The following is a 57,671-nucleotide window of genomic DNA, read 5'->3' as shown; positions in this document are numbered from 1 at the left end:
CTTCGCGACCCGCTGCATCGAGAACAAGACCGGCCTCGAGGAGCACTGCCGCGTCGCGTGCATGCGCGACTTGGAGAGGTACGTGTCGGCGGATTCTAGGGAACGTCGCAACACCTGATCGCCGATGTGTGATGGCGAGCAGTCTAGACAGCTGCTCGGCCGGGTATCCCGGCCGAGCAGCTGACGGTCGCGCCGTGCCGGGCGCCGGGCAGTCCCATCTGTCTCGGCTGTGGTTTCGCTGGCGACTGAGGCTCTGATGGACTCACGTCATGACGGCACCGCTGCCCCGCATCATGCGAGCACTCGAGCAGTTCCATGCCACCCACCCCTGGGATCACAACGCCCACTACCACCGATGGATCCTGCGCCAGCTCCCCAGACGTTTCAACAGCGCCCTGGACGTCGGATCGGGCAGTGGTGACCTCGCCAGGCTCCTGGCTTCACGGGCCGGAGCAGTGCACGGTATCGACGTGGATCCCACCATCGTCGCTCGCGCGCGGGAGCTCACAGCCCCGGCAGCCCCGGTGACCTTCTCTGTCGGAGACGCACTGAAAGAGGTACCGCCTGGCCCCTACGACGTCATTACATGTGTTGCCACCATCCACCACATGCCCTTCAGCGACGCCCTCACTTGCTTCCGACAGCACCTGGCGCCCGGCGGAACTCTGGTCGTCGTCGGCCTCTCCCGCCCGCAGTCTCGGAGCGATTACCTGATCGACGCCGTCGCCGTTCCGTCGAATGTCGTCATGGCCTGGATCAAGAACAAGGGCCGCAAGGCGCCGCGAACAGCCTCAATGACCGCCCCGACCCGACCGGCGACCACGACCTTTGCAGACATTGTTCGCGACGCCCGCCAGGCGCTACCCGGCACACGGCTGCGCCGGCGACTGTTTTGGCGCTACACGTTGGTCTGGCACCAACAGTAGGCGGTCGGCCTCACGGCTTGGCCTGGGGGCCAAAGGCACCGCGTGGAAGTCCCCTCCCGTATGGGTTGGGCAGCAGTTCGGTGAGCTCCGACAGGTCATAGCGGAACACTTGCCACAGCCGCTCCACGGTCGGGAGCTCGTCGGCGTCCGCGCTGCGTGCAACGTGTGGCACGAAACTCCTTGGCACTGCCGAAGCCGGTGGATCAGGCGGCTGGCGGGCTGGACGACGCGGACATCCTCGTCGACGTCGGAGCCGGCTTCACCGAGCTGGACTTCTTCCTGCGTAACGAGTACGGCTGGCGCGGCCGGTACGTCCCCCTGGACGCGTGGGTTGACGGCACCTTCGATTTCTCCACCTGGCGGCCGGCGCGGCCCGTCGGCTGGTACGCGGCCCTGGAGGTGCTGGAACACCTGCAGGACCCCGAGGACCTGATCCGCCGAATGAAGGAAAGCGCGCTGAAGGGGTTTGTCGTGACGACGCCCAACAGCAACGTGGTGGATGTTTTGGCACAGGACCCCACACATGTCACAGCCCTGGACGAGGACACTCTTCGGAAGTGGGGCCTGGCGACCAGCCTGCACAACTTCTACGGCCAGTACCAGGACGGTATCTGCGGCCTGTGGCGAAAGGACTGACCACGTGGACCTGAGCGGTAGGAAGATCCTGGTCTTCGGTGTCCTCACCGAGACGAGCATGGGGTTCAAAATCGCCGAGGCAGCGACGAAGGCGGGCGCGGACGTGATCCTCGCCAACGCTCCGGGCCGGCCCTCCTCCATCATGGGCCGCATCGCCGGACGGTTGCCGAAGGAGCCGGTGGCGTGCCTGTCCGCGGACATCACCGAGCCCGGCGACCTGGCGGCCCTCGCCGAGCAGATCGCCAGCCGCTGGGACGCCCTGGACGGTGTGGTGCACGCCGTCGCGTTCGCGCCGCAGGACGCGCTCGGCGGCAACTTCCTCAACACCCCGTTCGAGTCGGTGGCCACCGCCATGAGCGTCTCGGCGTTCTCCCTCAAGGCCCTGACGACGAGCGTGCTGCCACTGCTGGAGAAGTCAGAGGCCGGCGCATCGGTGGTCAGCCTCACGTTCAACGCCACCGTGGCGTGGCCGGTCTACGACTGGATGGGCCCCACCAAGGCCGCACTGGAGTCGGTCAACCGCTATCTCGCCCGGGACCTGGGACCCAAGGGCATCCGCGTGAACGCGGTCGACTCCGGCCCGATCACGACGATGGCCGGCAAGTCCATCCCCGGCTTCGACGAGCTGGCGAAGCTGTGGCCTGAGCGGGCGCCGCTGGGGTGGGACACCTCGGATGCCACTCCAGTGGCCGACACCGTCGCCTTCCTGTTGAGCGACGCGGCTCGCGCCATTACGGGTCAGGTACTGCACGTAGACGGCGGTTTCTCCGCCGTGGGCGCCTGAGCAGCAGTCAGCCTCGGCTCCACCCCGATGGCAATCGGCCGTCCGCCTCAACGTGTGAGACGGGCGGCCGCAACCGCGACCTGCCCGACCTTCCCAAGGAGGTGTGGGACAGCACGCTCGCCATCAATCTGTCGTCCGTCGACTACGGCATGAAGGCCGAGCTGCCGGCCATTGCCGCCTCCGCCGGTGGAGCGATGGTCGACGTCTCCAGCGTCTAGGCCGACCGTGGCCTGCCGTACCGGGCCGCATACTCGGCGGCCAGGCACGGCGTCCGCGGCATCACCCGTTCCGTCGCCCACGACTGGGCCGCTCGCGGAGTGCGCATCAACGAACTGCTGCCCGGCGTCATCGAAAACCCCATGCTCGCTCTCGCGAACGAACAGGAGACGAAGGCCACTGCGGCCCTCGTCGCCGCCCGGCGCCTGGGCCGACCCCGGGAGATCGCCACCACGGTCGCGTTCCTCCTCTCGGACGAAGCCTCCTGCATCACCGGCGCCCACCTGGCCGTCGACGGTGGCTTCCTCACCTGACAAGCCGTTGCTCCATCGATCATGGTGATCCCCGGTTCAGTCTGCTCGCCGTTCTCTTGGCTCGCCGGGCTGCTGCTGCGCGGTGGGCCGGATCGGGTGCGCCCGACTCGGGGCGGATTTCGGAATGGCGGCCGGGGGTGCCACCGACGTGAGAAACAACGGCTTCGCAAGTGGTGGGTGGGACGGCTGTCTGGTTAGCGTGATGGGTGTGGCACGGATTGTGATCGTGGAGGACGACGCCGCCATCGGGCCCAGACTCGCCGCCTCGCTGCGGAGCGTCGGCCATGACACCGAGTGGTGTCAGGATGGCAAGTCCGCGCTGGCCAGGACCACCGGCGCCGTCGATCTGGTGCTGCTGGACCTGGGGCTACCGGACATGGACGGCCTTGAGCTGTGTCAGCGGCTGCGGGACCGCCTGCCCGGCGCGGTGGTGGTGGTGCTGACCGCCCGGACCGACGAAATGGACGTCATCCAGGCACTGGAGTCGGGTGCGGATGACTATCTGACCAAGCCGTTCCGGCTGGCCGAACTGCAGGCTCGTGTCACAGCGCACCTGCGGCGCGCCGCAGACGGAAGCGGTGTGCCGGAGGCACGCATCACGCACGGTCAGTTGGTGATCGACCGCGCGGCGCGACGCTGTCTGACGCCGAAGGGTGAGGTGGAGCTGCGGCCGAAGGAGTTCGACCTGCTCGCGGTGTTGGCCGGCTCGCCGGGGCAGGCGGTGAGCCGAGAGGAGCTGATGAGCCGGGTCTGGGACGAGAACTGGTTCGGCTCGACCAAGACTCTCGATGTGCATGTCGCGGCGCTGCGGCGCAAGCTGGGCGACCTGGTGCACATCACGACGCTGCGGCACTTCGGCTACCGCCTCGAAGTCCCGCCGGAGAGCTGAGGTGCGCCGTCGGATCCTGCACGCCACGGCAGTGGCGGTGGTGTGCGCCGTGCTGTTGTTCGCCGTCCCGCTGGCGGTGGCGGTGCTGCGCCTGTACCGGCAGGACGAGATCGGCGACCTGGAGCGGATCGCCAGCCGTACGGCGCTCGCCGCCCCCACGTTTGTACCGGATTTCAATCCTCGGGCGTTGCCGCGTGTGGGGCCCGGCACGCAACTCGCGGTGTACGACACCGCCGCTCGCCGGGTCACCGGTTCGGGGCCGGATGTCGGTGACGCCCCGGTGCGGGCGGCGCTGAAGGGCTCTGTGCAGTCCGGCCAGACGGGCGGAAGACTGGTCGTGGCGGTGCCGGTGGGTTCTGCGGAGAAGGTGCGGGGGACAGTCCGGGTCAGCCGTACGGCCACGTGGCTATCGCAGCGAGCCGTGCTCACGTGGCTGGGTATGGGTGGGCTGGCTGTGGTAGCGATCGGAGCGGCGGCTCTGGTGTCGCTGCGGTCCAGCAGACGTCTGGCCCAGCCGTTGGAGGCGTTGGCGGCCACCGCGCGCCGCTTGGAGAGCGGCGATCTGACGGCACGGGCCGTGCCGTATGGCCTGCCGGAGGCCGATGAGGTCGGAACCGCTCTGAATCGCGCCGCTGAGCGGCTTGACCGGCTCTTGCAGCGGGAGCGTGCGTTCAGCGCCGATGCCTCTCATCAGTTGCGAACGGCGCTCGCCCGCACACGCCTGGAACTGGAGAGCGAACTCGCCACCTGCCTGCCCCTGGACCCGCGCGCCGCGATGCGGGCGGCACTGGAGTCGCTGGACCGCATGACGACCACCATCGACGACTTGCTGGCCCTGGCGCGAGACGTACCGGAGCGGGCTCCGCTGGACGTGGCCGCCCTGGTTGCGGAGACCCGAAGGAGGTGGCGGGGCGGCCTGGAGGCGGCGGGCCGCTCGCTGCAGGTCGTCGCCGAGGAGGACCTGCCTGCCGCGGTCGGCTCACAGCAAGCCGCTCGCCAGGTGCTCGATGTGCTCCTGGCCAACGCAGCGACCCATGGCCGGGGAGCGGTGACTGTTCGGGCCAGAGATGCCAACGGGGTGCTTGCCATCGATGTCGAGGATCAGGGGCCGGGCCTGCCCCAGGATCAGGACGTCTTCGCCCGCCGCCCCGCAGGAGAGGGGCACGGCATCGGACTGACGCTGGCCCGCTCACTGGTAGAGGCCGAGGGAGGACGGTTGTTCGTCTCCCGGCGGGCCCCGCATCCCTGCTTCACCTGGCTCATCGCCGCGACGACAGGCCCTGAAGCCCCCAGATCGTCTCCCGACCGTACTCCGAAGGCATGACGGGAACGGCAGTGCACGGTACGAGCTGCGTCCGCCGCTGCCATTCGGGGCAGTCGGCAGCGGTTCACGCCTTAACCGCTGTCTAACCTTCCGCTCAGCGGACGCTAACCCCGTTCTTCTTAACGTGATGAGTGTCGATGGAGCCCGGCACGACGAGGCGCCGCCGGTTGTCGGGCAGCAGGCCACGAATCCGCTGCGCTAGGAGACGGTGGCGATGACAGAGCAGGCCGAGCTCTTCCTGCCTGATGGAGCCGACCCCGCTGTGAAGCGTCCGTCGGGCAGTGACAGTGCATGGACCCGTGTTCGGCTCCTGAGCCAGTGTTTCGAGCGCGCATGTGACGCGAACCCGTCGAGCACCGCCGTGGTGTGCGGCGCGGAGAGGGTCAGCTATGCGGAGCTCGACCGGCGGGCGAATCGGCTGTGCCGGTTCCTCGTGACGCGTGGGGTGGCGCCGGGCGACCGGGTCGGCATTCTGCTGGACCGGTCGATGGACACTTACATCGCACTGCTCGGGGTGATCAAGTCCGGTGCGACCTATGTGCCGCTCGATCCGGCTTTCCCGGCTGACCGTCTGGAGTTCATCGTGCGGGACTCGGCGCTGCGAGAACTCGTGACGGCGTCGGCCTTCGCCGACCGCACCCGGCGTGTGCCCTGCGCTGTTCTCGACCTCGATGACGTGCGGAGCCAGCTGGCCGCGGTGGCGGACACCAGACCAGGTGTCGAGGTCCCCCCGTCGTCGGCGTGCTACGTCATCTACACCTCGGGTACGACCGGACGCCCGAAAGGAGTAGCCGTCTCCCATGCGAGTGTCGTCAACTTCCTGCGGGTGGTCACCCCGATCTACCGCATCGGCTGCGAGGATCGGGTCTACCAGGGCCTCTCGATCGCCTTCGACTTCGCGCTCGAGGAGATCTGGCCTGCATGGATCGCGGGAGCCACGCTGGTTGCGGGGCCGGCTGGGGGCCGGCTCGCCGGACCCGACCTCGGCTCCTTCCTGACCGACCACGAGATCACAGTGCTGTGCTGCGTGCCCACCCTGCTCACCACCCTCGAACCGGATCTGCCCCATCTGCGCACCCTGCTCCTGAGCGGAGAAGCCTGCCCCGCCGACCTGGTGAGCCGCTGGTGGCGCCCGGACTTGCGCATCCTCAACGCCTACGGTCCGACCGAGACCACGGTGACCGCCACCTGCAGCGAGCCGGACCCGCACCGGCCCGTGACCATCGGCACCCCGCTGCCCACGTACCGGGTCTACCTTCTCGACGAGGCACTGCGCGCGGTCCCCGCGGGGGAGCCCGGTGAGATATGCATCGGCGGCCCCTGCGTGGCCATCGGTTATGTCAACCGCCCCGACCTCACCGCGGAACGGTTCAGGCCCAATCCGATCACGGGGGACCGTGCCGAAGCCCCCCGGATCTACCGCACGGGAGATCGTGGCCGCCGCACCACGACCGGCGAGCTCGAATATCTGGGCCGCGTCGACACGCAGGTGAAGATCCGCGGCTACCGCATCGAACTCGCTGAGATCGAGGAGGTGCTGCGCGAGGACGAGGCAGTTGAGAACGCCGTCGTCACCCCGCTCGAGGGCCACAGCAGCGCAGAGAATCTCGTCGGCTACATCACTCTCGACGACACGTCGAACGCCGTGTCCGAAGAGGACCTGCGCGAGCGTCTGCGTGCACGGTTGCAGCGCAGACTCCCCAGCTACATGGTGCCCGCCTTTGTCGAGGTCCTTTCTGCGTTCCCCCTGCTGGCCGCGGACAAGGTCGACCGTACCGCGCTGCCGGCCCCGGTCTCGCCCCCGCTCGCCCGGCACTCGCGACCGCGCATCACCCCTGTGACACCGCTGCAGCAGCGGCTGGCCGCATTGTGGGCAGAGGTTCTCGATTGCCGCGAGATCTCCCTGGAGGACGACTTCTTCTGCGACCTGGGGGGTCACTCCATGACCGCTGCCCGTCTGATCTCGCTGATGCGGCAGGACCCGCAGCTACAGCAGGTGGCCATGAGGGATCTGTACGACCACCCCACCCTCGAGAGCCTGGCGTCCTTCGTGGAGACGGCCCGCGCCACGCAGCCAACAGCCGAGCGAGCCGCCTCCGAGGCTGCCCCGGCTTCCCTCCACCACTCCACGCTCCGGGTGATGGCCTGCGGTGCGGCACAGATCGCCGGACTGTACCTGTGGTTGTTCCTCCCCAGCTTCGCCATGGTCGTGCTGTTCTACCGATTGTTCCGTTCCTGGCACGTCACGCAGCCGACCTCCACAGCCGGACTTTTGGGTCACCTCGTCCAGATGCCGGTCTCGACGTTCACGCTGCTGGAGGTGGGGTGGCTGGTGATCACCCTGCTCGTGCTGCCGCTGCCCGTGAGCCGACTGCTGCTGGCCGGCGTGCGCCCTGGGCGCTATCCCCTGTGGGGTGTCACGTATTGGCGCTTCTGGCTGCAGAGCAAGGTGCTCGCGCTGACACCGCTGCGGCTGCTGGCCGGTTCTCCACTGCTTGCTCCGTGCCTGCGGTTGCTCGGCGCTCGTGTCGGCCGGAACTGTCATCTGCAGGCGGTTCTCGCGCCTCCCTGCCTGCTCGAGATCGGCGAGAGGACGAGCATCGGTTACGGGGCCCGGCTGCAGACCTATGTGGTCGAGGCCGGCTGGCTGCGGCTGGGGACGGTCCAGATCGGCTCGGAGTGCTTCGTCGGGACCAACAGTGTGGTACTGCCTGGCGCCGTGATCGGTGACGGCGCCAGTGTCGGCGAGCAGTCGCTCGTGCCCGAGGACCAAGTCGTGCCGCCGGGTGAGCACTGGGCCGGCGCCCCGGTGACCCGTCAGGACGCCGCGCCGGCGCTGCTCCGGGACATGGAGGGCCAGGCCGACGACCGGCCGTGGCCGCCCTGGGTACTCACCGGGCACGTCGCGGGGGCACTGCTGCTCGTGCTGGCGCCGGTGCTGATCTTCGGCTGCGCCGCGGTATTGGTCGAGTACACCGCATGGCGTTACGGCTTCGGACCGGCCGTTGCATCCGCTGCTGTGGCCGGTCCCCTGGTCCCCTTGGCCACTTGTGCATTCGTCCTGGTGGTCAAGCGCCTCGTGATGCCGGTCGCACACGCCGGGATCCATCCGGAGCGCAGTGGCTTCGGGGTTCGCAAGTGGGTCAGCGACGGCCTGATGCTTATCAGTCTGACCGTGACCCAGGCGTTGTACTCGACGCTGTATCTCGTCCCGTTCCTCCGTGGCACGGGCGCGCGGACAGGACGATGGGCCGAGGTGGCGACCGTGAGCTTCGTCGACCCCGACATGCTCGTCGTCGGCGATGGCAGCTTCCTTGCGGATGTCAGCGTCGTGGGTCCGGCGGTCTTCCACCGAGGCCGAACCGCCCTGGCGCGCGCGGAGATCGGACAGCGGAGCTTCGTCGGAAACGGCGCGCTCGTGCCGGGTTCGTGCCGCCTGGGAGACAACAGCCTCCTCGGCGTCCATTCGCTGGCGCCGACCAGGCCGGCCGACCCGGAAACCACCTGGCTGGGCTCCCCGGCGATCTTCCTGCCCCGCCGAGAGGCCAGCCAGGACTTCCCCGCGAAGCTGACCTACGCACCGACCAGAGGTCTGATCGCCGCGCGTCTGGCCATCGAGTACCTCCGCGTCACTCTCCCGGCGACCATCAGCGCCCTGAGCGTCCTCGGCGTTCTGTTCGCCGCGCTGTACCTGGTCAGGAACCTTTCACCTGCCGTGGTGATGCTGCTCGGCCCCGCGCTGCTCCTGGGAGCCGCCCTCGGATGCACCCTCGCCGCCGTGGCGGTCAAGTGGGCGGTCGTCGGCCGGTACCGGCCGCGCGTCGAGCCGTTGTGGAGCGTCTGGGTGCGGCGCACGGAGCTGGTCACCGGCCTGTACGAGAACCTCGTGGTGCCGGTGATGGTGAACGTCCTCACCGGTACGCCCTGGATGGCCGTGATCATGCGTCTGTTCGGTGCCGACATCGGGCGGCGGGTCTGGCTGACCACCACCTTCATGACCGAGTTCGACCTGGTCCACGTGGGCGACGACGCCGCCGTCGGGGAGTTCACCTCGTTGCAGACCCACTTGTTCGAGGACCGGGTGATGAAGATGGACCGGGTCACGGTCGGCGCGGGCAGCTCGATCGGCATCCGTTCTGTCGTCCTGTACCACGCGCGGGTCGGGGCCGGCGCATCCCTGGACGCGCTGTCCCTGGTGATGAAGGGCGAACGTCTGCCCGACGGCACCCGCTGGCGGGGCATCCCCGCCGCACCCCGCCAGGACCGCGGACCGGCCGACAGCCCCGGCCCTGTTCGCGTCCCCCGGCATTGTGAATGAGGTATCCCATGACATCGTCACCGCACACCGGAACGCTCCGGCCGGCATGGCCGCACGTCACCGGTGACCTGCCCGGTCCGCGCTCCGCGGCGCTGCTGGCGCGCCAGGAGCAGTGGGAGTCACGGGCCCGCACCTACCCCCGTAGTCTGCCCGTCGCACTCGCCAAGGGGTCGGGAAGCTTTGTCCAGGACGTCGACGGGAACGTCTTCATCGACTTCCTCGCCGGCGCCGGCGTGCTCTCGCTGGGGCACAGCCACCCTGAGGTCGTCCGGAGCGTGGCCCTGCAACTCGACTGTCTCAGCCACGGCCTGGACTTCCCCACACCGGTCAAGGACGCCTTCACCCAGGCCCAGCTGTCCATGCTGGAGCCCGGCCTGCGCTCGAGGATGAAGGTGCACTTCTGTGGGCCGACCGGGGCCAACGCAGTGGAGGCGGCGATCAAACTCTGCAAGACGGCCACCGGCCGCGGCGGCGTCATCGCCTTCCACGGAGGGTTCCACGGCAGCACGCACGCGGCCATGGCTGTCAGCGGGCTGGTGTCCCAGAAGGCTCCCGTCCCCGACGGCATGCCCGGCGTCCACTTCTTCCCCTACGGCTCCCTCGGTCCGTACCCCGCGGGTCCGGCCTGTGACAGCGGCCCCGCGGAATGCGCCGACTATTTGAACCGCGCCCTCACCGACGGCCTCGGTGGGATTCCGCTGCCCGCGGCGGTGATCCTGGAGGTGGTGCAGGGTGAAGGCGGCGTGGTCATCGCACATCCCGAATTTCTGCGACGCGTACGGGAGCTCACCCTGGCCCTGGGCGTTCCCCTGATCGTCGACGAGGTGCAGACCGGCTGCGGGCGCACGGGAACCTGGTTCGCCTTCGAACAGTACGGCATCGAGCCGGACGTGATCGTGGCGTCCAAGGCCCTCACCGGCATCGGCATCCCGGCCGCGATCCTGCTGTACAACAGCGCGCTGGACACCTGGGCCCCCGGTGCCCATATCGGCACCTTCCGCGGGAACCAGTTGGCCTTCGCCGCCGGCGTCGAGACCATCCGCATCATCCGGCGGGACGACGTCCTGGGGAACGTACGACGCAGGGGCGAACAGGTCGCGAGCAGGCTCGCCGAACTCCTCTCCAATCCCTGGGTCCGTGACGTGCGAGGGGGCGGCCTGATGTGGGGCATCGAGCTCGCCCATCCCGGCAGCGGCCGACCCGCCGCCCGGCTCGCGGCAGCCGTACAGGCCCACGCGCTGCGGCACGGCCTCATCGTCGAACGCGGCGGTCGCGAGGACGCCGTCATCCGCATCCTGCCCCCGCTCAATGTCACCGCGGATGTGATCCACACAGCCTGCGCGATCCTCATGGACGCCATCCATGTGTGCAGCTCACAGACGCTCGCCGGATCCGATCGGACCACGCCCGGCGCCTCCCCTCTCCATGACGGATCGCAAAACTGAGGAGGCCCTGACGCTGTGGCCCTCATCATCCAGAAATACGGTGGGTCCTCGATACCGACCATCGAGAGGATCAAGGACGTCGCCCGACGCGTCGTAGCGACCCGCACCCGGGGACAGGACGTCGTGGTGGTGATGTCCGCCATGGGCGGCACCACGGATGAACTCCTGCGGCGTGCGAGGGACATCGCCACCGTCCCGCCTGCACGCGAACTGGACGCTCTGCTGGCGACGGGCGAGCAGGCCTCCAACGCGCTGACCGCGATGGCGATTCATGAGCTCGGTGCCGAGGCGTACTCCTTCACCGGCTGGCAGGCCGGTGTGATGACGTCCCCGGCGCACGGCGCGGCCGACATCGTCGACGTCCAGCCGTACCGGATCCGGTACGCCCTCGATCGCGGTGTCATCCCGCTGGTCGCCGGGTTCCAGGGGCTGAGCCGCGAGAACGCCGAAGTGACCACAGTCGGCCGCGGCGGATCCGATACCACCGCGGTCGCACTGGCCGCCGCGCTCGAGGCCGAGATCTGCGAGATCTACACCGACGTCAGCGGGGTGTACACCGCCGACCCGAAGGTCGTACCGGAAGCCGGGCTCTTGGATCACCTCACTCATCAGCAGATGCGGGAGATGGCCGCCGGCGGCGCGAAGGTCCTGGCACTGCCCAGTGTGGACTACGCCGGCAATCACGCGGTGACCCTCCATGTCCGCTCGTCCTACCACGACCGTCCCGGCACCGTCGTGTCCGGCGAGCCCGGCATCACGCCACACCGCCCGCCGGTCATCTCTGTCACCCACGACCCGTGCGTCGCGAAGGTCACCCTGACCGGCATCCCCAAGCCGATGGGATCGGCCGAAGCAGTCCGCGAGGCCATGGCCGCCGCCGGCATCGCTGCCACCGAGCTCCGCACCGCGTCGGCATCGGACGGACGGAGCGCCGACATCACCCTGGCCCTGCCACGGACCGCCGTGGCCACCGGGCTGTTGGCGCTGCGTACACATCGCACAGAGATCGGATACGAGCACGTCATGTGCGACAGCTACGCCGCCACGGCCTCGCTCGTCGGGTCGGGCCTGTCCCGTTGCCCTGAAATCGCCGCGACACTGCGCAGGACGCTGACCGACATCGGCGTGCCCTACACGCCCATCACCGTGACGGACACACGGATCTCCCTCCTGTGCCCTCCCTCCCGCCTTCTCGACGCCGTTCGCGCACTGCACAGGGCGTTCGTAGCCGGGCCTCTCTGCCCGCCCCTCTCACCAGCGATTCCAAGGATGGGCGTCCCCCTGGCCCTGCAACCGTGAGCCAGCGGACTTGCCCGGAGGCCGCCTGATCCCGTCTCACCCGGCTATTGGCCGAGCACGCGTCGGAGCAGCTTTTCGAAGGTGGTCAGCTGGGTGGGAGTGGCCGTGCTGAGCGCGGTCAGCAGCCGGGCGGTGCCCTGGTCGAGGTGCTTGACGGTATCCACACCCGCGGGGGTGAGTGAGATGCGCTTGGCGCGAAGGTCGTCGGGATCGGGTTCGACGGCGATGAGGTCGCGTTCACGCAGCCGCTGCACCACGCCCGTGAGGTTGGACGGGTCGCAGCCCATGCGCTGGGCCAGTTCACGGATGGAACCGGGCTCGGTGGCGGTTCCGAGAAGGATGGCCTGCGTCCGGGTGAGGCCGAGTTCGCCGCCGACTGAGTCCATCTCGTCTGCTCGAGGTGCTGCACCCCGGCCGGATCGACCTCGGGCTGGGCCGGTCGTCCGGGGCGAACCAGGTCACGACCCAGGCGTTGCAGCCGAACCACGAGGACTTCGGACAAAAGTTCGCTGAGCTCTTGGCGTTCTTCCAGGGCGATTTCCCGGACGGTCATCCCTACGGCTCGATCATCGCCACCCCGGGCAGGGGCAACACGCCCGCGATATGGCTGCTCGGATCCGGCTCCTACAGCGCGCAGTTGGCCGGATCGCTGGGTCTTCCCTTCGCGCACGGCGGGCACTTCATGGGCTCCAACAGTGCGCGGGCGATCGAGACGTATCACGAGGCGTTCCGCCCGTCGGAGACTTTGGAGGAGCCGTACGCGATCGTCTCGGTGGGCGTGATCTGCATGGAAACCGAGGAACTCGCCCAGCGGTACCACAACGCCGCCTACGTCAGCACCGTGCGGGCCATGTCCGGTGAGCCGGGTCCGCTGCTGTCACCGGAAGAGATCGAAGCCACACCGGACGGACCGTGGGCCCCCGCACAGGACCACTTCGTCTCTGACGTTCTCTCCCACCACGTCGTCGGTTCGCCGACCATCGTCAAGGCGGAGTTGGAAGACCTGACCAAGCGCACGGGAGCGAACGAGCTCATGATCGCCACCATCATGCACGGGTACGAGCATCGACTGAGGTCATACGAGTTGATCGCGGAGGCGTGTCTGAAGGGGAACCCGGCGTAAACCGCGTCGGGACCTGAGGAGCGTCCGCCGACCGACGAACCGGTCCCGTCGTCAGTGACGCCCCGCCCCGCACGTGCTCAACGAGTACCGGGGCCGGGGGCGATGCGACAGAAGGTGGAGATCACCAATCCCACCCCGGGCTCCCCGCCCGTCGATCTGGACGGCGGCTGCGTCACCTGGTGCCTCCACCCGCCCGGCGAGGCGGGCTGTGACGGGCCGTGCCGGTTCGCGCCGTGCGTCGATGCCACTGCGTACTGCGCCGACCCGTGCCGCCAACCGCCCGCCCCCGCCCGTGCCGGTTGCACCCGGCACCTGCTTCTGCCTGCCGCTCGCGGTCGAGACGTCGTACTGCGACGTGGATCTGACGAGCCGGCCGAGCTCATCCAACGTCCCTTGCACCGCGCTCAGTTCGGCATCAGGCGCGGACTGACATCCGTACTTCGCGGCGCGGACAAGCGGGCGGCGGCACGCAGGCGACGCCTGTCGCTCTTAGGTCATGTCGCACTTGTGACACCTGTGGTCAGTGACAGGCCTGGCTGCACCAACGAATGATTCCGGACAAGTTGTGGCGTGCAGCTGTACGAAAGGTGTTCCCCTGATGGCAAGAATCCGCCGCATGGCGGCGATATCGACAGGATTGCTTGTGGTGGCCGGCGTTACGCCGGCCATCGCCGCAGCACGAGCGCCGGCCACCGACCCCGTCACTCGTCCCGTCGCCGTACGGGGGGCCCACTCCGCGACCGTACGGCTGGTGACGGGCGACCGGGTGACCGTGACGTCGCTGCCCGGCGGACGGCGCACCGCATCGGTGCAGCCCGGCCCCGGACGCGAGCACGTGCCCTTCGAGACGTTCGAGGGCGACGACAAGTCGCTGACCGTGATGCCGTTCGACGCCCAGGGGCTGGTGTCCGCCGGGACGCTGGACCGCCGGCTCTTCAACGTGACCGCCCTGATATCCCAGGGCTACGACGAAGCTCACATGTCCGCACTTCCGCTGATCGTCTCTTCCGAGCCGACCCGACAGGGGGCGAGGGTCAGCGCACAGGCGGCGAAGGCCGCCGCAGCCCTTGCCGACCGGCTGGTGGCGCTCAAGCCGACGCACTCCCGCACCCTGGCGAGCATCAACGCGCGGTCCATGCGGGTTTCCGACGACGATCTTGGGACGTTCTGGAAGACGCTGAACCCCGGTGGGAAGTCGGACGCCGCCCGGGCCGCGGTCACCCCGCGGATCTCGCTGGACGGCAAGGTCAAGGCCATGCTGGACCGCAGCACCGCGCAGATCAACGCCCCCACCGCCTGGAAGGCCGGCTACGAGGGCCAGGGCGTCAAGGTGGCCGTGCTCGACACCGGTGTCGACGCCAACCACCCCGACCTGGCCGGCCGCATCGCGGCGGCCGAGGACTTCTCCGGCAGCGGGAACACCGGTGACCACTTCGGCCACGGCACCCACGTCGCCTCCATCGTCGGCGGCACCGGCGCCGCCTCCGACGGCACCCGGCGCGGTGTCGCGCCCAAGGCCGACCTGCTGATCGGCAAGGTCCTGGACGACAACGGCATCGGCTCCGAGTCGGGCATCATCGCCGGCATGGAGTGGGCGACCGCCGAGCACGCCAAAGTCGTCAACATGAGCCTCGGGGCGGACGTGCAGACCGACGGCACCGACCCGCTCAGCCAGGCCGTCGACAACCTGACCGCCTCCACCGGCGCGCTCTTCGTCATCGCAGCGGGCAACTCGGGCCCGGACCCGTACACCGTCGGCACGCCGGGCGCAGCCGACTCCGCGCTGACCGTGGGTGCCGTCGACCGTGACGACTCCCTGGCCCCCTTCTCCAGCCGCGGTCCGCGCTTCGGCGACGAAGCGGTCAAGCCCGATGTGACCGCACCCGGTGTGGGCATCGTCGCCGCCCGCGCGGCCGGCACCACCCTGGGCGACCCGGTCGACGCCAACTACGTTGCGCTGTCCGGGACCTCGATGGCCACCCCGCACGTCGCCGGCGCCGCCGCGCTGCTGGCCCAACAGCACCCGGACTGGGACGCCCAGCAGCTCAAGGACGCGCTGATCAGCACCGCGCACACGGTGCCCGGCACCAAGGTGACCGAGCAGGGCGGCGGCCGCATCGACCTGGCCGCGGCCATGGGCCCGGTCACGGCCACCGGTTCCGTCACCCTCCCCCCGCTGACCATCGGTGGCACGCAGGGGCAGCAGCCGGCGGCCACCCTCCACTACACCAACACCGGCGATCACCCGCTCACCCTCTCCCTGGCCGTGAACCTGGCCACCGAGAACGGTCGGGCACTCCCCGACGGGGCGGTCAGTCCCGGTTCCAGCACCGTGCAACTGGCCCCGGGTGCCACCGCCGACGTGCCGCTGCGCACCGACGCGACACACGCTGTCCGCGGCAAGTTCTACGGATACGTCACCGCCAAGTCCGCCGACGGCACCGTGCTCGCCCACACCACCCTCTCCCTCGTGGTGCACACCCCCAAGCACCGGCTGACCGTGGTCTACCGCGACCGCAACGGCCAGATCAGGCCCGGCTGGCTGCCGAACATCTGGGGCTCCGACGGGTTCGTGGGCTACACGGACCGCGATGCGGGAGTCGCCGAGGTGGAAGAGGGCACGTACTACCTCAGCACCGGTTTCTACGACCGGACCGATGACGGCGAAGAGGCCGGCCAGATCGTCGACCCCGAGGTGAAGGTCACCAAGGACACGACGGTGACCCTGGACGCCTCGAAGGCCACCGAGGTGAAGATCCGCACGCCCCGCCCCGCCGAGCAGCACGGCGTCCTCAGCACCACGTTCTACCGCCGGATCGACGGTCGGGGCCTGATGGAGGGCGCCCTGTACTTCGACACCGTCAAGCGGCTCTATGTCAGCCCCACCGCCGAAGTCACCGACGGTGACTTCGAGTTCTCCTCGCGCTGGCAGATGACGGCCCCGCAGCTGCGGGCGGAGGTCTCGGGGAGCTCACAGGAGTTCAGCCCGTATTACCAGTGGCTCTCCCCGGTCTTCGGGGACAAGGGCGCGCGGCTGACCGCTGCGGCCGCCGGCCTGGCAGCCGCGCCCGACTTCAGCGGGGCGCGCGGCAAGCTGGCCGTCGTACGGGACGACAACTCCGCCTGGTACGACCGACAGGCTCTCGCGAAGGCCGCGGCGGACGCGGGGGCCAAGGCGCTGCTGGTGGTGCAGCCCGAGGGCTTCTCCGACTGGACCCGGTGGCAGCCGGACGGTGACCGGATGGCCCTGCCCAGCATGCAGACCTCCTGGAAGATCGGGTCGGCGCTGCTGGGGAGCATCGAGAAGGGCACCACGACGGTGCAGTTCTCCGGCACGGTGCGCAGCCCGTATCTGTACGACGTGATGCAGGTCTCGAAGGGCTCCATCCCCAAGCAGATCGTCTACACCGTCTCGGATCGCAACACCGCGGAGGTCCACAGCACATACACCCGCACCGGTGCCTCGGAGTGGGCGAGCGAGCAGCGGTTCGCATGGCGGCCGTTCCAGGACACGGCGTGGAACCAGTACAGCCGCTACGTTCCGGTGGGACAGGACCGCGTCGAGTACGTGAGCACCGGAGACACGCTGTGGCAGCACGTCGTGCACCACAACATCGTCTCCAACGTCGACTTCCCGCTGTCGGCCGGCATGCACGACCTCACGCACACCTACCAGCCCGGCCAGCACGCCACGGAGCGGTGGTTCGGAGCAGTGGTCCGCCCGTCGATCCCGCGCGGCAAGGGCCTGTCATCGGTGCGCAACGGCGACACCCTGTCGGTTTACATTCCGGAGTTCAACGACTCCGGCGCCGGTCACTGGTCGTTCGCGGAGGCCGACCCCTTCGGTGGGATCGGCGGCGGCGTCGGTGTGTCGTCCGCGAACGACACGGCCAAGGCGGAGCTGTACCGGAACGGGGAGCGGATCGCCACGTCCGACAACGGTGCGTGGGGTGACTTCGAGGTGCCCGCGGGCGACGCCGCATACCGGCTGGACCTGACCACCGGCCGCACCTCGGACGACTGGCGCTTCGGCACGGACACCCACACGTCCTGGACGTTCCGTTCGGACACCGCGGCCGAGACGACCCTGCTGCCGCTGCTCCAGCTCGACTACGACGCACCGGTCGACGCACAGAACGCGGTGGGACAGGCGCGCCCGCACACGGTCGGCATGACCGTCCGCATGCAGGACGGCATGGCCGCCCCGCGCGGCGTGAAGCTGAAGGTCGAGGCGTCCTACGACGACGGGCAGACCTGGGCCACGACGCGTACCGCACCGCGGGACGGCGTGGGACAGTTCGCCGCCACCGTGGAGCGTCCGTCGAACGTGCACGGCGACGCGTACGTGACGCTGCGGGTGACCGCGACGGACTCCGCCGGCAACAGCGTCCAGCAGACCGTGGAGCGGGCGTACCTGCACCGCGGCACCGAGTGAGCCGTCGACAACGCTGACGCGGACCATCCCGACCGAACCGCGGCGGGTGCCAGGACCATGCGGTCTCTGCCACCCGCCGCGGTGTGCTCATTCCGTTCCGGTTGTCATGGGCGGTGTGATCGCGGCCGGTGTGGTTACGCGGTCAGCACACCGGTGGTCAGCAGCCCAAGCAGCGCTATGCCGATGACTATCCGGTAGATCACGAAGGCATTGAACGAGTGCCGGGCGACGAACTTCAGCAGCCACGCGATCGAGGCGTACGCGACCACGAAGGAGACGGCAGTGCCGACGGCGAGCGGCACGGCACCGACCCCGGCACCGACAGCGTCCTTCAGCTCGTACAGGCCGGCGCCGGTCAGCGCCGGAATACCCAGGAAGAACGACAGACGCGTGGCCGCCACCCGGTCCAGATCCAGGACGAGCGCGGTGGACATCGTGGCGCCCGAGCGGGAGAAGCCGGGGAAGAGCAGGGCAAGGATCTGCGAACTGCCCACCAGCATGGCGTCCTTGAGCGTGGTGTCGTCCTCCCCGCGCTTGTGCCGGCCCATCTGGTCGGCCGCCCACATCACGCCGGATCCGACGATCAGCGAAACGGCCACCACCCACAGCGAGCCCAGCGGCCCCTCGACGAGCCTCTTGGCGGCCAGGCCCACCACGACGATCGGGATGGTCGCGTAGATGACCCACCAGGCGAACTTGTAGTCGTGGTGGTACCGCTCCTCGCGGTTGCGCAGGCCACGGCCCCAGGCGGACACGATCCGCACGATGTCCTTGAAGAAGTACAGCAGCACGGCGGCGATGGCGCCGACCTGGATGACGGCGGTGAAGCCGACGACGGAGGTGTCGTCGACCGGTATGCCCATCAGCCCTTCGGTGATCTTCAGATGGCCGGTGGAGGAGACGGGCAGGAACTCGGTCACCCCCTCGACGACTCCGAGGACAACGGCTTGGCCGAGGCTGATGGCGCTCATCGTGATTCCTGTCTGTGGTGTCGGGGACATGGTGCGGTGAACGAAGTGACGGAGGCCGCGAGAGCGGACATGCGGGAAGCGGGACGGCGGTCAGTGGCGCAGGGCGTGTGCCGCCAGGCCGTGCCACTTGGATTTGTGGCGTGCCGATGCGCGGGAGTGGCGGGTGGCGTCAAGGTCGGCGAACAGGTCCTCGTAGGTGTGGACGATGCGCGAGGGGTCGTAACGGAGGGCGCCCCGGCGTGCGGCCCGGCCCATGCGGCGGCGGGCGGGCTCGTCGGCGATCAGGTCGAGCAGCGCAGTGGCCAATGCCCGCCGGTCGCCTGTGGGCACCAGGCGGCCGTCGACGCCGTCGTGGATGATCTCCGCGGGGCCGAGCGGGCAGTCGGTGGAGACCACCGGGACCCCGCAGCGCATTGCCTCGACCAGGGTCATGCCGAAGGATTCGGCGTCGGAGGCGGAAGCGACGATGGACGCTTTGGCGAACTCGGCCTCGATCGGGGAGACCACGCCCATCAGCACCGCTCGGCCGCCCAAGCTCCTCTCGTCGATCAGCTGTTGCAGGCGGTCCTTCTCGGGGCCGGCGCCGTAGATCCGCAGCGTCCAGTCGGGATGCTTGGCGGCGACCTCGGCGAACGCCTCAATGAGCAGGTCGAACCGCTTGCCCCGGGTCAGGCGCCCCGCCGCGGCGACAACCCTGGTGCCGGCGTCGGCGGGCGGCAGGCCGGGGTCGGGCACACCGTTCGGAACGGCCAGGACCCTGACCCCCGGCAGGCGCATCTTCGCCCGGTATATGGCGGCGTCCGCCTCAGTGGTGGTGACCAGAGCGTCCAAGTCGCGGTATTGGCGGGCGAGCTGGGTGCGCAGCTTCTTTGTGTGCGTGTCGTGGGTGAGGTGTTCCTGGGCTATGCGCAGGGCGCTGGGCGGGGCGAAACGAGCGACGTAGACGTTGATGCCCGCGCGGGTGCCGGTGATCACGTCCGCCTCGGCGTCCCCCAGGTAACGCTCCACTCGGTGGTCGGTCAGACGGCTGTACTGGTGGTACCGCTTCTCGGCCACGGGGAAGGCCAAGGAGCGTTCGTGCAGCAACGGATCGGCCAGGTCAGCGGAGTCCTTGCGCACGTCGACCAGAGGCAGCACCGTCACCCGCGGGTCGATGTCGAACCGTGGGTGGGTGCGGTGCCGCCGGACGGACACGATCGTCACCTCGTGGCGGCCGGCGAGTGCCGCGGCGAGGTTGAGGGTGGTGCGGTTGGTGCCGCCGATGCCGTAGATGTCGTGGATCAGGAACGTGATCTTCACGCGGCGTGCTTTCGGGCCGGCTTCCTTGCGCCGCTGCCGTGTCGGCGGGCACGCAGGAGTTCCAGGGCCAGCGGCAGCAGGGAGACGACGACGATCAGCCCGACCAGGGGCAGCAGGTAGTGGTCGACGTTCGGGATGCTCGACCCGAGGGCGTATCCGGCCAGGACCAGGCCCGCCGTCCACACCAGCCCGCCGGCCGCCTGCCACAGCGCGAAGGTGCGGGTGGGCACGCCCACGATCCCGGCGAGGGGGTTGAGCACGGTCCGTACCACCGGGATGAACCGGCCCAGCACGATCGCCTTGCCGTGGCCGTACCGGGACAGCAGCTCCTCCGCCCGCGTAACCCCGTTCGCCAGGTGCCGGTTGCGGGTGCGGGCCGCGAACGCCCGACCGGCGCGACGGCCGAGCAGATGGCCCACCTGGGCGCCGAGCAGTGCCCCGGCCGCCGCGGCGGCCAGCACGGCGGGCAGCGAAAGATGCACACCGTGCTGGGTTGCCGTGCACAGCAAACCGGCCGTGAACAGCAGCGAGTCACCGGGCAGGAAGAAGCCGATCAGCAGCCCGGTCTCGGCGAACAGCACCAGGAACACGCCCGCGGTGCCGAGCGTCGTCAGCAGCGAGGTGGCATCCAGCGGATTGAGGGCCTGGAACACCCAGGTTCCTTTCCGGCCACGCGGCCATCGCGGGGGACGGGGACTGTCTCCGGCGCAGGAGGCATGGCACACTCAGGAGACGGCAGCATTTACACCGCCGTAGAAGTTCTACATGAATGTAGAAGACGAGCGGGAGAACGACAAACCCCATGCGCGACACCACGCACGACCGGGGCGCCAAGCGGCCCAACGGCGCACGCGAAGCGGAGATCCTCGCACTGCTGCAGCAGGCGGACAGCGCCATGACCCCAGGCGAGGTCACCGAGCTCCTCGGCGCTGAGCTCACCTACAGCACTGTGGTGACGATTCTCACCCGGATGCACACCAAACAGCTGCTCACCCGCACCCCGCGCGGGAGGGCCTATGCGTATGCGCCGGTGACGGACGATGCCGGGTTCGCCGCCCGCCGCATGCGCTCCGTCTTGGAGGAGCGGCCCGACCGCGAAGCCGTGCTCGCCCGCTTCGCCGACGCACTGTCCGACACCGACGCCGATCTGCTGCGCCAGTTGCTGGACCTCGAACACGGCTCGCACCAGTGAGACGGGGCCGCCCGAATGCACATCGCCGTCTACCTGCCGCTGCTGTTCTGTCTTTTCGCACCGCTGGGCGCCCGGCCACTGGCCGAGCGGTGTGAGCCGCGCCTGGCCACGTGGCTGCTCACTGCCTCGTCCCTGGTCCTGGGAACGGCAAGCATCATCTCCCTGGGGCTGCTGGCCGTCACCGGTCTTATCCGTATCCCCCAGCTGGCCAGCCTCGGCCACTGGTCGGCCCATACCGCCCAGCACGACGACCCCGTCCAGCTCTCCATTGCCCTGGTCGCCGGACTGCTGCTCGGCGGAGCCGTGCTCATGGCCGCCCGCATGCTCTGGCACCGTGCCCGCAGCCTCGCCGCCGCCACGCTGGATGCCGCCTGCATGCCCGCTCGCGACGGCCTGGTCGTCGTCGATGATGAGGTCCCGGACGCCTTCGCGCTGCCCGGCCTGCCCGGCCTGGTCGTCGTCTCCACCGGCATGCTGCACACGCTCGACGAGACCGAGCACGACATCCTTCTCGCCCACGAGCGTGCCCACCTGAGCGCCCACCACTACGCGTTCGTCGCCTTGGCTCAGCTCGGCGCCGCCGCCAACCCCCTGCTGCGCCCCCTCGCCACAGCTGTCACCTACACCATCGAACGCTGGGCCGACGAGAGCGCGGCCGCTACCACCGGCGACCGAAGGCGTGTGGCCCGCACCGTCGGCAAAGCCGCCCTTGCCGCGCACGGCGCACCCACACTGGTGCGGGCCGGCCGCGCCGCCCTCGGCATCCTCGGCCGCCGGGGCCCGCTCGCGGCCGCCGGCCCGGTTCCCCGCCGAGTCGCCGCCCTGCTCGCCCCGCCTTTGGGGCTCTCCCCGGCACTTACCGCCGCGACCGCAACCGTCCTGACGTCCGCGATGCTCGCCACGGCCGAGGCCGCCCACGACCTCCACCACCTTCTGAAGGCCGTCGGCGCGGGATAGCGAGTCCTCTTCCTCCTGTCCCCGGCGACGCTCGTACCGAAGGAGGATCAATCAGAGGTCGGGCCAGAACGCTGCGGCCCTGCGCGTGAGATCGGCCGCCGGCGCTGAGCGGGAGCACTGCGCACGAAGATGCGACAGCCGCCGTCGGCAGCGCCGGTGCGAATCTCAGTGCGTGTGCCCGACGGCATTGCGGGCAGGCGTCGTGTGCCGGTGGCATCCGCTCCACACAACCCACGCCGAGGATGCCGCCGGCCTTGGGAACGCGACGGAGCGTCATTTGTGCTGGCCAGGCCTTGTGGCCGTTCCGGAAGTCCGGCACCCGGAGCGTGGCCAGGTGCAACCGAGACATCGCGGGACGAGTTGCAGACCCCTCGGTCCATCTTCTACATTCGTGTAGAACTTCTACACGCGCGTAGATGTCATGGCCCCGAGTGTGTCATGTGCCTACTCGGTGCGCCCACCGCACCACCTCGAACTCAGGCGAGGAATTCCCGTGACCGAACTGTCCTATCTCCAGGCCGTTGTCATCGGCGCCCTCCAGGGCGTGACCGAACTCTTTCCGGTCTCCAGCCTCGGCCACTCCGTGCTGGTGCCGGCCTGGATCGGCGGCTCCTGGCGGCACCTGGTCACCGAGAACTCCACCGGCAACTCGGAAGGCTCCCCCTACCTCGCCTTCATCGTGGCCCTCCACGTGGCGACAGCTGCGGCCCTGCTGGCCTTCTACCGCAAGGACTGGGTCCGCATCATCCGCGCCTTCGTCAGCACGGTGCGCACCCGCCGGGTCGAGACCTCGGCCGAACGTCTCGCCTGGCTGCTGATCGTGGCCACCGTCCCGGTCGGCCTCACCGGCCTGGCCCTGGAGCACACCTTCCGAACCCTGTTCGCCAAGCCGCTGGCAGCCGCGGTGTTCCTCACCGTCAACGGGCTGATCCTGCTGGTCGGTGAGCGGCTGCGGCGCGGTTCGGAAGTACGGCAGGCGGCGGCTCGCAGGGCAGCGGTGAGCGCGGGTCCCGGGGCGGTCCTCGAAGCCGGAATCACCGCGGAATCAGGGAACCGACAGCTGGACACCCTGAGCTATCGCGAGGCGGGCGTCATCGGCCTGTTCCAGACTCTGGCGCTGCTGGCGGGGATCAGCCGGTCGGGCATCACGATGGTCGGAGGGCTGTTGCGCGGCCTGGATCACGAGGACGCCGCGAAGTTCTCCTTCCTGCTGGCCACTCCGGTGATCCTGGCGGCGGGCCTGCTGAAGCTGCCGAGCCTGGCCGGGCCGGCGGGTGCGCACATTCACGGTCAGGTGATCGTGGGCTTCTTCACCGCCGCGATCGCCGCGTACGTCGCGGTGCGCTTCCTGTCCCGGTACTTCACCACCCGCACTCTCACCCCGTTCGCCGTGTACTGCCTGCTGGCCGGGGGCGCCAGCATCATCCAGTTCGCCTGAGGGCGTGGCGGGCGCCGCAGCGGCGCGACGGCCGTGAGGTGGAGACCCTGGGAGTACCACGCAGTTGCCGGCGCGGCGGCGCCCGATCGCGTCAGCTCGTCACGATGCCGTGCAGCAGCAGGTCGATGAGCCTGGTGGCCAGGTCACGCTGTTCCTCGCTGGCGGCCATGAGGCTGATCCCGCCCAGGGCCATCAGTACGTCCTGCGCATCGACCCCCGGCCGCGCCACCGGCCCGCCCTCTCCGGCGGTGAGCAGGTGGGTGATGGCGTCCGCGAGCAGGGCCCGGGTGTGCAGCTTCTCGCTGTCGTCGGTCAGTACCACGGCCAGCGCGTCGGCCATGCCCTGCTTGGCGGCCATGAAGTCGATGAAGCGCTCCATCCAGGTCTGCAGTGCGTCCTGCGGTGGCAGCGTGGCCGTGAGATGCGGCGCCGCCTCGCACAGGTGCTGTACTTCCTGTCGGTAGATCGCCTCGATCAGCAGTTCCTTGGAGGGGAAGCGGCGGTAGAGGGTGCCGACGCCCACGCCGGCGGCGCGGGCGATGTCCTTGACCGAGGCGCCCGCTCCCTCGCGGGCGAAGGCGGTCGCCGCGGCCTTCAGCAGCTTGTCCTCGTTGCGCTGCGCATCGGCGCGAAGCGGCTTGCGGTGCCGCGCTGTGTCCCCCTCGTGGCCGGTCACTCCCGACTCCCTTCCTGCCGCACTTGCAAGCGGAACCAGTTCCGCTTACTCTCGAACTTGAACCGGAACCAGTTCCGGATATGAGCGTACGACGGCCCCCTGCCTCCGCGCCACCGGCCGTGGACGCGCCGCCCCATTCCACCCGCTTCCGGGAGAGCCTTATGACCGACAACCTCGTCACCACCCCGTTCGGCGCACAGACGACCGCCGAGGAGGTGCTGGCCGGTATCGACCTCAGCGGCCGCCGTGCCGTCGTCACCGGGGGAGCCTCCGGCATCGGACGTGAAACCGCCCGTGTCCTGGCCGCTGCAGGCGCCGAGGTGACCATCGGCGTCCGCGACCTGGCCGCGGGCGCACGGGTCGCCGAGCAGATCGCCTCGGCGAGCGGCCCGGGAACGGTGCGCGCCGCGATGCTCGACCTCGCCGACCAGGCCTCGGTGCGCGCCTTTGTGGAGGCATGGCGGGGGCCGCTGCACATCCTGGTCCTCAACGCCGGTGTGATGGCCTCGCCGCTGGAGCGGACGAAGGAGGGCCGGGAAATGCAGTTCGCCACCAACCACCTCGGCCACTTCGCCCTCGCCACCGGTCTGCACGGCGCCCTGACGGCAGCCCGCGGCGCACGCATGGTCGCCGTCAGCTCGGTCGGCCACGTCAACGGCGACGTGCTCTTCGACGACATCGACTTCGAGCAGCACCCCTACGACCCGTGGGCGGCCTACAGCCAGTCGAAGACCGCCAACGTCCTGTTCGCCGTCGAGGCGGCCCGCCGCTGGGCGTCCGATCTGATCACCGTGAACGCCCTCAACCCGGGCCGCATCACCAGCACCCGGCTCGGCCGCCACATCGGGGACATCTCCAACAGCCCCACCTCGTTCGACCCCACCAGCAGCGACGTGTCCTGGAAGAACATCGAGCAGGGCGCCGCCACCTCGGTGCTGCTCGCCGCCTCCCCGCTGGTCGAGGGTGTGACCGGCCGGTACTTCGAGGACTGCAACGAGGCCGGCCCGCACCGGCCCGGTGTCCGCCGGGGAGTGGCCGCCCACGCCGTGGACCCCCAAAGCGCGGCCCGCCTGTGGCAGATCTCCCTCGACATGACCGTGGCCGCCGCCACCACGACCGCCTGACGACGCCCCACCACACTGCCGAGCGCGAGCCGTCCTCCGACCACGCGCTGCGCCCGCTCGCCGGCTGCACCCGCGAGCCCGCCGCCGGCCACAGCCCGCATCCGTGGGCCCGCACCGAGCAGCCCCCGGATGCACCGGGCGGCGCCTCACCCGCCCGGGTACCGCCCTCATGGGCCCCGTGAGCAGCCCGCTTACCGGTCAAGTGCGCGTCGATGCACGGCCCTTCACACCCCCGAGCCGTCACTGACCCGGACCTGTCTGTCCGCGCGGTCACCGGCCCGGGATCCATTCTCGATCTGAATCAAGGCGTCAGTGATGTCTGCACGTCTGCACAACGCCGTTGCCCTCGTGACCGGTGCCGGCAGCGGTAACGGCGGGGCAACCGCCCTGAGCCTGGCCGCCGAGGGTGCCGCCGTCGAGGTGGTCGCCCGGCGCCGTCACCGGCTCGAGGAGCTCGCCGGGAAGATCCGCGCCGAGGGCGGGACGGCCCTCGCCGTTGGCGCCGACATCACGGAGCAGGAACAGGCCACGGCCGCGGTGGCGCGTGTGGTGGCCGAACCGGGCCGCCTCGACGTCCTGGATCAGCAGTTGGCCGGGATGGAGATGCTGCGTCCCGAGGACATCGTGGACACGGTCTGCTACGTCGTCACTCGCGACCGCAGGGTCTCCGTGAACGAGGTCCTCGTCCGCGCCTCCGAGCAGACCTGGTAGGTCCCGTGGCGGCACGAGCCCGCTCGGGGCAGATCCTGCTCAGCCGAGTGGCGGAACCTCAAAGCGGCCGGGCCGGTGCGAGGGGCTGCTCCAACTGGCGAGGAGTTTCAGGCTTTCCTCGGAGGAGGAGCCGGGCTCGGCGGTGTAGATGCCGAGGGTCTGGCCGGGGTCGTCGGTGGCGGTGAAGGACTCGTAGCCCAGGACGAGGTCGCCGACGAGGGCGTGGTGGTAGCGCTTGGTGCCATGGGTGCGCTGGAAGACGTCGTGGTCGGCCCACCAGCGGCGGAAGTCGGGGTCGCGGAGCGAGAGTTCCCCGACGAGTTCGGCCAGGGCCGGATCATGGGCGTGGCGTCCGGCGTAAAGGCGCAGGGAGGCGACCGTTCCACGGGCGGCTTCCTCCCAGTCGGCGTGCAGCGCGCGCACCTGCTCGTCGAGGAAGAGCAGCCAGGCCATGTTGCGGCGACGGGCGGGCAGCGCGTCGAAGTCGGTGTAGAGCGCCCGGGCGAGGTGGTTGCCGGCCAGCACGTCCAGGCGCCGCCCCAGGACAAGGACCGGGACGTGGGTGAGGGTGTCGACCAGCAGTTGCAGGCCCGGGCGAACGCGCTGCGGCGGCAGTGGGCGGGGCCGGGCACGGGAGGGTCGCGCGATCCGGAACAGGTGTGTGCGCTCCAGATCGCTGAGTCGCAGGGCGCGTGCGAGGGCGTCCAGGACCGCCTCCGAGACGCCTGTGTGGCGCCCGCGCTCGAGGCGGACGTAGTAGTCCACGCTGACGCCGGCGAGCTGGGCGACCTCCTCGCGCCGTAGGCCGGGCACCCGCCGTGTGCCGGGATGCGGTGGAAGGCCCGCCTCCTGGGGGGTGATCTTCGCGCGGCGCGAGCGCAGGAATTCGCGCAGCTCCGCGTTCGGCTCATGACTCATGCGACCAGCGTAGATGTGGCGGACCCCGGTGCCGAGCCGCGAAGGGGGCACTGCTGGACCCCCCGTACAAGCAGGTCTCTCACCCCGGCCGACGGCCGTGTTTGGCTCGAGTGCAAGCACAAGCAGTGCCATCACAAGCACCAGGAGGTGATCTGCGATGAAGCGCAGGATTCTCGGCGGTACCGGTATGTCGGTGAGTGAGTACGCGCTCGGCGCGATGATGTTCGGCGCGATGGGCAACACCGACCACGACGAGAGCATCCGCATGATCCACACGGCGCTCGATGCGGGCGTCAACCTCATCGACACCGCGGATGTCTACTCCGGCGGGGAGTCGGAAGACATCGTGGGCAAGGCCCTCAAGGGCCGCCGCGACGAAGTGGTGCTGGCGACCAAGTTCGGGCTCCCGATGGGGGAGGACCCCGACCGGCGCGGCGGCTCGGCCCGGTGGATCCGCCGGGCGGTCGAGGACAGTCTGCGCCGGCTGGGCACCGACCACATCGACCTGTACCAGATGCACCGCCCGGACCCGGCCACCGATATCGACGAGACCCTCGCCGCCCTGTCGGACCTGATCCGCGCCGGGAAGGTCCGTGCCGTCGGCGGCTCCTTCTTCGCCCCCGAGGAGATCGTGGAGGCCCAGTGGACGGCCGAGCGCCGTGGCCACCACCGCTTCCGTACCGAGCAGTCGCCGTACTCCATCCTCACCCGCGGTGTGGAGAACCGCGTGCTGCCCACCGCCCAGCGGTACGGCATGGGCGTGCTGACCTTCGGCCCGTTGAACTCCGGCTGGCTCTCCGGCCGCACCGACCCCACCGCGGGGCACCGCAACGCCGGACTCGGCACGAAGATGTTCGACCTGTCCAAGCCCGGTGTGCAGGCCAAGGCCGACGCCGTGCGGAAGCTCACCGCCCTGGCTGCCGAGGCCGGGCTGCCGCTCGCCCACCTCGCCGTCGCCTTCGTCCGCGCCCACCCGGCCGTCACCTCCGTGCTGATCGGACCCCGCCGCCCCGAGCAGCTCGCCGATCTCCTCGCCGGTGCCGACGTGGAACTGGGCGACGCCATCCTCGACCGCATCGACGCCATCGTGCCGCCCGGCGGCGACGTCAACCCGGACGACTTCTACATCGACCCCACCCCGGCCATCACCGACAAGCGTCTGCGCCGCCGCTGAAGCACGGCACGCGCCAACGGCCACGGAGACACAACCGGCGGAGCCCCGCCTCGACTTCGAGGCGTCGGCACTACGCCTCATCGCTCCTGACCGGCCGCTCCGCAGAACCGGCCCATGCGTGGCAACAAGAGAAACGCGCTCGGCGCCGCCCGCCCCCTGGGACGGATCGCCGCCTGCGGCACCGATGCTCGGCTGACGTCAGCTCAGCGTCGGCTGCCGCGCCGCCTGTTCGGGTCGGGCCGGTGGTGCGCCCATCGCGCTTCGCGCGGTGTCCGGTGCACCACCGGCCGACTGTCGACCGGCTCACTCATGCGCTCCGACGCCGACCGGCGTCGGGAACGGGGCCGGTTCTCGTGGGTCTGCTAGCAGTACTTGGCGATCGCCGCGGCCGCGCCCGCGTTGAAGCCCTTCTCGTAGTTGGGGTCCAGGGTGGTGATGCCCTGCGGTGCCTGTGCCTTGCAGGTGGCCTTGGCGAGCTTGAAGCCGTCCTCGTAGCCCTTGGCGTACTGGTCCTGGGTCTGCTTCTCCTCGGCCTGCTTGACCGTGCCGCAGGTGAGCATGGGGCCGCCCTCCTCCTGCATGGTCACGGTCCCGCCTGTGCTCGCGATCGTGAGGTTGCTCGAGAGCTTGCCCTCGGCCGTAGCCGTGAAGAAGGTCTTGTGCCCGCCCTGCGCGACGGTGACGTCCGCCCCGGGTGTGAGGCCCGTCCCGACGACGTTGAACCGTTCGGGTTTCTGGGCGTCTTGTGTCACATGACATGTGGCCTTGGGTGTCACCGCCTGGGCGGATCCGGCCATGAGCGGCAGTGAGCCGAGTGCCAGTGAGGAGAGTGCGAGAGGTGCCAACGCTGCGAGACGAAAACGTCCGTTCACTGTTCTGCCTTCCCTTCGGGGCATACGGGACCACATGCAGGTGGGAGGTTCGAACACACGGGGACGGGCGCGAATGGGTGCGGCGGTGTCACGCCTGACCGGCGCGGTCTCACCGCCCGGAGCCGTCGGGCCGGGACAACTCCCTGACGGCTTCCTACACATGGGCTCCGCATCCGATGACGGCCAAACCCCACCAGGGGGTGGCCTTTCGGTGCCCGTCCATGCTCTCGCAGCCCCATCGCGCTGTCGACTTGAGCGAACACAGTGTGTAATCACAGGACATCGGGGGCTTTTTCAGGATGTCGTCCACCAGGCGACCACCGACGGGGCCCGGGGTGCCGGCCTCCCCCGGCCGTCCCCTGGTTCTGCGGGGCCGCACCGTTGACACCGGGCCCTTGCGGTCGGAGACTCGGTCGAGGTGAGGTGAATTTAATTTCACCACACGAACTAGTGTGTCACAAGGGGGCGTCGGGATGCGTACGACGGTCGGCATCATCGGAGCGGGGCCCGCGGGGCTGCTGTTGGCGCGGCTTCTGCACAGGGCGGGTATCGATTCGGTCGTGCTGGAGAGCCGTGACCGGGCCTATGTCGAGCACCGGCAGCGCGCCGGGATCCTGGAGCAGGGCACCGTCGACGTGCTGAGGGCGGCAGGGGCGGGCGAGCGCATGGACCGTGAAGGGCTGCCTCACGACGGGATCGAACTGCGCTTCGCGCGCCGTCGCCACCGTCTCGACTTACCCGCCCTCACCGGCGGCAGGTCCGTGATGGTCTACGCGCAGACCGAGGTCTGCAAGGACCTCATCGCGCTCCAGCTGAAGGAGGGCGGACCGCTGCTGTTCGAGGGGGAGGCGCTCGCCGTCGAGGACGCGGCCACGGAGCGGCCCCGGATCCGCTTCCGCCACGAGGGCCGTGAGGACGTCCTGGAGTGCGCGTACGTCGTCGGATGCGACGGCTTCTGGGGCGTGTCCCGCAAGGCGGTCCCGTCCGGTCTGTCCCGCGTCTTCGAGCGCATGTACCCCTTCAGCTGGCTCGGCATCCTGGCCGATGTCGCGCCGTCGCACGACGAGCTCGTGTACGCCCGCCACGAACGCGGCTTCGCCCTGCTGAGCATGCGCTCCCCGTCCGTCTCCCGCCTCTACCTCCAGGTGCCGGCCGGCACGGACGCCGGGGAATGGTCCGACGACGAGATCTGGGCGGAGCTGGAGCGGCGCTTCGAGACCGCCGACGGCTGGACGCTCACCCGCGGGCCCATCACGTCCAAATCGGTGACTCCTATGCGCAGTTATGTCCACGAGCCCATGCGCCACGGACGCCTGTTCCTGGCCGGGGACGCGGCGCACATCGTGCCGCCCACCGGTGCCAAGGGACTGAATCTGGCCGTCGGCGACGTCGTCACCTTCGCACGGGCCCTGGCGCACCGGTGGGAGACGGGCGGGAGCGAGCGGCTCGATGCGTACTCCGAGACATGTCTGCGTCGCGTGTGGCAGGCTGAGCGGTTCTCCTACGAGATGACCTCGCTGTTGCACCGCGCCCCGGACGCCACACCGTTCGACGAGCGCATCCAGTTGGCCCGCCTGGCACGGCTCACCGCCTCGCGCGCCGCCGAGACGGACCTCGCCGACGGTTACACGGGGTTCCCGCTGGAGTGACCTTCCGCGGCGGGAGCGACGCCCGCTGATCCCCCGAACGGCCGATGGGCGGCCACCGGGTCGACCGAGGGTTTGCCGTCCGCGGGATCAGTGGCCGGTCTCGACTCTGTCCCAGGTTGGTCATGGGATGGGGTGGGTCCTCCCCGGGAATCAAGGACCCGCGTAGCGTGTTGCGCGCAAGGACGAGGGAAAGATCCTCCCCAAGCATTAGGGTCAATCCTTTGCCTACCTATTACTCTTGAGCCAAGGCCGCGCAGGGTGGCCATGGAGGAGTGAAATGAGGAGCAGCAACCCGGTCTTCTCGCGACGGGGGTTCAGCCGCGACAACGGCTACGCGGGCTTCAACACCGCGCCGCAGGCCGGGGGAGCCGCCGTCGGCACGCAGGGCAACCCGTACGCGCAAGGCAACCCGTACGCGGCCGGTAACCCCTACGCCCAGCAGACGCAGTACGGGGCCCCGCCGCAGGCCCCGGCCACCACCGGCCGGATGACGATGGACGACGTCGTCATGCGCTCGGCCATGACGCTCGGCACGGTCGCCGTGGGCGCGATCCTCGCCTGGGCTCTGCTGCCGGTCTCGTCCACCAGCTACGGCCTGGCGATCGGCTCCGCTCTCGTCGCGTTCGTCCTGGCGATGGTGCAGTCCTTCAAGCGCACCGCCTCGCCCGCGCTGATCCTCGGGTACGCCGCCTTCGAGGGCGTCTTCCTGGGCGTCATCAGCGAGATGTACAACGCGCAGTGGAACGGCGCACCCTTCCAGGCGGTGCTCGGAACGATGGCCGTCTCCGGTGCGACCCTGCTCATCTACAAGGCGGGCTGGATCCGCGTCACCGCTCGGTACGCCCGGATCGGTCTCGCCATCGCCGTCGCCTTCTTGGTGGTCATGGCGGTCAACCTGCTGCTGGTCGCCTTCGGGGTCGCCGAAGACGGCGGGCTGCGCAGCATGGGTCCGCTGGGCGCGATCGTCGGCATCATCGCGATTCTGCTCGGCGCGTTCTTCCTGACCCTCGACTTCAAGCAGATCGAGGACGGCATCGCCTACGGTGCGCCGCGCGAGGAGGCCTGGCTGGCCGCCTTCGGTCTGACCATGACCCTCGTGTGGATCTACGTGGAGATGCTGCGGCTGGTCGCCATCTTCAGTAACAACGACTGACCGCTCCCGTGCCCCTTTCGGGGCGCGGGACGCCGAAGGTCACGAAGGGCCCGTGAACCCCTGCCGGGGTGCACGGGCCCTTCGTCGTGGTGATGCCTGATCGCATGTGGGTTCGGTGGTCCGCGCTCAGAGCAGTTTGCGCGCGGCCCTCCTCAGGTCGTACTCGTGAATGATCGCCTTGGCGTGGCCGTACGCGAGATTGTGCTCGTGCCGGAGCCAGCTGACCTTCTCCTCGAAGCCGAGAGCGGGGCCTTCGTCGACGGTTCGCAACCAGTCGGACACTTCACGACCGGTGCAGTGGGGGATGCGGGCGAGCAGATTGCGATGGGTCTCCTCGGAGAAGACTTGGGACATCGGCGCCTCCGGACGCACTCGATGAAGCCGGTCCTTCAAGTCACCGTGCCTGAGCGTTCGCCTGTTGGCAACAGTCGTGCCCCAACGCGTAATCTCGCGGCGTGCTCGATACGACGCCTTTGACCCAGGCAGTGGATCACTTCGCCGACCGCTTGCGGGCCGCTCCACAGAGCCGGCTGCAGCGAGGCGGGGCGGCCGAGGCACTCGCTCTGGCCAGGGAGTTGGCGCGCCGTGCGCAGCTCCTCGAAGATCCCTCGGCCGAGCCCCGGGAGATGCCGGACGCAGGCATGTTCGCGGCGGCCGACCAGATCACGGTCGCCGGACACGACCTGGCGGTCGTCCTGAAAGACGCGGCGCAACTCGCCGAGGCCGTGGCACTCGTGGGGGAGGCACAGAAACGCGCCGGGGTGTGACTCCCGGCACACAGGGATGACGCGAGCGCTGTTACAGCGACGCGATGACGCGGTCCGCCAGGATGTAGACGGTCTCGTCGCCGCATGCGAACGTCAGTGCGTACGCGCCCGAGACGCCCGAGCCGCCCAGCAGGACCGGGGCCTGGCCGTCGTCGAGGGCCGTGGCCAGGCGTTCCGCGGTCTCGCGGTGGCCCGGAGTCATGCACAGCGTGGTGCCGTCCGCGAAGACGTAGACGTCGAGAGTGCCCAGCGGCCCCGGGCGGACGTCGGTGAGCTCGGTCCGCGCGGCGGCCAACTCCTCGAGGCGCGCGACTATGCGCTCGTGGTCGTTCACGACCGGGGACGGGGCCGGTACGAAGTCGGGGTGCGAGGGGTGGCGGCGGCGGGCGGCGGCCAACTCCGGGGACTCGCCGCCGAGGACTCCGTCCGTGGAGGTGCCACCGGCGAACTCGCTCTCGTCGGCGGTGGGCTCGGCCACCGGCTCCAGGCTGTCGTGTTCCAGGCCCGCGAAGTCCGACTGACGGGGCAGGAGGAGGTCGTTGTCGGGCAACCCGAACGGGGAGGGCGCGTCGGCGATGTCACGGGCCTCCTGCGCGGCCCAGAAGGCGCGCGCCTCGGCCAGCTCGCGCTCCCGCTCCTCGGCGAGGGCCTCGGCCACGGCCGTGCGTATCTCCTGCGCGTCGGCGGTGGAGCGGGCGGGGGGCACGGCACCGCGCACCTGCGCGGAGCGGCTCTCGGCGAGTTCGGTCCGCAGGGCCGCGAGCTGCCGGTGCAGCGCCCGCACGCTGTACAGGACGGCGACGCCCACGCCCGCGGCGGCGGACGTGGTGAGCAGCAGAGCTATCGGCATGGCGCTCACTGACGTACTCCCGGTTCAAAGTCGACCCTCGACTTCCTACATCAGCTTGAAGGGTGGACTATCCAGTTGTCAGTGCGTAACGTCACGAAACGGACAGGAGCCCGGCCGTCAGGTTCATTCATGAAACGGCTGTGACCTGCGTAAATTTCATTCAGGGGGAGATAGGTCACATCCTGGGGGAGATTGGATCACAAAACGGCCCGAAGCCCTGATGGAAGAGGCTCCGGGCCGTTGCACGGGGTCAGCTGAGGCGCTCGATCACCATCGCCATGCCCTGGCCGCCGCCGACGCACATCGTCTCCAGGCCGAACTGCTTGTCGTGCCACTGGAGGGAGTTGATCAGTGTGCCGGTGATGCGGGCGCCGGTCATTCCGAAGGGGTGGCCGACGGCGATGGCGCCACCGTTGACGTTCAGCTTGTCCAGCGGGATGCCGAGGTCGCGGTAGGAGGGGATCACCTGGGCGGCGAAGGCCTCGTTGATCTCGACGAGGTCGATGTCGTCGATGGTGAGGCCGGCTCGGTTGAGAGCCTGGGTGCTGGCCTCGACGGGGCCGTAGCCCATGATCTCGGGCGAGAGCCCGGAGACACCGGTGGAGACGATCCGCGCCAGCGGCGTGAGTCCCAGTTCCCGGGCCTTGGTGTCGCTCATGATGATCACCGCGGCGGCGCCGTCGTTGAGGGGGCAGCAGTTGCCGGCGGTGACGCGGCCGTCGGGGCGGAAGACGGGCTTGAGGCCGGCCACGCCCTCCATGGTGACGCCGGGGCGCGGACCGTCGTCCTTGCTGACGACCGTGCCGTCCGGGAGCGTCACCGGGGTGATCTCGCGCTCCCAGAAGCCCTTGGCGATGGCCTGCTCGGCGAGGTTCTGCGAGCGGACGCCGAACTCGTCCATCTCCTCGCGGGTGATGCCCTTCAGCCGGGCGAGGTTCTCGGCGGTCTGGCCCATCGCGATGTACGGGTCGGGAAGAAGGCCGTCCTCGCGCGGGTCGTGCCAGTCGGCGCCTTCGGACGCGGCGACGGCGGCCGTGCGGGCCTCGGCCTCCGCGAAGAGGGGGTTATGGGTGTCGGGGAGGCCGTCGGAGGTGCCCTTGACGCTGCGGCTGACCATCTCGACGCCGGCGGATATGAACACGTCGCCCTCCCCGGCCTTGATGGCGTGCAGGGCCATGCGGGAGGTCTGCAGGGAAGAGGAGCAGTAACGGGTGATGGTGCATCCCGGGAGATGGTCCATGCCCATCTGCACGGCGACGATGCGGCCGAGGTTGTGGCCCTGCTCGCCACCGGGCAGGCCGCAGCCGAGCATCAGATCGTCGATGTCCTTGGGGTCCAGCGCGGGGACCTTGTCCAGGGCGGTCTGGATGATGGTGGCGGTGAGGTCGTCCGGGCGGAGGTCCTTCAGGGAGCCCTTGAAGGCACGGCCGATGGGCGAGCGGGCGGTCGACACGATGACGGCTTCGGGCATCACGGCTCCATTGCACGAGGGAGGCAGGGCTGTGGGGGAAGCTACCCGTACGTACGGTGGAGGTCACGGAAACCGGGGTGTGACTCGGGCCGCACTTTTCTAAGCGCTTGCTTTTTCACCGGAGGGTCGGCCGGTGGCGGTGCGGGCGGTCGTCGTCCCGGTCTCTGGGCTGAACAGCGGTCCATGGGTACATCGGTGTCCGGCCCCGGCGTTTCCGCACCGGAGGGACTCCGGCATCCGCGCAGGGGCGGGCCCGGGACCGGAGCGTGGCCCTTCGCCGCGGCTCCGGCGGCGTGCCCGGGCCACGGCACGCAGCCGGGTGGACGGCCGCCCGGGGGCCGTGCCCATGCGCCCCGTACACAGGCGGCGCTGGACGCCGGCCTGCCGTGGCCCCCCTCCCGGGGGAGAGGGGCCACGACCCCTGTCAGGGCGAGGGAGCGTGCGGGTCAGGGGGTCGGCTCGGGGGCCGTGGCCGGGGTCGCGTCCGGGGTGGGCAGGCGACGGCGACGGCGCCGTTTGAGGAGAGCCCAGGGGCCCCGCGGGCCCGTCGGCATCGCGGCCGTGACCTCCGTGCCCGCCTCCGACGCGGCCTCGGCCGCAGCGCGGGCCACCGGCAGGAAGCCCTCGCGGCGGGACGCGTCCGGGCGCTCCTCCTCCGCCGGCCACAGGCCCAGGGCCGCGCAGACCGTCGGCAGGACCGCCATCGCCGCCGTGGCGTAGCCCTCCGCCGAGGGGTGGTAGTTGTCGGGGCCGAAGAGTTCACGCGGGTTCGCCTCGAACTCGGGGCCGAGCAGGTCACCCAGCGACACCGCACGGCCGCCCTGCTCGACGACCCCGATCGTCTGGGCCGCGGCCAGCTGACGGGAGGCCCTGCGCGCGAGCCAGCGCAAGGGCTGCTGGACCGGTTCGATCGTGCCGAGGTCGGGGCAGGTGCCCACCACCACCTCCGCGCCGGCCGTGCGCAGCCGGCGTACGGCCGACGACAGGTGGCGCACCGAGCGCGTCGCGGGCATCCGGTGGGTGACGTCGTTCGCGCCGATCATGATCACGCCGATGTCGGGAATCCGGTCCGGGTCCTCCAGCGCCAGCCCCACCTGGCGGTCCAGGTCGTCCGACTGCGCCCCCGGGAGCGCCACGACGCGCAGTTCCACCGGGCGTTCCGCCACCGCTGCCAGACCCGAGGCGAGCAGCGCCCCCGGCGTCTGCCGGGAGCGGTGCACCCCCTGTCCGGCGGCCGTGGAGTCGCCGAGCATCATCAGTCTCAGCGCCGATCCCTCGTACCCGCGCCCGTACAGCCCGTCCGCGCTCGGCGGGGACGGGCTGTGGCCGTTGCCCACATGGCGCTTGGCCATCTGCACCTCGGCGACCAGCAGCCCGACGGCGGCCGCACCGACCAAACCGATACCTCCGCCGCCGTACGCAGCGCCCGCCGCGATGCGCCGGGCCACCCTCGCCCTCGACATGCTCGACATGCGTCGCCGCCACCTCCTCGTAGCCGTACAAACTCTGCTTGCCCCGTACGCCCCGTCGTCCAATCTCAACCGGACGTGAACGCCCGGGACGGCCCGCGCTTGCCGACGGTACGGACGCCGGAACGCTTACGCTGGCGGCACCATCAGGACCACTTCTTTTGCAGCAACCGGAGACAACGGTGCAATTCCACGACTCGATGATCAGCCTGGTCGGCAACACCCCGCTGGTGAGGCTCAACCGCGTGACCGCCGGTATCAAGGCGACCGTGCTGGCGAAGGTCGAGTACTTCAACCCCGGCGGTTCGGTGAAGGACCGCATCGCCCTGCGCATGATCGAGGCGGCCGAGCAGAGCGGCGAGCTCAAGCCCGGAGGCACGATCGTCGAGCCCACCAGCGGGAACACCGGTGTGGGCCTTGCGATCGTGGCCCAGCAGAAGGGCTACAAGTGCATCTTCGTGTGCCCCGACAAGGTCTCCACGGACAAGATCAACGTGCTGCGCGCCTACGGCGCCGAGGTGGTCGTGTGCCCGACTGCGGTGGCCCCGGAGCACCCGGACTCCTACTACAACGTCTCCGACCGGCTGGTCCGTGAGACGCCCGGGGCCTGGAAGCCGGACCAGTACTCCAACCCCAACAACCCCCTTTCGCACTACCACTCGACCGGCCCCGAGCTGTGGGAGCAGACGGAGGGGAAGATCACCCATTTCGTCGCGGGCGTCGGCACCGGCGGGACCATCTCCGGCACCGGGCGCTACCTGAAGGAGATCAGCGGCGGCAAGGTCAAGGTCATCGGCGCCGACCCCGAGGGTTCGGTGTACTCCGGCGGGTCCGGGCGGCCGTACCTCGTCGAGGGCGTCGGGGAGGACTTCTGGCCGACGGCGTACGACCCGGAGATCCCCGACGAGATCATTGCCGTGTCCGACAAGGACTCCTTCCAGATGACCCGGCGGCTGGCGAAGGAGGAGGGGCTGCTGGTCGGCGGTTCCTGCGGGATGGCGGTCGTGGGCGCGCTGCGGGTCGCCGAGCGGCTCGGCCCCGACGACGTGGTGGTCGTCCTCCTCCCCGACAGCGGGCGTGGCTATCTCAGCAAGATCTTCAACGACGAGTGGATGGCCGACTACGGCTTCCTGGAGGACACCGGCCCGAACGCCCGTGTCGGTGACGTGCTCAACGACAAGGAGGGCGGTTCGATCCCGTCCCTCGTCCACATGCACCCCGACGAGACGGTCGGGCAGGCCATCGAGGTGCTGCGCGAGTACGGCGTCTCGCAGATGCCCATCGTCAAGCCGGGCGCCGGTCACCCGGACGTGATGGCCGCCGAGGTCGTGGGGTCCGTCGTCGAGCGTGAACTGCTGGACGCCCTGTTCACCAAGCGTGCCTCGCTCGACGACCCGCTGGAGAAGCACATGTGCGCCCCGCTGCCGCAGGTCGGTTCCGGCGAGGCGGTCGGGGACCTGATGTCGGTGCTCGGCACGGCCGACGCGGCGATCGTCCTCGTCGAGGGCAAGCCGACCGGTGTGGTCAGCAGGCAGGACCTGCTGTCGTTCCTGGCCAAGGGCGGAAAGCAGTAGCGGACACCCGGTGAACCGGCCGTGTCGCCGGGGAACGTGCGGTGACGCGGGGCGGCACGGGTTTCTCGGAAGTGGTACGAGCGTGTCACGTCCTCGCAGCACCCGCTTAACACGGATCCGGCACATTGGTGGGTGTCGGCAGGGCGGTGGGGGTACCTCCCAGGCGTTGAGCACTGGGCGAGGCTCCCCGTCCCGGCCGGCAACCGAAACGGCGCCAGGGACCTCCGGAGCGGCTCCCGGACCTCCATGGACGCCACGGACGCGCAAGCCCGGCCCTGACCCGGCCCGCGTCCCTCGCGGGGACCGCCGTCGTCCCGCCCCCCGGTCACGGGGGTGCGGCGGTCCCCGCGCACATCCTTCACGGCCGGCCTTCCCGCCCCGACGGCGGTGGGCCGGCCGGCGTCGTCACAGGCGGTCACCGTCGTGGTGGCCGATCTCCGCCGCGGCGGGCAGGAGACCGGCGGGAACGCCCGGTCGGTCCCCGGATCACCGAGCGACGCCGTCCGGTCCGCGGCGACCCGCGATCAGTCCTCCCAGCCGCCGTCCTGCGAAGACGTGCGGCGACGGCGGAAGCGGCCGGGGTTGGTGCGGACGGCCTGCACGGCGTTGACGCCGACGATGCCCACCCAGGTGATCAGCAGACCGGGCAGGTGTGCGACGCCGCCGCCGATCGCCGAGAGCGGGATCGCGAGCACCAGCGACACGATGCCGAAGCCGAAGCGCTCGCCCCAGGAGTCCGTCGCCCGCGGCGAGCGCGCGCCGCGCGCCACCACCATCTGCTGTTCGGCCAGCTGACGCCGTACCCGGCGGTCGATCGCACCGTCGATGCGCTGGTCGACCTTCTCCAGGAAGGAGTCGACCAGCGCCGACTCGTACTCCTCGCCCAGTTCCCTGCGGGCCTGCAGCGTGGCGTCGAGTTCCTTCTTGAGGTCGGCGTGCTGTGCGTCCATACCGGTCATACGGAGCACGTTAAGGAGCCGGGGCTCCAGGCGCACTGGGGATACCCCCCCTCTTACCCGGGGGTGCGCTCGAGGTGTTTGCTCCAGGTCCCGGCCCTCCGGCTACTTCAGCAGTGCGTGCTGCTTCGCGTACGCGTCGGCCACGTCCTCCGGGTCCTTCTTGTCCTTGTCCACCTGGCGGTTGAGCTCGGTGAGATCGGCGGTGGTCAGAACGTTGCCGAGCCTGGCGAGGGCCTTGCGGACGGTGTCGTCGGCCTTGCGGTCGGCGATGAGGGGGACGATGTGCTGGCTGGGGATCAGATGCTCGGGGTCGGAGAGCACCACCCAGTCGTTGGCCTCGATGTCGGTGTCGGTGGTGAAGAGGTTCGCCACGTCCACGTCGCCCTTCTTCAGGGCGCCCTTGACCAGCGGGCCGTCGGAGTCCAGCGACTTGAACTCCTTGAACTCGACGCCGTACACGTCCTTCAGGCCGACCGCGCCGACCCGGCGCTTCTTCACCTCGGGAGCGGCCCCGATGACCAGCTTGCCGTTCTGCTTCTTCAGGTCGGTGAGGGAGGCCAGGCCGTACGTCCGCGCGGTCTCCCGGGTGACGACGAAGGCGTCCGAGTCCTCCGCCGTGCCGTACGGCAGGACCTGCAGACCGGTCGGCAGGGCGAGGGTGAGGGCGTTCTGCATGGCACCCTCCTCCGTCGGCGTGGCCTTCGGGTCGAGGTAGTTGAGGAGAGCGCCCTGGTACTCGGGCAGGAGGTCGATGTCGCCACTCTTGAGCGCGGGGATGACGATCTCCCGGGTGCCGAGGTTGGGACGGACGGTGACTTCCACGCCGGCCGCCTTCAGCACGGCCGCGTAGAGATAGCCGAGCACCTGGTTCTCGGTGAAGTTGGCGGTGCCGATGGTCACTCCGCCCTTGCTGGAGCCTCCGCCACCGGTGGCGGCGCCCTGGCCGTCGAGGGAGGTGATGCCGCCCGCACATGCGGAGAGCGCCGGGACGGAGGCGGCGGCGAACAGGCCGCCGAGGAGAGCACGTCGATTCATTCTTCGATCCCTAGGCAGTGCGGGTGGGGGTGTCCCCGTGCGAGTTCGTTCGAGCGTGGGGGAGGAAGAGGAAGCGCTGGAGGCAGGACAGGGCCACGTCCAGGACGACGGCGACCACGGCGACCAGCACCGCGCCGCCGAGCACCTGGACGAGGTCGCGCTGGGCGAGGCCGTCGAACACGTAGCGGCCCAGTCCGCCGAAGGAGACGTAGGCGGCGATCGTGGCCGTCGCGACCACCTGGATCAGTGCCAGGCGCAGGCCCGTCAGGATCAGGGGCAGGGCGAGCGGCAGCTCCACCTGGAAGAGGACCTGGTGGCCGCGCATGCCCTGGCCCCGCGCCGCGTCCTTCACGTCCGGGTCGACGGCGGTCATGCCCGCGTAGGTGTTGGTGACGATCGCGGGGACCGCGAGGGCGACCAGAGCGACGTACACCGGCAGCATGGACAGGCCGCCGGCCAGGAAGACCAGCACCACGAGGCCGACAGTGGGCAGGGCGCGGCCGAAGGACGCGAGGTTGATCGCGAGGAACGCGCCCTTGCCGGTGTGGCCGATCAGCAGGCCGAGCGGGAGGCCGATGGCCGCCGCGATGAGCGTGGCCAGCAGGGAGTACTGGAGATGTTCGGCGAGGCGGTGGGCGATGCCGTCCGGGCCGGACCACTGGGACCCGCTGACCAGCCATGCGCCGAGGTTCTTGAAGAGTTCGTACATCTCAGGCTCGCCGCCTCTTCCACGGGGTGAGGACGTACTGGAGGGCGACCAGCAGCGCGTCCGCGACGACGGCGAGCAGGAGGGTGAGGACCACTCCGACGATCACCGGGGTCGGGAAGTTGCGCTGGAAGCCGTCGGTGAAGAGCTGGCCGAGGCCGCCGTCGCCGATGTAGGTCGCGACCGAGACCAGCGAGATCGACATGACGGTCGCGATCCGGACGCCCGCCATGATCACTGGCAGGGCGAGCGGGAACTCGACGGTCAGCAGGGTGCGCAGCGGGCGCGCGCCCATCGCCTTCGCGGCCTCCTTCACCCGCACGGGGACCGAGTCGAGGCCCTCGACCGTGTTCCGGAGCAGGACCACCAGGCTGTAGACCGTCAGGCCGATCACGGTCGTGGTGCGCGTCAGACCGCTCACCGGCAGCAGGAGCACGAAGATCGCGATCGACGGGATGGTGAACAGGACGTTCGAGGCGCCGAGGAGGAAGCCACGCAGGGGGCGGACACGGTGCGCGATCACCGCGAGGGGGAGCGAGATCAGCAGTCCGAGGAAGACGGCGGTGAGGGCGGCCTGGAGATGGGAGAGGGTCAGGGAGGTGAGGTCGTCGGTGTGGTCCGCTATCCAGGACCAGTCGATGGTCATGCCGCCACGCCCACTTCCGCATGGGCACGGCTGGCGTGCTCGTGGATGTCGTCGCGGGACGAGACGCCGATGAGCACTCCCTCCGCGTCGACTCGGACGATCAGACCGGTGGGGGAGGCGACGGACTCGTTCAGCGCCGACAACAGGGAGTCGGTGTCCCTGAGCGGTCGTACGGGGACTTCGGCGCCGTCCGTCGAACGCCAGTGCAGGGGCTTGCGTGCCCCGTCGAGGACGAGGGTCCAGGTGCCGCCTTCGGGGGCCGGGCCATGGGGGACGGCCCCCAGGGTCCTCAGGGAGAGCAGTTTCAGGCCCCGCTCGGCGCCGAGGAACTCGGCCACGAAGTCGTCGGCGGGGCGGGCCAGCAGCTCTTCGGGCGCGGCGCACTGCACCAGATGCCCGCCGGTGCGGAAGACCGCGATGCGGTCGCCGAGGCGGACGGCCTCGTCGATGTCATGGGTGACGAAGACGATGGTCTTGTTCAGCTCCTTCTGCAGGCGCAGCAGTTCGTCCTGGAGCTGGGTGCGCACCACCGGGTCGACGGCGCCGAACGGCTCGTCCATCAGCAGGACGGGCGGATCGGCGGCGAGCGCGCGGGCGACACCGACGCGCTGCTGCTGGCCGCCGGAGAGCTGGTGCGGATATCGCTTGCCCGCGTCGGCGGCGAGACCGACGGTCTCCAGCAGCTCGGCCGCCCGCGCCCGCGCCTTCCTGCGGTTCCAGCCGAGCAGCAGGGGCACGGTGGCGATGTTGTCGAGCACCGTTCGGTGCGGGAAGAGGCCCCCTTGCTGGATGACATAGCCGATGGAACGGCGCAGCTCGGCGGCGTCCTGCCGGGTGACGTCCCGGCCGCCGACCCGGATGGTGCCGGAGGTGGGCTCGACCATGCGGTTGACCATCCGCAGGGTGGTCGTCTTGCCGCAGCCGGAGGACCCGACCAGGACGGTCACACCACCTTCCGGCATCTCCAGGGAGAGGTCGTGGACCGCTGTCGTGCCGTTGGGGAAACGCTTGTGGACCGCATCGAATTGGATCATGAGATGTCCCTTGCCCGGCTGTATAACGTCATGCAGAGTTCTTGGTGTGTGAATAGGTTGTCAACGCCTCGACGTTAATGCGAGGTAACAGATGACCGGAGAACAAGATTAGATGTCCGGCTTGAGGGGAGTTTGGGCTTGATGTCGTCTCGGATCGTGGACACGCCGGGCCCCGCGCATTCCGACCTGGTGATCCTCGACGGCGTCGGACTGGGTGTGGAGGACGTCGTGCGCCTCGCCGACGGCGCCGCGCGGCCGGTCCTCGGCACCGAGGCCATGAAGCGGGTGGAGGACTCCTGGGACGCCGCCCGGCAGATCGCGGCGACCGGACGCGTGTACGGCCGCTCCACCGGCGTCGGCGCGAACCGCACCGAGGACGTGCCGACGGAGGCCGCTGCCGGGCACGGCCTGCGCCTGCTGCGCAGCCACGCCGGGGCGATCGGCGAGGAGCTTCCGGCGCGGCAGGTCCGTGCGATGCTGGCGGTCCGGGCCAATCAGCTGCTCGCGGGCGGCGCGGGGCTGCGCCCCAGCGTGATCACGGCGCTGTGCGAGGCACTGGAGAGCGGGGCGTATCCGGTCGTCAACGAGTTCGGGTCGGTGGGGACCGGCGACATCGCCGCGCTGGCGCAGGCGGGCCTCGCGCTCGCCGGGGAGCACCCCTGGAAGGGCAGCGGGGCACCGCAGCCCCAGCCCCTCGACAACAACGACGCCCTCGCCTTCATCAGCAGCAACGCCCTCACCCTCGGCCAGGCAGCGCTCGCGCTGCACGAGTTGCGGGGTCTGGTCGGCGCCACCCAGGTGGTTGCCGCGCTCTCGCTGCTCGCGGTGGACGGCTCGCACGAGGCGTACGCCGCTCCCGTGCACGCCGCCCGGCCGCATCGCGGCTCCGCCGAGGTCGCCCGCCGCATGCGGCGGCTGATCGGCGCGGCCGACCGCCCCACACCCCCGCTCGGGCGCATCCAGGACCCGTACGGCTTCCGCTGCCTGCCCCAGATCCACGGCCCCGCACACGACGCGGCGGACGCGCTGGAGGAGGTCCTCGCGATCGAGATCAACGCTGCCGCCGAGAATCCGCTGATCTCGCCCGAGGACATGGCCGCCTACCATCACGGCGGCTTCTACCAGGCCCAACTCGCTCTCGCCCTGGACCACTTCCGCCTGGCCGTGACGCAGGTGGCACGACTGTCCACCTCCCGCCTCTCGACGCTGAACGAACCCGCCTACACGCGTCTGCGCCCCTTCCTCGCCGACCACGAGCCCGCCTCTTCCGGCGTGATGATCCTCGAGTACGCCGCCGGAGCCGCCCTCGGCGATCTGCGGGCGTTCTCCGCACCCGCGTCGCTCGGACACGCTGTACTCTCCCGGGGCGTCGAGGAACAGGCCAGTTTCGCCTCCCTCGCCGCGCGTCAAACGCTGCGTGCGTGCTATGCGTACCGTCTGGTGGTCGGCTGCGAACTCGTGGCTGCCGTACGGGCCTTGCACCTGCGTGGCCTGAAGCCCGAGCCGGAGCTTCCGGTGGGCCGGGCGCTGGAGCTCGCCGAGTCGGTGCTCGACGGTGACCTGGCCGACCGGCCGCTCACGGACGACGTGACGGCGGCGGCCCACCTGCTCGACCGGTTCACCGACATCTGGAGGGGAAGCACGTCATGAGCGTGACCGACAGCCCTGCCGCACGGCTGCAGGCACTCTTCGAGGGGCGCCGGCTCACACCGACCCAGCGGCGCATCGCGCACAGCATGGTGCGACGTGCCGCCGACGTGTCGTTCCTGTCGAGCGTGGAGCTGGCCGAACTCGCCGGCGTCAGCCAGCCGTCCGTGACCCGCTTCGCGGTGGCCCTGGGGTTCGACGGCTACCCGGCGCTTCGCAAGCACCTGCGTGAGGTCGCCCCCGTGGAACCGGCACCGGATGCGGGTGCGTACAACGAGTACCAGCAGGCCGTCGAGGCGGAGATCGAGAACCTCAAGCACCTGGCCGAGATACTGGCCGATCCGCGGCCCGTGGCCAGGGCCGGACGGATCCTGGCGGCCTCACGCCCGCTGCCCGTCCTCGGTCTGCGGGCCGCCGCCTCCCAGGCGTTCGGCTTCGCGTACTTCGCGGCGAAGGTCCACCCGGACGTCCGGCTTCTGCACGAGGGCGGCACGATGCTCGACGACCGCATCGACGCGGCCGTACGGGCGGGTGCGAGCGCCCTGCTGTGCTTCGCGTTGCCGCGCCACCCGCGCGAGGTCGTCGACGCACTGGCGTACGCCAAGGGGGTGGGCCTGACCGTGGTCACGGTCGCCGACTCGGCTTTCGCGCCGGTGGCGAAGGTCTCGGACCTGCTGCTGCCGGCCGCCGTCGGTACGGGGCTCGCCTTCGACACGGCCTGCGCGCCGATGCTGCTCGGCCGGGTCCTGCTCGAGGCGATGTGCGACGACCTGCCCGACGCCCAGGCGCGGTTGGAGGAGTTCGATGCGCAGGCGGCGGCCCGGGGGCTGTTCGTGGAGTAGACCCGCCGGAGGGCCGACCGTCCGCGCCGGGGGTGCGGCTTTTTTCAGACTCGTCTCACGTTTGCTCGTTAGCCTGCGCGGACCGATACGCAACACCGGGTGAGACGGGAGGCTGGACGTGGCGCGCGGAGGACAGGGACTGGCACGGGTGGCGGTCGTCGCACGGGCCGGAGCCGCACCGCTGTGGTGGCTGGGGGTGTTCGCGGCCGGCATCGGTGTGCTGGTGCCGGGACTGACGGGACGCCGGATCGGAGTGACGGCCGGGGCCGCGCTGTTCGTCGTTGCGACCGCGGTCGTCGCGCTCGCCCGCCGCAAGCGGTACGCGGCCCTCGCCCGCGGGGCCGCCCGCGCCGGCAAGTACGACGTGCTGCAGGACCGCGCGGTCACCGCCCGCATCTGGCGGCGCGGGCATCGTCGGTGGCTGCTCGCCGCCTTCGCCGCCGCGATCGGCAGTTCCTTCGCGGTACCGGCCGCGGGCGGCATGCTGCTCGCCGGAACCGGCGCCGGTCTGCGGCTGAAGGCCGCCTGGCTCGGCCGTCGCGAACGCGCCGACGACGTTCTGCTGTGGGTGCGCGTCGACTGGCTCGGCCGCCGCGGCGGGGCGCCCGCGGGCAAGCCCGTCAAGGGCTACCGCAGCACCGGCATCGCGGCCGGCGACGCGGCCCCGGGCGGGGCGCGCCGCCGGACCGCCGAGCTCGTGCGGCACGCGGGGAGCGGGCGGGCCGTGTGATTTCTCAGAGCGCCGTGAGCGCGCCCGCGTGCGCTCCGCCCGACTCCGCCACGACCTCCTCGAGGGTCTGCGGCTCCCGTACGACCGCGAACCGGATTCCGCCGCCCTCGCCCGGCGCATAGCCGTACACCCCGGGCCGGATGAGGGAGTTGTACGCGTAGTGGTGGGCGAAGTAGTACGCCCCGGTGTCCGGCGCCGCCGCGTAGTCGCCCTGCTCGAGCAGGGGCAGCGTCTGCCCCTCGGCCAGCAGGTCGCCCGCGAAGCATGCCGGTCCCGCCACGTCCTGCACCACCTCCGGCCCCTCCTTGGGGCGTCCCTTCGCGTCGTACGCCAGGATCCGCAGGGGCCAGGACGCCGGTGCGTACACGGTCCGGGTGGCGACCTGGACACCGGCGTGCGTGACCGCGACGGCCCGGCCGCCCGCGCGCTTGGCGTACTCCACTCGCGCCACCACGGTTCCGTGCTTGGCCAGCAGGGAACGCCCGAACTCCGTGACCAGTCCGTACCGCCCGTCGAAGAGCCCGGGTGCCGCCTCGGCCAGCAGTCGTGCGTACTGGGCGTACGTCGGCGTCGTCATGTCCGAGGCGAAGTTCACCGGAAGTCCGCCGCCGATGTCGATCGTGTCGATCTGGCGTCGACCGATCCGCCGGTTGATCTCCTCGGCGAGCGCGTAGGTCTCCGTGACGCCCCGCGCCATCAGCGAGAGCGGGATGCCCTGTGAACCGGAGTGGGCGTGCAGCCGGGTCAGCCAGGGCCGCTCGGAGTAGACACGCACCAGCCACTCGCGCGCCCCTTCGTCCCGCAGCGCCACGCCGAACTTGGAGGTGGCGGTCGCCGTGGACAGGGCTTCGATCGCGCCCGCTCCGAGTTGCGGATTCACCCGGATCCCAAGAGGGGAGGACGTCTTCGCCGTGCGGACGAGGCCGTCGATCCGCTCCAGCTCCTGCGGGTTGTCCGCGTTCACGGCGATGCCCAGCTCCAGCGCCTGACGCAGCTCGGCCGGCGTCTTGGCGGGCGCGTCCAGCACGATGCGCTCCGGCGCTGTTCCGGCCGCCCTGGCCAAGGCCAGCTCCCCGGCGCTCGCCACCTCCGCGCCGATGCCGGCCGCCTGCAGCAGGCGCAGCACCGGTACGAGCGGGGTCGCCTTCACGGCGAAGGCGTGCATCACCGGCGTCCCCGGCGCGACCACCGCGTCGAAGGCCGCCCGCAGCGCCGCCGCCGAGTCCCGGATGCCGGCGACGTCCAGGAGGCCGACGATGGGAGCGTCCGGCCCCAGCAGCCCCTGCTCGACGGCGCCGCGCACGGCCTCGTCCCGGCGTGCCACCCGCTCGGCGTCGTCAAGGCGCCCGTCCCCGCTCGCGGGCACCGTCCCGATGTCCCTCATGTCCACCACCGCGTCCCCGTCCCCGTGTCACCGTCCGTGGTCATATCTCCAGCCAAACATCCCTGCCGTCGCCACGCTGGCGCAAGAACGTATTGACTAGTTCTATTCAGATGGCCAGGATGTGAATAACCACTGCAACAGTCCCCGCGCGCCCCCGGCCGCGTGCGGCCGTCCCTCAGGAGGCAGACCATGTCAGGACCCCGCCCCGTCCGAGCGCCGCGCGGCACGGAACTGAGCGCCCTGGGATGGCAGCAGGAGGCCGCCCTGCGGATGCTGCAGAACAACCTCGACCCCGAGGTCGCCGAGCACCCCGACAAGCTCGTCGTCTACGGCGGCACCGGCAAGGCCGCGCGCGACTGGCGCTCCTTCGACGCCATGGTCCGCACACTGAAGGGCCTCAAGCAGGACGAGACGATGCTCGTCCAGTCCGGCCGTCCCGTCGGCGTCATGCAGACCCACGAGTGGGCCCCGCGCGTGCTCCTCGCCAACTCCAACCTCGTCGGCGACTGGGCCAACTGGGAGGAGTTCCGGCGTCTGGAGGCCCTCGGCCTGACCATGTACGGGCAGATGACCGCCGGTTCGTGGATCTACATCGGCACCCAGGGCATCCTCCAGGGCACCTACGAGACGTTCGCCGCCGTCGCCGCCAAGAAGTTCGGCGGCTCGCTGGCCGGCACCATCACGCTGACGGCGGGGCTCGGCGGCATGGGCGGCGCCCAGCCGCTCGCCGTCACGATGAACGACGGCGTCGCGATCTGCATCGACTGCGACCCGCGCGCCATCGAGCGCCGTATCGAGCACCGGTACCTGGACGTCAAGGCCGACTCCCTGGAGCACGCCATCCAGCTGGCCGTCGAAGCGCGCGACGCCCGCCGTCCGCTCTCCATCGGCGTCCTCGGCAACGCGGCCGAGCTCGTGCCGCAGCTGCTCGCCATGGGCGCCCCCATCGACGTCGTCACCGACCAGACCTCGGCCCACGACCCGCTGTCGTACCTGCCGATCGGCGTCGCCTTCGAGGACATGGCCTCCTACGCCGCCAAGGACCCGGCCGGCTTCACCACGCGCGCCCGCGAGTCGATGGCCAAGCACGTCGAGGCGATGGTCGGCTTCATGGACGCCGGCGCCGAGGTCTTCGACTACGGCAACTCGATCCGCGGTGAGGCGCAACTGGCCGGATACGACCGTGCGTTCGCCTTCCCGGGCTTCGTCCCCGCCTACATCCGGCCGCTGTTCTGCGAGGGCAAGGGCCCCTTCCGCTGGGCGGCGCTGTCCGGCGACCCGGCCGACATCGCGAAGACGGACCGCGCGATCCTGGATCTGTTCCCCGAGAACGAGTCCCTCGCCCGCTGGATCAAGCTGGCCGGCGAGCGCGTCCACTTCCAGGGCCTGCCCGCGCGCATCTGCTGGCTCGGCTACGGCGAGCGCGACAAGGCCGGCGAGCGCTTCAACGAGATGGTCGCCGACGGCACCCTGGCCGCTCCCGTCGTCATCGGCCGCGACCATCTCGACGCGGGCTCCGTCGCCTCCCCGTACCGCGAGACGGAGGGCATGCTCGACGGCTCCGACGCGATCGCGGACTGGCCGCTGCTCAATGCCATGGTGAACGTGGCGTCGGGTGCGTCGTGGGTCTCCATCCACCACGGCGGTGGAGTCGGCATGGGCCGGTCCATCCACGCCGGACAGGTCACCGTGGCCGACGGCACGAAGCTGGGCGGCGAGAAGATCCGCCGGGTCCTCACCAACGACCCGGGCATGGGCGTCATCCGGCATGTGGACGCCGGATACGACATCGCGGAGTCCGTGGCCGCGGAGCGGGGCGTGCGGGTTCCGATGCGCGAAGGTGACGACGCGTGACCTTCCACAGCATGTGGGCGGAGCTGTTGCCGATCGGCCGCAGCTCCGCCTCCGGCGGCTACCGCCGCTTCGCCTGGACTTCGGCCGACACCGAATGCCGGGCCTGGTTCGAGGAGCAGGCCCGGGGCCGCGGGCTCGCCTACGAGGTGGACCGGAACGGGAACCAGTGGGCCTGGCTCGGGGATCCCGCCGCGAGCGACGCCGTGGTCACCGGATCGCATCTCGACTCCGTTCCCGACGGCGGTGCCTTCGACGGTCCCCTCGGGGTCGTCTCGTCCTTCGCGGCGCTCGACGAGCTGCGCGCGCGGGGCGTGGAGTTCCGCAGGCCGCTCGCCGTCGTCAACTTCGGGGACGAGGAGGGCGCCCGGTTCGGGCTCGCCTGCGTCGGGTCGCGGCTGGCCGCCGGACAGCTCACCCGCGAGCAGGCGCACCGGCTGACCGACGGCGACGGCGTCACGCTGCCGCAGGCCATGGAGGCCGCCGGCCACGACCCCGACGCCATCGGGCCCGACCCGGAGCGGCTCGGCCGTATCGGCGCGTTCGTCGAACTGCACATCGAGCAGGGCCGGGCCCTCGACCTCAGCGGTGACCGGGTGGGCGTCGCCAGCGCCATCTGGCCGCACGGGCGGTGGCGGTTCGACTTCCGGGGCGAGGCCAACCACGCCGGGACCACGCGGCTCGTCGACCGTCGCGACCCCATGCTGTCGTACGCCGAGACCGTCCTCGCCGCCCGCCGCGAGGCCGCACTCGCCGGCGCGGTCGCCACCTTCGGCAAGGTCGCCGTCGAACCCAACGGCGTCAACGCCATCCCCTCACTCGTCCGCGGCTGGCTCGACTCCCGCGCCGCCGACCAGGAGAGCCTCGACACCGTCGTGAGCGGGATCGAGAAGGCGGCCCGCGAGTACGCGGACGCGCACGGCGTCGACCTCGACGTCGTCCGGGAGTCCTTCACCCCCGTCGTCGAGTTCGACCACGTCCTGCGCGACGAGCTCGCCCGCATCCTGGGCCGGCACGGGGATCCCGGACTCACCGTGCCCGTGCTGGGCACTGGTGCCGGGCACGACGCCGGAATCCTGTCCGGGAGCATTCCGACCGCCATGCTGTTCGTGCGCAACCCCACGGGCGTCTCGCACTCCCCGGCCGAGCAGGCCGCCGAGGACGACTGCCTGGCCGGGGCAGCCGCACTCGCCGATGTACTGGAAGGGCTGGTGTGCAGGTGACGCGGACGTACTGGCTGGAGCACGCCTGGCTCGGCCCGGCCGTGGAGACGGGCGTCGCCCTCGAGGTGTCCGACGGCCGCATCGCCGCCGTCCGCACGGGCGTCGATGCCCCGCCCCCCGGTGCCGAGATCCTTCGCGGGTTCACCCTCCCCGGGCTCGCCAACGCCCACTCGCACGCCTTCCACCGCGCCCTGCGCGGCACCGTCCAGGTCGGCTCCGGCACCTTCTGGACCTGGCGGGAGGTCATGTACTCGTTCGCCGACCGGCTGACTCCCGAGACGTACCACGCGCTCGCGCGTGCCGTGTACGCGGAGATGGCGCTCGCCGGTGTCACCGCGGTCGGCGAGTTCCACTATGTGCACCACGCCGCGGACGGCACCCCGTACGCGGACCCCAACGCCATGGGTGAGGCTCTCCTCGACGCCGCCGCAGAGGCCGGCATCCGCATCACCCTGCTCGACACCGCCTACCTCTCCTCCGGCTTCGGGCAGCCGCCCAACCGCCACCAGCTCCGCTTCTCCGACGGCACCGCGGAAGCCTGGGCCGAACGCTGTTCGGGTCTCAAGGAACGGGATCACGTACGGATCGGGGCCGCCATCCACTCCGTACGGGCCGTGCCCGCGGGGCAGTTGGCGACGGTGGCGCGCTGGGCCGAGGAACGGCGGGCGCCGCTCCATGTACACCTGTCCGAGCAGACGGCGGAGAACGACGCCTGCCGACAGGCCTACGACTGCACCCCCACGCGCCTCCTCGCCGACCACGGCGTCCTCGGTCCGCGCACCACCGGTGTCCACAACACACACCTCACGGACGACGACATCCGGCTGATCGGGTCCAGCTCCACGGGCACCTGCATGTGCCCGACCACCGAGCGGGACCTCGCCGACGGCATCGGCCCGGCCGTGGCCCTGCAGGCTGCCGGATCCCCCCTCTCGCTGGGCTCCGACAGCCACGCCGTCATCGACCTCCTCGAAGAGGCGCGCGCGATGGAGCTGAACGAGCGGCTGCGCACCCGCACTCGTGGTCACTGGACGGCGGCGGCCCTGCTGCGGGCGGCCTCCGCCGACGGGCACACGGCGCTGGGCTGGGAGGACGCGGGCGTCCTGGAACCCGGCGCGCTCGCCGACTTCACGACGATCGCGCTCGACTCGGTCAGGACCGCGGGGCCGCTGCCGCGGCTGGGTGCCGAGACGGCCGTGTTCGCCGCGACCGCGGCCGATGTGCGCCATACGGTCGTGGGTGGACGGCATGTCGTACGCGACGGGGCGCACACACGCCTGCCGGATGTCCCACGGGCGCTGGCGGACGCCGTCGAAGCCCTGCGCGCCTGACTCCCGAACCCGGCCACCCACGAGGAACCCATGAGCAGCACGGTCATCACCAACATCGCCAGTCTGGTCACCAACGACCCCTCCCTCGGTGACACGTCCCCCCTCGGACTGATCCAGGACGCGGCCGTCGTCATCGACGGCGACCGCATCGCCTGGACCGGTGAGTCGAGCAAAGCACCCGCCACCGACCATCGGGTCGACGCCGGCGGCCGGGCGGTGATCCCGGGCTTCGTGGACTCCCATTCGCACCTCGTCTTCGCGGGCGACCGCACGCAGGAGTTCAACGCCCGCATGTCGGGCCGCAGCTACTCGGCGGGCGGCATCCGCACCACGGTGGCCGCGACGCGGGCGGCGACGGACGCGGAGCTGGAGGCGGGCCTGGTCCGCTACCTGGCGGAGGCCCTTCGCCAGGGCACGACCACATTCGAGACGAAGTCCGGCTACGGCCTCACCGTCGAGGACGAGGCGCGAGCCCTGCGCATCGCCGCCGCACACACGGACGAGGTCACCTACCTCGGCGCCCACGTCGTCTCCCCCGACTACGCGGACGACCCCGCCGGCTATGTGGCCCTGGTCACCGGCGAGATGCTCGACGCCTGCGCGCCGTACGCCCGGTGGATCGACGTCTTCTGCGAAAAGGGCGCCTTCGACGGCGATCAGGCGCGCGCGATTCTGACGGCGGGCAAGCGGAAGGGCCTGCATCCGCGCGTCCACGCCAACCAGTTGTCGTACGGCCCGGGTGTTCAGCTCGCCGTGGAACTCGACGCGGCCAGCGCCGACCACTGCACGCATCTGACGGACGCCGACGTGGACGCGCTCGCGCACAGCCGCACGGTCGCCACGCTGCTGCCCGGGGCCGAGTTCTCGACCCGCGCCGAGTGGCCGAACGCCCGCCGTCTCCTCGACGCGGGCGTGACGGTGGCCCTGTCCACGGACTGCAACCCGGGCTCGTCCTTCACGTCCTCGGTGCCGTTCTGTATCGCGCTCGCCGTCCGGGACATGGGGATGACACCCGACGAGGCGGTCTGGTCGGCCACCGCGGGGGGCGCCCAGGCCCTGCGCCGCACGGACGTCGGCCGGCTGACCCCTGGCGCATACGCGGACCTCGCGGTCCTCGATGCCCCGAGCCATGTCCACCTGGCCTACCGGCCGGGTGTGCCCCTCGTCACCGAAGTGTGGCGGCGCGGCAGCCGCGTGGCCTGACCGGGCTCGCACGCCGGCGACGGCCTGGCACGGTCACAAGGCCCCAGCCCGCCATCGTTGATCTGCGTCCCCGGTCAGCGGATGCAGTGCCAGGCCGCCGTCGCCGTCCGGGGTGAGCGCGGTCTCGACGGCGATCGCCGGGCGGACGACACCGTCGTCGTCCACGGTGAAGCGGAGGTTCTGGCCGTTGCGGCCGTAGACCGAGTCGCAGTGCCAGATGCCCACGCCGTTGTCGACGGAGCCGCGGCTGTCCAGGCAGAAGTCGGGATCGGCCGACGACTGAAGGACACTGCGTTCCGAGTCGAAGCGCCACCGCTGGCTCGATGAGGATGTGCAGCCAACCACGGCCACGTCCGTGCCGTTGTCGAAGTCGCCGGCGACCTCCAGGCACAGGCCCGAGGCGGCGTTCACGACCTGTGCGAAGGCGCCGTTGGGCGCGTGTGCCGTGGGAGTGGGCTTCGGCCTCGGCTTCGGCGGTTTCGAACTCCTCGTCGGCGATGGGGACTTGGAGGTGGCCGAGGGCGAGGGTGAGGGCGTCGGGGAGGCCGAGGGGCTCACCGAGACCGTCGCGGTGACGGTCACGGCGGGCGGGTCCGCCGGGGTGCTGACGGACGAGCTCGCCGCGCGCTGGTCCGGCGAGTCGCCCGAGGACAGCAGGAAGACCAGCAGCGGTGCCAGGGTCAGGCCGAGGGCCGCCGAGGCCAGGGCGAGACGGCGGCTCGGCGGCCAGGTCGCCTCCGCCGTACGCGCGTGGGTGTGCGGCTCGCTGACACCGTGCTCGGTGTACGCCGTGCCGCCCCACGGCAACAGACCCTCGGCCAGTGCGGTGCGTGGGGCGTCCCGCAGGGCGGTGAGTTCTTCGTAGGCGGCCGTGCAGTGCGCGCACTGCACCATGTGGGCGTGCAGGTCGGCACTGAAACGGGGGTTGTCGGGCCGGACCGACTCCTCGATCAGGCGCCGGAAGTCCCCGCAACGCGGATCGTCCGAGGCGGCGAGACGGGACCTCAGACAGGCCTGGCCCATGGCCTGGAGCGCCTGTTCGGTGCCGTACTCCACGTCCTCGCGCCTGAGCCCGAGGAATCCCGCCGTCCTGTTCACGGGTTCCTGCTCCACCACGCCGTACCAGATCAGGCCCTGGGCGCGGGACGGCAGGGACTGGAACGCGGAGAGCATGGGAGGAACGGGGCCGGCCGGGCCGGCCGTGTTCATCACCAGGAGCAGACCGGGGTCGAGGCCGCCGGCCCGCTCGTCCGTGGCCCACGACCGGGCCAACCGGACGGTCAGCAGCAGGAGCCGGTGCCGCCAGGGGACACCCGGGTCGATGCCGCGCGCCGTCTCGCGGGCCGCGAGGGTGAAGGCCTGCCCGGCCAGTTGTCGCGCGGCCGGTTCGCTCGTGGTGCACAGTCGTGCGTAGGAGAGGACCGGGGAGCGGTGGCGGCTGCGCAGTTCCTGCAGCGCCTGGTACGAGGTCGCGGTGTCCGCACGGAGCAACTCGGTCAGTCGTGTGTCGGACGGGCCCATGGCCACGGCGCCCCCCGTGTCCGCTTCGGACGTCCCGCCTTCGGCCTCGGCGTCGTTGTCCGTCCTGTCGGCCCGAGCCATCCACCTGCCTCCTCGCACCCCGGTGACGCCGCTCGCCGCACTCCTGACGTACCGGCCAGTTTGGGGGTGACCATAGTGGTGGACCGAGGCCCGTGGAGAAAGAGGTTTCCCCGGGTAACCGGGGGCGGCCGGTGAGTCGGCGGGATGCGACCGGGACCTCCAAGGGGCTGACCGCTTCCGTCCGGTGCCTTTGCGGGCACCGGACGGAAGCGGTCACATCGAGGCCGTCACTCTTCGACGGTCAGCCCCTTGCGCAGGCGCACCAGTGTCCGGGACAGCAATCGCGACACGTGCATCTGGGAGATGCCCAGTTCGTCGCCGATCTCCGACTGCGTCATGTTGGCGTAGAAGCGCAGTGAGAGGATCTTGCGGTCCCGCGGCGCGAGTTCGGCGATCAGGGGCTTCAACGACTCGACGTACTCGATGCCTTCGAGTCCGTGGTCCTCGTAACCGATGCGGTCCGCGAGTGCGCCCTCGGAGTCGTTCTCCTCGGGCTGCGCGTCGAGGGAGCTCGCCGTGTAGGCGTTGGACGCCGCCATGCCCTCGACGACCTCGTCGTTGGAGATGCCGAGGCGCTCCGCGAGCTCGGCGACCGTCGGCGCGCGGTCCAGCTTCTGGGCGAGTTCGTCGCCGGCCTTCGCCAGGTCGAGGCGGAGCTCCTGCAGCCGGCGCGGCACCCGCACGGACCACGACGTGTCGCGGAAGAAGCGCTTGATCTCGCCGACGATCGTCGGCATCGCGAAGGTGGGGAACTCGACACCGCGGCTGAGTTCGAAGCGGTCGATGGCCTTGATCAGGCCGATCGTGCCGACCTGGACGATGTCTTCCATCGGCTCGCTCCGCGAGCGGAAGCGCGAGGCCGCGAATTTCACCAGGGCGAGGTTCAGTTCCACGAGCGTGTTGCGGACGTACGCGTATTCGTGTGTGCCCTCCTCGAGCGACTCCAGCCGCTGGAAGAGCGTCTTGGACAGGGCCCGCGCGTCCACCGCTCCCACCTCGTCGTACGGGGGGATCTCCGGAAGGCCGTCGAGGCCTTCGGGCTCGGTGAGACCGTCCTGGGGGGCAAGGTCGTCGGTGTGGTCGAGAGGTCGTTCCAGGGGGAGTGCCGACGTCGCCCTCTGGGTCTGCGATGCGTCGAGCCGGGGTGACATGATGTCCTCCATCGTTCTCGGCATATGGCCGCCGATGCCAATACGTGCACTACGGTGTGCGGCGCCTCCGAAGCCGGCCGTGTCGAATGGCTGTACCTCTAGCCCTACCCGCTTTTGTCGGCCCACCGCAAGTGCGTTCTGTTGGTAAATGTCTGAATTAGTGGGGTTGTTCGGGTGTCAAGGGGTGTGAGGAAGGCGTAATGTTCGAGGGCGTCCATCAACAGCGACGACGGTCGGGAGAGAGACGGCATGGACCGCGGGACGGTCGGTAGCGCACAGTCGGGCCGGCTTCTGGTCGAGGTGCGTCAGGAGGGCACGAGTGCCGTCGTGACCCCAGCGGGTGAGTTGGATCACCACACCGCCGATCTGATGCGCGAACCACTCGAGGACTGCCTGGAGAAGGGGTTCTCGCGCCTGGTCGTGGACTGCTCACGGCTCGAGTTCTGTGACTCCACCGGGCTGAACGTGCTGCTCGGCGCCCGGCTGAAGGCCGAGGCCGCGGGCGGCGGGGTCCATCTGGTGGGGATGCTGCCGGTGGTGGCCCGGGTCTTCGCGATCACCGGGGCGGACGCCGTCTTCACCATCCACGACACGCTGGATGCGGCCCTGGCCGAGTGATGCGGCCGGGGGGTAATCAGATGCCACTGTGTGACCAGCGCGTTACGCACGTCACAGGCTCCGGGCTGAATCCATGGGTGTTCCGGCCGTCCGGTCGGGCAGAAGACATGCTGAATATGTCGGCAGCCGGGACGAAAGCCGCAAGAAGAGGGCACCTACGTGAACGGCACGAGAAGCAACTGACGGTAACGCCGTCGATCCACGTACTGAGTCTTGAATCGTGAACTGGTGAATCGGTGAGGTGAAGCGCTGATGAGCACCACCCGGCCCTACTCGCCGGGCGACCGCGGCCCCGAGCCCAGCGGCGCTTCCGGAACGCCCGCGCAGGGTCGGTCCGGCGAGGGTGCGTCCTTGGCTCCAGGTGAGCAAGGGGTCTCGCCCCCCGGTCGGCGGGCGCGCAGGTTGAGCCTCGCGGGCGAGAGCGGCGTCGTCCCGCTCGCGCGCGACTTCACGCGCCAGGCGCTGTACGCGTGGGGCTGGCTGCCCGCCGCCGGCGCCGACCAGCGGGCCGCCGCCGAGGACGTGCTGCTCGTCGTCTCCGAACTCGTCACCAACGCGTGTCTGCACGCCGAGGGGCCGGACGAGCTGTGGATCGCGTGCGACAACAAGGTGCTGCGTGTCGAGGTCTCCGACCGGGGTGCGGGCCAGCCCGCGCCGCGCACCCCGCACCGCGCCGGACGTCCCGGCGGCCACGGGATGTTCATTGTGCAGCGGCTCTGCCTCGACTGGGGGGTCCTGCGCACGCCCGGGGTCGCCGGCAAGAGGGTGTGGGCGGAACTCGGCGCTCCCGCCTAGCGTCCGTCCGCACCCGCTTGCCGTTCACCCTCGGTCACCGCAGTTCGAATCCTTCTTCGCACGACGCCGCACCCATCACTTCCCTCGCGCCGGATCGCCACAGATCCGGCGTGCGCTGTGTCTTCCCTCCGCAAGGGACCGGGCGTACCTTGACGGCCGATCTGATGTGCCGTCAGGAATGAGGGGACCGTGTCGTACCACAAACGAACCGCCGCGCTCGCGTCCGCCGCTGCCCTGGCCGGCTCGGCGGTGCTCATGGCCGCTCCGGCGGCCAGGGCCGAGGTCGTCGACGTCAACTACCACTGCAAGACGCCGATCGGTGACAAGAGTGCCGTATCGCCCATCGACATCAAGGGCGTCAAGAACGGAGGCACCTACAAGATCACCATGTCCTGGCAGAAGGGTGTCTCCTCCAGCCCGGTCGAACTGGGCAGGGGTGCGATGAACCCGAGTGCCTCCATCGAGCTGGGCGGCGCCGAGAGCGGTGCACTGACGGTGACGGGTCTCGCCAACCAGGCGGCGATCCCCGCCAACACCCCCATCAAGATCAATGACTTGACCGGCACGTACACGCCGAAGAAGACCGGAAAGGTCACCTTCACCGCGGGTGTGCTGACCATCAAGGCGCTCGGCACGACGACCACGTGTACGCCCACCAACAAACCCGGCCCCTCGCTGACCCTGGACGTCACGGCCGCGGGCGGCTCGGCCGGCTCCAGCCGGAGCGGTACCTCCGGCGGGCAGCTGCCGCAGACCGGACCCGAGGATTCCGCGATCGCCCTGGGCACCCTGGGCGGCACGGTCCTGCTCGCGGGTGTGGCCGGAGTGCTCTGGCTGACGCGCCGGAACCAGGCGGTACGCAGCTGAGGCGCACCCGGAATCCGGGCGAGCCGCCCACCCGTCGCCCGACCACCACCCCTCATCGAAGCGCTTTTGCCCA

The 57,671-nt window shown here is 70.3% G+C and carries 52 protein-coding genes (1 of these 52 running past the window's edge); 32 read left to right on the top strand and 20 right to left on the bottom strand.

The window, feature by feature from the left end:
- Positions 1-118 carry the 3' end of a hypothetical protein gene (locus VXC91_RS04215; RefSeq protein ID WP_329505183.1) on the top strand. The gene continues 242 nt to the left of window position 1, outside the view, so only the last 118 of its 360 coding nucleotides appear in the window; its start codon lies beyond the left edge, outside the window; its stop codon occupies positions 116-118.
- Positions 119-269: 151 nt separating this feature from the next.
- Complete coding sequence (locus VXC91_RS04210; RefSeq protein WP_329505181.1) at positions 270-926, top strand: class I SAM-dependent methyltransferase; 657 nt, start codon at positions 270-272, stop codon at positions 924-926.
- Positions 927-936: 10 nt separating this feature from the next.
- On the opposite strand, the gene VXC91_RS04205 is transcribed toward VXC91_RS04210, so the two are convergent.
- Positions 937-1,098 carry a hypothetical protein gene (locus VXC91_RS04205; RefSeq protein ID WP_329505179.1) on the bottom strand — a complete coding sequence of 54 codons (162 nt, stop codon included), beginning with the start codon at positions 1,096-1,098 and terminating at the stop codon, positions 937-939.
- A gap of 8 nt (positions 1,099-1,106) precedes the next feature.
- On the opposite strand from VXC91_RS04205, the gene VXC91_RS04200 reads away from it, so the two are divergent.
- The 8 genes from VXC91_RS04200 (at position 1,107) to VXC91_RS04165 (ending at position 12,151) form a co-directional block, all read left to right on the top strand.
- Positions 1,107-1,562: a methyltransferase domain-containing protein gene (locus tag VXC91_RS04200; protein WP_329505178.1), complete on the top strand. Its 456-nt coding sequence runs from the start codon at positions 1,107-1,109 to the stop codon at positions 1,560-1,562.
- 4 nt (positions 1,563-1,566) lie between these two features.
- Entirely contained in the window at positions 1,567-2,346 is a 780-nt protein-coding gene (gene fabI / locus VXC91_RS04195; protein WP_329505177.1) for an enoyl-ACP reductase FabI, read from the top strand.
- A 230-nt stretch (positions 2,347-2,576) separates the two neighbouring features.
- Positions 2,577-2,876 (top strand): SDR family oxidoreductase, encoded by a 300-nt coding sequence (locus VXC91_RS04190; RefSeq protein ID WP_329505230.1) that lies wholly within the window; start codon positions 2,577-2,579, stop codon positions 2,874-2,876.
- A 208-nt stretch (positions 2,877-3,084) separates the two neighbouring features.
- Positions 3,085-3,765 carry a response regulator transcription factor gene (locus VXC91_RS04185; protein ID WP_329505176.1) on the top strand — a complete coding sequence of 227 codons (681 nt, stop codon included), beginning with the start codon at positions 3,085-3,087 and terminating at the stop codon, positions 3,763-3,765.
- A 1-nt stretch (position 3,766) separates the two neighbouring features.
- Positions 3,767-5,089, top strand: coding sequence for a HAMP domain-containing sensor histidine kinase (locus tag VXC91_RS04180; protein ID WP_329505175.1), 1,323 nt, complete (start codon positions 3,767-3,769; stop codon positions 5,087-5,089).
- 214 nt (positions 5,090-5,303) lie between these two features.
- A complete protein-coding gene (locus tag VXC91_RS04175; protein ID WP_329505174.1) occupies positions 5,304-9,407 on the top strand; it encodes a Pls/PosA family non-ribosomal peptide synthetase in 4,104 nt (1,367 codons plus the stop codon).
- Positions 9,408-9,415: 8 nt separating this feature from the next.
- Positions 9,416-10,852, top strand: a complete 1,437-nt coding sequence (locus VXC91_RS04170) for an aspartate aminotransferase family protein (RefSeq protein ID WP_329505172.1) — start codon at positions 9,416-9,418, stop codon at positions 10,850-10,852.
- Positions 10,853-10,867: 15 nt separating this feature from the next.
- Positions 10,868-12,151: an aspartate kinase gene (locus VXC91_RS04165; protein ID WP_329505171.1), complete on the top strand. Its 1,284-nt coding sequence runs from the start codon at positions 10,868-10,870 to the stop codon at positions 12,149-12,151.
- A gap of 44 nt (positions 12,152-12,195) precedes the next feature.
- On the opposite strand, the gene VXC91_RS04160 is transcribed toward VXC91_RS04165, so the two are convergent.
- Positions 12,196-12,537: a MarR family winged helix-turn-helix transcriptional regulator gene (locus tag VXC91_RS04160; RefSeq protein ID WP_329505170.1), complete on the bottom strand. Its 342-nt coding sequence runs from the start codon at positions 12,535-12,537 to the stop codon at positions 12,196-12,198.
- Between the two features lie 14 nt (positions 12,538-12,551).
- On the opposite strand from VXC91_RS04160, the gene VXC91_RS04155 reads away from it, so the two are divergent.
- Complete coding sequence (locus tag VXC91_RS04155; RefSeq protein ID WP_329505169.1) at positions 12,552-13,274, top strand: MsnO8 family LLM class oxidoreductase; 723 nt, start codon at positions 12,552-12,554, stop codon at positions 13,272-13,274.
- Positions 13,275-13,890: 616 nt separating this feature from the next.
- Positions 13,891-17,709 (top strand): S8 family serine peptidase, encoded by a 3,819-nt coding sequence (locus VXC91_RS04150; RefSeq protein WP_329505168.1) that lies wholly within the window; start codon positions 13,891-13,893, stop codon positions 17,707-17,709.
- Positions 17,710-17,843: 134 nt separating this feature from the next.
- Here VXC91_RS04150 and VXC91_RS04145 read toward each other — a convergent pair whose 3' ends face one another.
- The 3 genes from VXC91_RS04145 to VXC91_RS04135 all read right to left on the bottom strand — a co-directional run bounded on the left by VXC91_RS04145 (position 17,844) and on the right by VXC91_RS04135 (position 20,632).
- A complete protein-coding gene (locus VXC91_RS04145) occupies positions 17,844-18,680 on the bottom strand; it encodes an undecaprenyl-diphosphate phosphatase (protein WP_329505167.1) in 837 nt (278 codons plus the stop codon).
- Between the two features lie 90 nt (positions 18,681-18,770).
- Positions 18,771-19,979, bottom strand: a complete 1,209-nt coding sequence (locus VXC91_RS04140; RefSeq protein ID WP_329505165.1) for a glycosyltransferase family 4 protein — start codon at positions 19,977-19,979, stop codon at positions 18,771-18,773.
- Positions 19,976-20,632, bottom strand: a complete 657-nt coding sequence (locus VXC91_RS04135) for a DedA family protein (RefSeq protein WP_329505163.1) — start codon at positions 20,630-20,632, stop codon at positions 19,976-19,978. Before VXC91_RS04135 ends, VXC91_RS04140 begins: the two co-directional genes overlap by 4 nt.
- 149 nt (positions 20,633-20,781) lie before the next feature.
- Here VXC91_RS04135 and VXC91_RS04130 point away from each other — a divergent pair, with 149 nt between their 5' ends.
- From VXC91_RS04130 to VXC91_RS04120, 3 genes are all read left to right on the top strand, one after another.
- Positions 20,782-21,171, top strand: a complete 390-nt coding sequence (locus VXC91_RS04130) for a BlaI/MecI/CopY family transcriptional regulator (RefSeq protein WP_329505161.1) — start codon at positions 20,782-20,784, stop codon at positions 21,169-21,171.
- Positions 21,172-21,186: 15 nt separating this feature from the next.
- Positions 21,187-22,128: a M56 family metallopeptidase gene (locus VXC91_RS04125; protein WP_329505160.1), complete on the top strand. Its 942-nt coding sequence runs from the start codon at positions 21,187-21,189 to the stop codon at positions 22,126-22,128.
- 493 nt (positions 22,129-22,621) lie between these two features.
- Positions 22,622-23,566, top strand: coding sequence for an undecaprenyl-diphosphate phosphatase (locus VXC91_RS04120; protein WP_329505159.1), 945 nt, complete (start codon positions 22,622-22,624; stop codon positions 23,564-23,566).
- Positions 23,567-23,657: 91 nt separating this feature from the next.
- Here VXC91_RS04120 and VXC91_RS04115 read toward each other — a convergent pair whose 3' ends face one another.
- Positions 23,658-24,242, bottom strand: a complete 585-nt coding sequence (locus VXC91_RS04115; protein WP_329505158.1) for a TetR/AcrR family transcriptional regulator — start codon at positions 24,240-24,242, stop codon at positions 23,658-23,660.
- Between the two features lie 161 nt (positions 24,243-24,403).
- On the opposite strand from VXC91_RS04115, the gene VXC91_RS04110 reads away from it, so the two are divergent.
- Positions 24,404-25,366: an SDR family NAD(P)-dependent oxidoreductase gene (locus VXC91_RS04110; protein WP_329505156.1), complete on the top strand. Its 963-nt coding sequence runs from the start codon at positions 24,404-24,406 to the stop codon at positions 25,364-25,366.
- Between the two features lie 315 nt (positions 25,367-25,681).
- A complete protein-coding gene (locus VXC91_RS04105) occupies positions 25,682-26,077 on the top strand; it encodes an SDR family NAD(P)-dependent oxidoreductase (RefSeq protein WP_329505154.1) in 396 nt (131 codons plus the stop codon).
- Between the two features lie 39 nt (positions 26,078-26,116).
- Here VXC91_RS04105 and VXC91_RS04100 read toward each other — a convergent pair whose 3' ends face one another.
- Positions 26,117-26,995 carry a helix-turn-helix transcriptional regulator gene (locus VXC91_RS04100; protein ID WP_329505152.1) on the bottom strand — a complete coding sequence of 293 codons (879 nt, stop codon included), beginning with the start codon at positions 26,993-26,995 and terminating at the stop codon, positions 26,117-26,119.
- A gap of 157 nt (positions 26,996-27,152) precedes the next feature.
- Between VXC91_RS04100 and VXC91_RS04095 the strand changes: the two genes are divergently transcribed.
- Positions 27,153-28,169 (top strand): aldo/keto reductase, encoded by a 1,017-nt coding sequence (locus tag VXC91_RS04095; RefSeq protein WP_329505150.1) that lies wholly within the window; start codon positions 27,153-27,155, stop codon positions 28,167-28,169.
- A 362-nt stretch (positions 28,170-28,531) separates the two neighbouring features.
- On the opposite strand, the gene VXC91_RS04090 is transcribed toward VXC91_RS04095, so the two are convergent.
- Entirely contained in the window at positions 28,532-29,014 is a 483-nt protein-coding gene (locus VXC91_RS04090; protein ID WP_329505148.1) for a hypothetical protein, read from the bottom strand.
- 500 nt (positions 29,015-29,514) lie between these two features.
- Between VXC91_RS04090 and VXC91_RS04085 the strand changes: the two genes are divergently transcribed.
- Complete coding sequence (locus VXC91_RS04085) at positions 29,515-30,690, top strand: 4-hydroxybenzoate 3-monooxygenase (protein ID WP_329505146.1); 1,176 nt, start codon at positions 29,515-29,517, stop codon at positions 30,688-30,690.
- A gap of 277 nt (positions 30,691-30,967) precedes the next feature.
- Positions 30,968-31,843, top strand: coding sequence for a Bax inhibitor-1/YccA family protein (locus VXC91_RS04080; RefSeq protein ID WP_329505144.1), 876 nt, complete (start codon positions 30,968-30,970; stop codon positions 31,841-31,843).
- A 126-nt stretch (positions 31,844-31,969) separates the two neighbouring features.
- On the opposite strand, the gene VXC91_RS04075 is transcribed toward VXC91_RS04080, so the two are convergent.
- Positions 31,970-32,197 carry a DUF4287 domain-containing protein gene (locus VXC91_RS04075; RefSeq protein WP_329505142.1) on the bottom strand — a complete coding sequence of 76 codons (228 nt, stop codon included), beginning with the start codon at positions 32,195-32,197 and terminating at the stop codon, positions 31,970-31,972.
- Between the two features lie 101 nt (positions 32,198-32,298).
- On the opposite strand from VXC91_RS04075, the gene VXC91_RS04070 reads away from it, so the two are divergent.
- Positions 32,299-32,610 (top strand): hypothetical protein, encoded by a 312-nt coding sequence (locus VXC91_RS04070; RefSeq protein ID WP_329505141.1) that lies wholly within the window; start codon positions 32,299-32,301, stop codon positions 32,608-32,610.
- A 31-nt stretch (positions 32,611-32,641) separates the two neighbouring features.
- Here VXC91_RS04070 and VXC91_RS04065 read toward each other — a convergent pair whose 3' ends face one another.
- The 3 genes from VXC91_RS04065 to VXC91_RS04055 form a co-directional block, all read right to left on the bottom strand.
- Positions 32,642-33,460, bottom strand: a complete 819-nt coding sequence (locus VXC91_RS04065; protein WP_329505139.1) for a hypothetical protein — start codon at positions 33,458-33,460, stop codon at positions 32,642-32,644.
- Positions 33,461-33,710: 250 nt separating this feature from the next.
- A complete protein-coding gene (locus tag VXC91_RS04060; protein WP_329505137.1) occupies positions 33,711-34,931 on the bottom strand; it encodes an acetyl-CoA C-acetyltransferase in 1,221 nt (406 codons plus the stop codon).
- 446 nt (positions 34,932-35,377) lie between these two features.
- Complete coding sequence (locus VXC91_RS04055) at positions 35,378-36,403, bottom strand: SGNH/GDSL hydrolase family protein (RefSeq protein WP_329505136.1); 1,026 nt, start codon at positions 36,401-36,403, stop codon at positions 35,378-35,380.
- A 179-nt stretch (positions 36,404-36,582) separates the two neighbouring features.
- Here VXC91_RS04055 and VXC91_RS04050 point away from each other — a divergent pair, with 179 nt between their 5' ends.
- On the top strand, positions 36,583-37,974 hold the full coding sequence (locus VXC91_RS04050) for a cystathionine beta-synthase (protein WP_329505135.1): 1,392 nt from the start codon (positions 36,583-36,585) through the stop codon (positions 37,972-37,974).
- 524 nt (positions 37,975-38,498) lie between these two features.
- Here the strand turns inward: VXC91_RS04050 and VXC91_RS04045 are convergent.
- The 5 genes from VXC91_RS04045 to VXC91_RS04025 form a co-directional block, all read right to left on the bottom strand.
- Positions 38,499-38,933 (bottom strand): hypothetical protein, encoded by a 435-nt coding sequence (locus VXC91_RS04045; RefSeq protein WP_329505133.1) that lies wholly within the window; start codon positions 38,931-38,933, stop codon positions 38,499-38,501.
- Between the two features lie 102 nt (positions 38,934-39,035).
- Entirely contained in the window at positions 39,036-39,968 is a 933-nt protein-coding gene (locus VXC91_RS04040) for an ABC transporter substrate-binding protein (RefSeq protein ID WP_329505131.1), read from the bottom strand.
- A gap of 10 nt (positions 39,969-39,978) precedes the next feature.
- Positions 39,979-40,677 (bottom strand): ABC transporter permease, encoded by a 699-nt coding sequence (locus VXC91_RS04035; RefSeq protein ID WP_329505130.1) that lies wholly within the window; start codon positions 40,675-40,677, stop codon positions 39,979-39,981.
- Position 40,678: 1 nt separating this feature from the next.
- Positions 40,679-41,320, bottom strand: a complete 642-nt coding sequence (locus tag VXC91_RS04030) for an ABC transporter permease (RefSeq protein ID WP_329505128.1) — start codon at positions 41,318-41,320, stop codon at positions 40,679-40,681.
- Positions 41,317-42,354, bottom strand: a complete 1,038-nt coding sequence (locus VXC91_RS04025) for an ABC transporter ATP-binding protein (protein WP_329505127.1) — start codon at positions 42,352-42,354, stop codon at positions 41,317-41,319. Before VXC91_RS04025 ends, VXC91_RS04030 begins: the two co-directional genes overlap by 4 nt.
- A gap of 141 nt (positions 42,355-42,495) precedes the next feature.
- Here VXC91_RS04025 and VXC91_RS04020 point away from each other — a divergent pair, with 141 nt between their 5' ends.
- The 3 genes from VXC91_RS04020 to VXC91_RS04010 all read left to right on the top strand — a co-directional run bounded on the left by VXC91_RS04020 (position 42,496) and on the right by VXC91_RS04010 (position 45,573).
- Positions 42,496-44,004 carry an aromatic amino acid ammonia-lyase gene (locus VXC91_RS04020; protein WP_329505125.1) on the top strand — a complete coding sequence of 503 codons (1,509 nt, stop codon included), beginning with the start codon at positions 42,496-42,498 and terminating at the stop codon, positions 44,002-44,004.
- Positions 44,001-44,843: a MurR/RpiR family transcriptional regulator gene (locus VXC91_RS04015; RefSeq protein ID WP_329505124.1), complete on the top strand. Its 843-nt coding sequence runs from the start codon at positions 44,001-44,003 to the stop codon at positions 44,841-44,843. Before VXC91_RS04020 ends, VXC91_RS04015 begins: the two co-directional genes overlap by 4 nt.
- A 118-nt stretch (positions 44,844-44,961) precedes the next feature.
- Positions 44,962-45,573 carry a hypothetical protein gene (locus VXC91_RS04010; RefSeq protein ID WP_329505123.1) on the top strand — a complete coding sequence of 204 codons (612 nt, stop codon included), beginning with the start codon at positions 44,962-44,964 and terminating at the stop codon, positions 45,571-45,573.
- Between the two features lie 4 nt (positions 45,574-45,577).
- On the opposite strand, the gene VXC91_RS04005 is transcribed toward VXC91_RS04010, so the two are convergent.
- A complete protein-coding gene (locus VXC91_RS04005) occupies positions 45,578-46,957 on the bottom strand; it encodes a type III PLP-dependent enzyme domain-containing protein (RefSeq protein ID WP_329505122.1) in 1,380 nt (459 codons plus the stop codon).
- A gap of 189 nt (positions 46,958-47,146) precedes the next feature.
- Between VXC91_RS04005 and hutU the strand changes: the two genes are divergently transcribed.
- From hutU to hutI, 4 genes are read left to right on the top strand one after another with little or no spacing between them, the layout of a single operon-like run.
- Complete coding sequence (hutU, locus tag VXC91_RS04000; protein WP_329505120.1) at positions 47,147-48,811, top strand: urocanate hydratase; 1,665 nt, start codon at positions 47,147-47,149, stop codon at positions 48,809-48,811.
- On the top strand, positions 48,808-50,031 hold the full coding sequence (locus VXC91_RS03995) for an allantoate amidohydrolase (RefSeq protein WP_329505119.1): 1,224 nt from the start codon (positions 48,808-48,810) through the stop codon (positions 50,029-50,031). The genes hutU and VXC91_RS03995 overlap by 4 nt, the downstream gene beginning before the upstream one ends.
- Positions 50,028-51,362 (top strand): formimidoylglutamate deiminase, encoded by a 1,335-nt coding sequence (locus VXC91_RS03990; protein ID WP_329505118.1) that lies wholly within the window; start codon positions 50,028-50,030, stop codon positions 51,360-51,362. Before VXC91_RS03995 ends, VXC91_RS03990 begins: the two co-directional genes overlap by 4 nt.
- Positions 51,363-51,392: 30 nt before the next feature.
- On the top strand, positions 51,393-52,565 hold the full coding sequence (gene hutI, locus VXC91_RS03985; RefSeq protein ID WP_329505116.1) for an imidazolonepropionase: 1,173 nt from the start codon (positions 51,393-51,395) through the stop codon (positions 52,563-52,565).
- Positions 52,566-52,598: 33 nt separating this feature from the next.
- On the opposite strand, the gene VXC91_RS03980 is transcribed toward hutI, so the two are convergent.
- Entirely contained in the window at positions 52,599-54,167 is a 1,569-nt protein-coding gene (locus tag VXC91_RS03980) for a ricin-type beta-trefoil lectin domain protein (protein WP_408057328.1), read from the bottom strand.
- A gap of 227 nt (positions 54,168-54,394) precedes the next feature.
- On the bottom strand, positions 54,395-55,318 hold the full coding sequence (locus tag VXC91_RS03975) for an RNA polymerase sigma factor SigF (protein ID WP_329505115.1): 924 nt from the start codon (positions 55,316-55,318) through the stop codon (positions 54,395-54,397).
- Positions 55,319-55,567: 249 nt separating this feature from the next.
- Here VXC91_RS03975 and VXC91_RS03970 point away from each other — a divergent pair, with 249 nt between their 5' ends.
- From VXC91_RS03970 to VXC91_RS03960, 3 genes are all read left to right on the top strand, one after another.
- Complete coding sequence (locus VXC91_RS03970; protein WP_329505114.1) at positions 55,568-55,936, top strand: STAS domain-containing protein; 369 nt, start codon at positions 55,568-55,570, stop codon at positions 55,934-55,936.
- A 252-nt stretch (positions 55,937-56,188) separates the two neighbouring features.
- Complete coding sequence (locus VXC91_RS03965) at positions 56,189-56,731, top strand: ATP-binding protein (RefSeq protein ID WP_329505113.1); 543 nt, start codon at positions 56,189-56,191, stop codon at positions 56,729-56,731.
- A 189-nt stretch (positions 56,732-56,920) separates the two neighbouring features.
- Positions 56,921-57,598 (top strand): LPXTG cell wall anchor domain-containing protein, encoded by a 678-nt coding sequence (locus VXC91_RS03960; protein WP_329505112.1) that lies wholly within the window; start codon positions 56,921-56,923, stop codon positions 57,596-57,598.
- Positions 57,599-57,671: the final 73 nt, after the last annotated feature.

Origin of the sequence: Streptomyces chiangmaiensis (assembly GCF_036281785.1) — a bacterium.
GTDB classification, from domain to species: domain Bacteria; phylum Actinomycetota; class Actinomycetes; order Streptomycetales; family Streptomycetaceae; genus Streptomyces; species Streptomyces chiangmaiensis.
Note: the sequence above shows the minus strand (reverse complement) of the source record. Positions and strands in the feature narration are given on the sequence as shown.

Bases quoted from the DNA above. Each gene is read 5' to 3' on its own strand.
- VXC91_RS04030 (WP_329505128.1), bottom strand. From the start codon at position 41,320: ATGACCATCGACTGGTCCTGGATAGCGGACCACACCGACGACCTCACC.
- VXC91_RS04055 (WP_329505136.1), bottom strand. From the start codon at position 36,403: ATGTCGAGCATGTCGAGGGCGAGGGTGGCCCGGCGCATCGCGGCGGGC.
- VXC91_RS04065 (WP_329505139.1), bottom strand. From the start codon at position 33,460: ATGCCGATAGCTCTGCTGCTCACCACGTCCGCCGCCGCGGGCGTGGGC.
- VXC91_RS04105 (WP_329505154.1), top strand. From the start codon at position 25,682: ATGTCTGCACGTCTGCACAACGCCGTTGCCCTCGTGACCGGTGCCGGC.
- hutI (WP_329505116.1), top strand. From the start codon at position 51,393: ATGAGCAGCACGGTCATCACCAACATCGCCAGTCTGGTCACCAACGAC.
- VXC91_RS03980 (WP_408057328.1), bottom strand. From the start codon at position 54,167: ATGGCTCGGGCCGACAGGACGGACAACGACGCCGAGGCCGAAGGCGGG.
- VXC91_RS04015 (WP_329505124.1), top strand. From the start codon at position 44,001: ATGAGCGTGACCGACAGCCCTGCCGCACGGCTGCAGGCACTCTTCGAG.
- VXC91_RS04125 (WP_329505160.1), top strand. From the start codon at position 21,187: ATGCACATCGCCGTCTACCTGCCGCTGCTGTTCTGTCTTTTCGCACCG.
- VXC91_RS04075 (WP_329505142.1), bottom strand. From the start codon at position 32,197: ATGTCCCAAGTCTTCTCCGAGGAGACCCATCGCAATCTGCTCGCCCGC.
- VXC91_RS03965 (WP_329505113.1), top strand. From the start codon at position 56,189: ATGAGCACCACCCGGCCCTACTCGCCGGGCGACCGCGGCCCCGAGCCC.
- VXC91_RS04145 (WP_329505167.1), bottom strand. From the start codon at position 18,680: ATGAGCGCCATCAGCCTCGGCCAAGCCGTTGTCCTCGGAGTCGTCGAG.
- VXC91_RS04025 (WP_329505127.1), bottom strand. From the start codon at position 42,354: ATGATCCAATTCGATGCGGTCCACAAGCGTTTCCCCAACGGCACGACA.
- hutU (WP_329505120.1), top strand. From the start codon at position 47,147: ATGTCAGGACCCCGCCCCGTCCGAGCGCCGCGCGGCACGGAACTGAGC.
- VXC91_RS04060 (WP_329505137.1), bottom strand. From the start codon at position 34,931: ATGCCCGAAGCCGTCATCGTGTCGACCGCCCGCTCGCCCATCGGCCGT.
- VXC91_RS04080 (WP_329505144.1), top strand. From the start codon at position 30,968: ATGAGGAGCAGCAACCCGGTCTTCTCGCGACGGGGGTTCAGCCGCGAC.
- VXC91_RS03970 (WP_329505114.1), top strand. From the start codon at position 55,568: ATGGACCGCGGGACGGTCGGTAGCGCACAGTCGGGCCGGCTTCTGGTC.
- VXC91_RS04150 (WP_329505168.1), top strand. From the start codon at position 13,891: ATGGCGGCGATATCGACAGGATTGCTTGTGGTGGCCGGCGTTACGCCG.
- VXC91_RS04175 (WP_329505174.1), top strand. From the start codon at position 5,304: ATGACAGAGCAGGCCGAGCTCTTCCTGCCTGATGGAGCCGACCCCGCT.
- VXC91_RS03975 (WP_329505115.1), bottom strand. From the start codon at position 55,318: ATGTCACCCCGGCTCGACGCATCGCAGACCCAGAGGGCGACGTCGGCA.
- VXC91_RS04130 (WP_329505161.1), top strand. From the start codon at position 20,782: ATGCGCGACACCACGCACGACCGGGGCGCCAAGCGGCCCAACGGCGCA.
- VXC91_RS04020 (WP_329505125.1), top strand. From the start codon at position 42,496: ATGTCGTCTCGGATCGTGGACACGCCGGGCCCCGCGCATTCCGACCTG.
- VXC91_RS04170 (WP_329505172.1), top strand. From the start codon at position 9,416: ATGACATCGTCACCGCACACCGGAACGCTCCGGCCGGCATGGCCGCAC.
- VXC91_RS04210 (WP_329505181.1), top strand. From the start codon at position 270: ATGACGGCACCGCTGCCCCGCATCATGCGAGCACTCGAGCAGTTCCAT.
- VXC91_RS04095 (WP_329505150.1), top strand. From the start codon at position 27,153: ATGAAGCGCAGGATTCTCGGCGGTACCGGTATGTCGGTGAGTGAGTAC.
- VXC91_RS04085 (WP_329505146.1), top strand. From the start codon at position 29,515: ATGCGTACGACGGTCGGCATCATCGGAGCGGGGCCCGCGGGGCTGCTG.
- VXC91_RS04005 (WP_329505122.1), bottom strand. From the start codon at position 46,957: ATGAGGGACATCGGGACGGTGCCCGCGAGCGGGGACGGGCGCCTTGAC.
- VXC91_RS04045 (WP_329505133.1), bottom strand. From the start codon at position 38,933: ATGACCGGTATGGACGCACAGCACGCCGACCTCAAGAAGGAACTCGAC.
- VXC91_RS04160 (WP_329505170.1), bottom strand. From the start codon at position 12,537: ATGGACTCAGTCGGCGGCGAACTCGGCCTCACCCGGACGCAGGCCATC.
- VXC91_RS04035 (WP_329505130.1), bottom strand. From the start codon at position 40,677: ATGTACGAACTCTTCAAGAACCTCGGCGCATGGCTGGTCAGCGGGTCC.
- VXC91_RS04110 (WP_329505156.1), top strand. From the start codon at position 24,404: ATGACCGACAACCTCGTCACCACCCCGTTCGGCGCACAGACGACCGCC.
- VXC91_RS04040 (WP_329505131.1), bottom strand. From the start codon at position 39,968: ATGAATCGACGTGCTCTCCTCGGCGGCCTGTTCGCCGCCGCCTCCGTC.
- VXC91_RS04100 (WP_329505152.1), bottom strand. From the start codon at position 26,995: ATGAGTCATGAGCCGAACGCGGAGCTGCGCGAATTCCTGCGCTCGCGC.